Origin of the sequence: Nonomuraea antimicrobica (genome assembly GCF_039536965.1) — a bacterium.
GTDB classification, from domain to species: Bacteria; Actinomycetota; Actinomycetes; order Streptosporangiales; family Streptosporangiaceae; genus Nonomuraea; species Nonomuraea antimicrobica.
Genome location: NZ_BAAAZP010000188.1, coordinates 1 through 56,460, shown reverse-complemented (window position 1 = coordinate 56,460; position 56,460 = coordinate 1). Strand labels below are relative to the sequence as shown.

The window sequence follows — 56,460 nt, the reverse complement described above, 5'->3', positions numbered from 1 at the left end:
ATGGCCTGTCTTAGCAGGTCTTCCTCCTCGGGTGCGGCAGGCTCGCCGCGCACCTCCCTGACGAAATCGAGGGCCACCTCCGCCTCCGGCCGCCCGCTGACGCGTACGGGCTGGGCGGCGGGCGCGGCGCCGACCGGGTCGAAGGAGAGGGCGAGGGTGTGGGGGAAGCGGGCGCGCAGCCGGTCCATGGCCGACTTGGGGCGGACGGCGTCGGTCAGCACGACCTGCAGCCAGTGGTCTTCGTAGGCGGCGTGCCGGGGATCGGCCAGCAGGTCTTCCAGCTCTCCGCGCAGCCGCCCGACCGGACGCGGCACCGGGGCCGGTACGAACTCCGCCGACTCCCCCAGCGTCACCAGCCACGAGCCCTTGACGTGCCCGACCTCGGAGAAGGAGTAGGCCAGCGGCGAGCCGGAGTAGCGCACGGTCTCGGACATGCGCTGGCGCCCGTGCAGGTGCCCGAGCGCGACGTAGTCGACCCCGTCGAACGCCGCCAGCGGCACGTGGGCCACCCCGCCCACGCTGATGTCGCGTTCGCTGTCGCTGGCCTGCCCGCCGGTCACGAAGCAGTGCGACAGCACCACCGAGGCGCGGTGGCGCGGCACGTCGGCCCTGATGCGCGTCATGGCGTGCGAGATCGCGGCCGTGTGGCTGCGGTCGGGCAGCTCCCAGGCGGCCCGGACCAGCTCGGGCTCCAGGTAGGGGATGCCGTAGAAGGCGACGTCGCCGACCAGCACCGGCTCCCACGCCTGCTCGGGCGAGGTGCGCACGTGCACGCCCGCAGCCTCGAACAGCGCCGAGCCGAACCGCAGCCGCAGCGCCGAGTCGTGGTTGCCGCTGATCAGCACCACGCGCGCCCCGACCGCGCGCAGCCGCGCCAGCGCGTCGTCGAGCAGCGCCACCGCGTCGACCGGCGGCAGCGCCCGGTCGTAGACGTCGCCGGCCACCGCCACCACGTCGACCCGCTCGGCCCGCACCGTCTCCACCAGGTGGTCGACGAACGCCGCCTGACCCGCGAGCAGGCTCTCCCGGTGGAAGGATCGACCGAGGTGCCAGTCGGAGGTGTGCAGGATCCGCATGTCGCAGGAAGCTAACAGTTCTCACTGACAAATGCGGTCTCTCCAGTCCCACACGCCGGGAGTAGTCTGGAAGATCAGCGGGCAAACCAACACAACGTGGGGAGGCCAATGCGCACGGGCCGTGGCACGTTGAGCGTCGCCGCCGGTGTGATCCTGGTGGTTCTCGCGACGGTCGGCTATGTCCTGCCGCCCGCGTTCGACCCACCGCCGCTCAAGGCCGATCCGGCCTTCCAGGCCATCGCGGCGCAGCCGGCCGGGGAGCTGAGACCGGTGGTGGCGTCCGGCGCCATCCGCCGCGAGGAGATCTCGATCCCGGCGGAGGCCCAGCGACTGGAGGGCACGCTCCGGCTGCCGCTGACGCCTGGGCGCCACCCGGCGATGGTGTTCGTGTCGGGGTCGGGCAACGGCTCGCGTACGGAGTTCACGCCGCAGGCGGAGTTCCTGGCCAAGGCGGGCGTGGTGACGATCGCCTTCGACAAGCGCACGATCGGCTACAACTTCCGCGACCGCGACTTCGGGCTGCTCGCCGACGACGCCCTGCGGATGGTCGACTACCTGCGTACGCTGCCCGAGGTCGATCCGTCCCGCGTGGGCGTGTGGGGCGTGTCGGAGGGCGGCTGGGTGGTGCCGATCGCGGCGGCCAAGAGCAGCGGGGTCGGGTTCATCGTGCTGGTGTCGTCCCCCAACGTCTCCCCGCTGCGCCAGGTCGCCTGGGCGCTCAACGAGCAGTTGCTGCGGCTGCACGCCCCCATCGGCGCCCGCGACCTGCTGACCAGGGCCATGGGCGGGGTCGGCTTCACCTTCCTGCGCTACGACGCGCAACCGGCGTTGAGCCAGGTCAAGCAGCCGGTCCTGGCGTTCTACGGCACGACCGACCCCTCGATTCCCTTCGTCGAGTCCACCAAGGCGCTGGTCACGGCGCTCGACAAGGCGGGCAACGACGACTACACGATCCGGTTCATGGCCAAGGGCGATCACGCCATGCGGGTCAACGGCGGCCCGTTCACCCAGGGCTACCTGGAGACGCTGACCAACTGGATCAAGGGCCTGCCCGGCACGGCCCGGCCGCCGGTGCACATGGCGGGCGCCACTCCGGTCCAGCGGTTCGAGGCCAGCGACGTACCCGCCGCCCCCTGGTACGCCGGCGGCACGATGCTCGGGCTGACCATCTGCCTGGCCGCGGTGGGCTATGTGGCCGGCCCGGTGGCGGCCATGGTCTTCCGCCTGCGCCACGGCCCCCGGCCTCCCGTGGAGACCAACGCCCGCCTGTGGCCGCCGATCAGGCGCCGGCTGAGCCGGATGGCGTGGACCGGGCTGGGGCTGCTGGTCTCGGTGGTGGCGTTCATCATGTTGCTGGTGCTGTTCTCGGTCAACCAGGCCGGCGCCTGGCCCGCCGTTCTGGCGGGCTGGCTGGTCGTGCGCATGCTCGCGGTGCTCATGCTGGTCCAGGAGGTCACGGCGGTGGCGGCGTTCGTGTCGGCGCTGCGTGAGGGGCTGCGGCCGAGCCGGTGGCAGCACGTGACGGTGGCGGGCGTGCTGGGCGGCAATGGCCTGCTGCTGGTGGCGGCGGCGTACTACGGGTTGTTCTCGTTCCCCTGGTAGACGTAGGCGTTCATCCAGCGGTCGAGTTCGGCGAAGACCTGCTTGCGTACGGGCTCGGCCGACAGCACCAGGTCGTGCAGGCCGTCGGCGATGCGTACGCACGTCACGTGCGGCCCGAGCCGGGTGGACCAGCGGGCGATGTGCCCGGGGTCGAGCACGATGTCGGCCGAGCGCGCCTCAGGCACGAAGTCGCGCACCCGCAGCCCGTTCGTGGACGCGAGCACCAGCACCGGCACGTCCACCGCCAGGCCCGCGTGCAGCCGGCGCTGGGCCCGCCGGATGGCGGCCAGCCACATGGCGTGCACCGAGAACCCGCCCAGCGGCTTCAGCTCCAGGTCGTAGTCCCATTCGCCGCGCTCGCTGCGGTGCAGCGTCTGCCCGTAGACGGTGCTGGCGCCCAGCGGCAGCGCCCGCCGCGTGTACGACAGCGGCGTCCTGAGCAGGTCGGCGGCCAGACGCATCGGGCCGGAGACGTTGAGGTCGAAGAACGGGCTGTTGAGCGCGAGCCCCTGCACCAGCCCCCGGCCGCGCACCCGGTCGGCCCACAGGGACGCGATCAGGCCGCCGGTGGAGTGGGCGTTGACGGTCAGCTCGTCGTGGTCGCGGCGGATGATGCGGACGGCCTCGTCGATCTCGGGGAAGTAGTCGGTGACGCTCCTGATCAGGCCCCTGGTCTGGTGCGGCAGCAGCGAGCGCCCGTATTTGCGCAGGTCGAGTGCGTAGAAGTCGATGCCGCGCTGCACGTAGTGCTCGGCCAGGTGGTCCTGGAAGAAGTAGTCGGTGAACCCGTGCAGGTAGAGCACCGCCCTGCGGGAGGCGGACTCGGCCCTCCTGGACACCAGCGTCGCCACGACCTCGCCCTCGAAGTCGTCGGGCAGGGGCAGCACGGTGATCTCGTACATATGAGACACGATAGGGATCGCCGGGCCGGGACGGCACATCGGGCGGCGGATCCGGGGCTCGCAGTCTGTCCGGGGGCGCGTCGGCGTGCTCGGCCAACTCGCCGCTCGTGGTGCGGGTGAACCCGTTGGGGGGCTGCGGACGTTTCAATGTGGAGATGGCGATGTGCCCGGTCACCCCGTACCCGGTCTCACGGGCGCCCATGTCCGGAACATTATTCGGTTACTGATGTTCACCCTCCGATAAAGACATATTTCGTATTTAGTGCATAGGCTGCCGCCTCTATGGGAGCCTGAGGCGACCGCTGCCACGCGGTTCACCATCAGGTTGCGGACCCGGCACCTATGGTGGAATGCGCGGAGAACGGGGAAGGCGTGCGGCAGGCTAGGAAACCGGTGGGCGGCAAAAATCCGGTGAACGCTGGAGCGGTCCTCGGGTGGCTGGCGCTGGCGGCACTCGCACCCGGGGCCGCCCATCTGCGTGCCGGCTGGCGCAAGACAGGTCTCGCCCTGATCTCCTGCTACGCCGCCCTGCTGCTGGCCGTGCTCGCCGTCGGCCTCACCAACGACCTCGGCAACCTGGCCGGCTCGCTGACCGACGACTCCTGGCTGCTCGCGATCGTGATCGGCGGGATCGTGCTGGGCCTGGCCTGGTTCGCGCTGATCGTGCACTCGTTCGTGGTGCTGCGGCCGGGGCGGCTGACGCAGACGGGGCAGATCCTCACCGGCACCGTCGCGGGGCTGCTCGCCGTCATCGTGGTGCTGCCGTTCGCGCTGACCGCGCAGTTCGCGCAGACCTCCCGCCAGGCGATCCAGGACATCTTCCAGGCGCCGGAGAACGAGGGCCAGCCCCCCGTCGCCGAGCCCAAGCCCGAGGACCCGTGGGCCGGGCGCGAGCGCGTCAACATCCTGCTGCTCGGCGGCGACGCCGACGACAACAGGACCGGCGTGCGTACCGACAGCATGAACCTGGCCAGCGTCGACGTGAAGACCGGCAACACCGTGCTGTTCAGCCTGCCGCGCAACCTCGAGGACGTCCGCTTCCGTCCGGGCACGCCGATGGCCCGCCACTTCCCCAACGGCTTCGACCTCCCCAAGGACGCCAACGGCGGCAGCAGCGACCTGCTCAACAGCGTCTGGGAGTACGCCGACGCCCACCCCGAGATCTTCGGCGGCAAGCAGCACCAGGGCCCCAAGGTCCTGATGGACACGATCGGCTACACCCTCGGCCTCAAGGTCGACTGGTACGCCCTGGTCAACATGTGGGGCTTCGCCCGCCTCATCGACGCCATCGGCGGCGTCACGATCACCGTCGAGCAGGACGTCGTGTTCGGCAAGTACAACGAGGGCCTGGTCAAGGCCGGTACGCGCAAGCTCAAGGGCGCCGACGCCATGTGGTACGCCCGCTCGCGCACGTACAGCGACGACTACACCCGCATGCACCGCCAGCGCTGCGTGCTCGGCGCCATCCTCGACCAGGCCGCCCCCGCCACCGTGCTGACCCGGTTCAACCAGATCGCGCTGGCCACCAAAGAGCTGATCAGGACCGACATCCCCCAGACGATGCTCAAGCACCTGGTGCCGCTGGCGCTGAAGGTCAAGAACGCCGAGGTGTCCAGCGTGCAGTTCGTGCCGCCGCTGATCAGCACCGGTTACCCCGACTGGGAGAAGATCCGCGACATCGCGGACAAGGCCATCCGCGACTCGAAGCGGACGAAGGCTCCGGTCGCCGCCTCCGCCGCGCCCACGTCCGCGCCCACGTCCGCGCCCACGTCCGGGCCCACGTCTGCGGCCGGCCCCTCGGTCTCGCCCTCGCCGAAGAAGACGACCAAGAAGCCGGCGCCGGAGGCCGCCGACGACCCGACGAAGGGCCTCACCGAGGGCTGCGGCCCGGCCACCCCCAAGAGCTGAGCGCGCCGCCCCCGGAGCAGCCTCACGCGGGTGGTTCGGCGGGGCGGGCTCCCGCCGAGAGCACGTGGCCGGTGAGGAGGGCGACCAGTTCGTCCCGGAAGGCGGAGCGGTCGCGGGTGGGCTGGTCGGCCAGGTAGCGGTGGGTGAGCGACTCGACGGCGGCGACCAGGAACCACGCGGTCAGCCGCGGATCGGGCGCACCGGGCGCGGCGTCCGCGCGCAGCAGGGCGGTCAGCCGATCCACCAGGTCGTCCTGGAGGGCCCGCAGCTCGGCCAGGAGCGCGGGCGGGCGCGGTGACTCCTCGAACAGCACCTGGTGCAGGCGGGGATCGCCGCGGTGAACGCTCAGCGCGGTGTCCACCAGGACGGTGACGCGCTCGCGCCAGGTGGCGGGCGGCCCGGCCGCGAAGGCGGCGGCGACGGCCAGGCGGCCCTCGTCGAGATGGCGCCGGGCGAGCTGGAGCAGGATCGCGTCCTTGTTGGGGAAGTACTGGTAGAGCGACCCGATCGACAGGCCCGCGGCCTCCGCGATGCGGTTGGTGGTGCCGGCGGCGTAGCCGTGCTCGGCGAAAACGCGAGCAGCCGACTCAAGGATCAGCTCCCGCGTCTCCTCGGAGCGCTTCTGACGTGGGGTTTTCCGGGGTCTGAGCGGCTTGGGCAAGGTGGGCATCGGAGGGCCTAACGCGAGTACAAAAACGAGCAATTACTCACTATTGTCGCAGTGCTCGATCGTCCCTCACAAGGAGCGTCGCATGACCGTCGACTACCTGCGGTTCTTCCCCCGATGGGCACGGGAGGCCGAGGCGCCCGAGGCCGTGTCGGAATGGTGGCACTGGCGGGGAATGCAGGTGCATCTGGAGCGGGTGAGCGACCCCGCCGCGCCGGTGAAGCTCGTCGTGCTGCACGGGGCCGGCGGCTACGGCCGGATGCTGCTCCCCTACACCCGGCTGATGGGGCCGGTGGAGGTCGTCGCCCCGGACCTGCCCGGCTACGGGCACACGCGCTGCGAGGGGCGTCCGGTGGAGTACGCCACCTGGGTGGATCTGGCCGCCGAGCTGATCGACAGGGAACGCCGCCGCGACGGGCGCCCGCTGCTGGTGCTGGGCGCGAGCCTGGGCGGGATGCTCGCCTACAGCGCGGTCGCGCGGGCCGGGGCCGACGCGCTGGCCGTGACGTGCCTGCTGGACGTGCGCCGGGCCGAGGTGCGGGCGGCCGCGGCGCGATACGGCGTGCTGGGCCGGGTCGCCGGGCCGGTCATGAACGCGCTGCGGGCGGCGGACGACCTGCGCGTCCCCGTCCGTTGGCTGGCCCGGATGTCGGCGATGTCGAACCAGGCGGAGCTGAACGCCGCCGTGGCGCGCGACCGGCTCGGCGGTGGCGGCCGGGTCTCCCTGCGATTCCTGCGCACCTACCTGACCTCCGCGCCCGAGGTCGAGCCGGAGGCGTTCACCGCCTGCCCGGTGCTGATGGTCCACCCGGCCGCCGACCGCTGGACGCCCGCCGGGCTGAGCCTGCCCTTCTTCGAACGGATCAAGGCGGACAAGCGCCTGGTCATGCTGGAGGGGTGTGGGCACATGCCGGTGGAGGAGCCGGGCCTGAGCCAGTTCGCCCGCGCGCTGCGCGAACTGGCCGGCCGCTGACCGGCACCTCAGCCGTCGTCCCTCCCCGCCGGCGAGTGGGCGCGGGCGATGATCGCCTCGACCACCTCGGTCTTGGCGTCGGCGTAGTGCTGGAGGCGTTTCCAGGCGCGCCGCGCCAGTGCGCGTTTGGTGCGTGCGTAGAGCTCGCGATCGGCGTCGTCGGAACGCAGCCGGTCGCGGAACAACAACATGCGCTCGATCTCCGGGCAACCCTCGGAAAAGACATGCAGGGTCACCGCGATTTCGCTTTCGGGGCGGCGGAGAACGCGGTGTTCGTACCAGTCGGGCTCGCGAATGTCGAGGCGATATCCGGCCGCCTCCAGGGGCGGGACATAGGCGGCCTCGCGCGCCGAGTCGGCCACCACGAGCAGCAGGTCGAGAATCGGCTTGGCGGGCATTCCAGGAATCGAGGTGGACCCGACGTGCTCCACCGCCGTCGCGACCGGGCCGAGCGCGCCGCGGATTCGGGCGGCCTCGCGTTCGTAAAGAGCCGGCCAGGCCGGATCGTATTCGATCAGCTCGATTTCCCGGTCGAGGATCGGCGCCTGCCCGAGGTGGGCCGCCTCGATCTCCTCGTCGGTCATGGCCACGCGTTTGATTTCCTCTGCCGGGCTCATCGTGCTGTGAGTTTCTCTCCGGTGCGTCGTCGGCGGTGTCTCGGTCGCGCCGGAGATCGCCGTGCTCTCCGGCTGCGCGCGTTTCCCTCTTACCAGCGCGGACGGGGCCGGTGTCAAGCGCCGCCCGCCCGGCCGCGCTCGCCGGAGCGTGCGTCGACGTGTCGAAAGGTGCTCTGGAGGTCAACGCCGGTCGAGGCCGTCGAGCATGAGGGGGAGGAAGCGCTGCGGCACGACACCCGGGTGGCAGGCGAACACGCTGAGCAGCTCCATGATGTCGTCGGTGCCGGCGTCCGCCCGCATCGCGCCTTCCGCCTGCGCCTGTCGTACCAGGTCGTCGACCCGTCGCACCAGCGCCTGCCGCGCCTCGGGCGCGGAGGTCCCGGCCAGCGCGGCCGCGATGGCGCCGCGGCCCTGCTCGACGCTGTAGAGGACGAACGCGCGGACGGCCGCCCACGCGTCGGGCTCATCCGCCGCGGTGCGGTCGAGTGCGTCCATCAGCTCGTGCACGTACTGCTCCGCCAGGGCGGCGAGCAGCCCGCCGCGGTCGGGAAAGCGGCGGTAGAGCGTGCCGACGCCGACACCGGCCCGGCGGGCGATCAGCTCCATCGGCGCGTCCTTGCCGCGCTCGGCCACCACGTCGCGGGCCGCCTCAAGGATCCTGTCCCGGTTGCGGCGGGCGTCGGCGCGCATTGAACCTCCATTGAAGTGGACGACGAGCTTCCGGTTAGTATAGAAGAGGAAGGCGATATTCCGCTTAGGAGGTTGTGATGATCGTGGTGACGGGTGCGACGGGCACGATCGGGCGCGCGCTGATCGAGGAGCTCGGCGGCGCGGCACGGGCTGTGGTACGGCGCGCCGAGCAGGGCGAGGAGCTGGGATGCGACTACGTGGTCGGCGATCTGGAACGACCGGAGAGCATCCCGCTGGAGCCGGGCGACCGGCTGTTTCTCAACAGCGGGCTGTGGCCGGGATTCGTGCGGGCGCACCAGGCGGTCATCGATCACGCGGCGTCCGCTGGGGCGGCCCAGGTGGTGACCGTCTCCGTGCGCGGGGTGACGTCGTCCAGCCTGCTCGGGTTCGGCCTGCACGGGCAGGTGGACGAGCACCTCAAGGCGTCGGGCGTGCCGTGGTCGATCCTGGCGCCCGTCGGCTTCATGCAGAATCTCGCGGGCGACGTCGACGAGAAGGGGCGGATCTTCGGCTCGTACGGCAGGGGCCGCGTCGGCTACATCGACGGGCGTGACATCGGGGCGGTCGCGGCCGTCCTGCTCACCCGTCCGGTCGGGGCCGACGCCGTCTACGAGCTCACCGGGCCGGCGGCGCCCACGCATGACGAGATCGCCGCCGAGCTGACCAGGGCGCTCGGCCGGAGCGTGCGTTACGTGGACCTGCCGGTCGAGGCGGCCGCCGCCCACCTGGAGCGGCGCGGCATGCCCGCCCCTGCGGCCCGCGACCTGGCCGAGCTGATGACGCAGATCGGGGACGGGCGCTGGGCGAGCACGACCACGACCGTGGCCGACCTGCTGGGGCGCGAACCGCGTTCGCTCCGGGAGTTCCTCGCGCGGACGCGCTGAGGGGCGGCGGCCCACAGAGCGACGCCGGCGGCCGTCCGGAAACCCCGGAAACCGGCGCGGGCGGTGCGCGACGAGTCAGCGTGCGGGTGCGCGGGATCAGCGCGCCGGTTCGCAGAGTCGGCGTGCCGGTTTGCGGAGTCACCCTGCCGGGGCGCGCGGTCAGCCTGCCGGGGTGTGGAGGAAGCGGTCGCGGGCGGCCGTCAGGTGGTCGCGCATCGCCTGCTCGGCCGCCCCTGCGTCGCCCGCCGTGACGGCCTCGACGATGCGGGCGTGCTCGGCCAGCGTGGGTTCGCCGCTGCGCCGGCCCTCGTACTCGATCCGGAAGAGGTGCAGGTGGCTGTGCGTACGCTGGAGCGACGCGCGCAGCGCGGGACTGCCCGACAGCTCCGCGACCAGGTCGTGGAAGCGGGCGTCGTGGGCCACGATGTCGTGGTAGTCCTCGTACCGGGTGCCCTGGGGGGCCCTCGACTGGCTGCCCAGCTCGGCGCGCAGGCGGGCGGCGGCCTCGGGGGTGATGCGCCCGGCCGCGCCGGCCGCCGCCCACGGCTCCAGGAGCAGCCGGAGCTGGTAGAGGTCGGCGACCTGCTCGGAGGTGAGCACCGGGGCCACCGAGTAGCCGCGCAGCGCCTCCTTGGTGAGCAGGCCCTCCGACTCCAGGGCCGCGAGCACCTCGCGTACCGGGGTCTGTGAGACGTCGAGCAGCCTGGCCACGGCGTAGATGTTGACGCGGGCGCCCGGTTCCAGGTCGCCGTCCATGATCAGGCTCTTGACGCGTTCGTAGACGTCTTCGGTCAGTACGGTGCGGCGCGCGGCGCGTACCCGCCCCTTCAGGCGGCTCTCCAGCTCACTGGCCACGACCACACTCCTGATGACGACCCTTGACGGACATAGTGAACTCTAGGCAACATATCCGAAATATCCAATAGGAAATAGTACTGAGGATCGCCGATGGCCCCATCCCTCCGGAGAACCGTCCGCGGCCGGCTGCGCTGGTACATGATCAGCTACGTCTTCGCCGGTCTCGTCATCAACTATCTCGACCGGGCGAGCCTGGGCGTCGCGCTGCCGTTCATGGGAGAGACCTTCAATCTCACCAAGACCGAAGAGGGCATGATCCTGGCCGCGTTCTTCTGGTCGTACGACTTCTTCCAACTCGCCGCCGGCTGGTTCGTCGACCGCTACGGACCGCGCAGGACGTTCACCTTCGCCGCCGTGTGGTGGTCGCTGTTCACCTCGCTGACGGCGCTGGCGAGCAGCTTCGCGTCACTGTTCGGGGTCCGGCTGCTGCTCGGCATCGGGGAGAGCCCGGCCGCCACCACGAGCGCCAAGGTCGTGGGCCGCTGGTTCCCCCGGCACGAACGCGCGCTGGCCACCGGGATCTGGGACTCGGGCTCCCGGGTGGGCGGCGTCATCGCGCTGCCGGTTGTCACGGGGCTGATCGCGTGGCTGGGGTGGCGCTGGACGTTCGCCGTCATCGGGGTCGTGGGGCTGGTCTGGGCGTTCGGGTGGTGGCGGGCGTACCGGGATCCGCAGGAGCACCCGAAGATCACGGAGGAGGAGCTGACGTACCTGCGTGAGGGCGGGGCGCGCGGCTTCGAGGGCGACGACGAGGGCGAGGGGGACCGGATCCGCTGGCGGGACCTCTTCCGCTACCGCACCATCTGGGCGATGATGCTGGGCTTCTTCTGCCTCAACATGGTCGTCTACTTCTTCCTCACGTTCTTTCCGACCTACCTGGTGGAGGAGCGGGAGTTCAGCCTGCTGAAGCTGGGCCTGTTCGGCGCGATTCCGGGGCTGGTGGCGATCTGCGGCGAGTGGCTGGGCGGCTGGCTGGCCGACCGGCGCATCGCGGCCGGCGACTCGGTGACGAAGGTCAGGAAGCTGTTCATCTCCGGCGGGTTCCTCGTCTCGACCGTGATCGGCGTGGCGGTGTGGGTGCCGGAGGCGTGGATGGCGCTGGCGCTGCTGTCGGTCGCGTACGCGGGCTCGACGTTCGCCGCCGCCAACATCTGGTCGCTGCCGGCCGACGTCGCCCCGGCCGACCGGCACGTGGCCTCGATCGGCGGCATCCAGAACTTCGCCTCCAACTTCGCCGGCATCATCAGCCCCATCATGATCGGCGTACTGGTCGACCGGACGTCGTCGTTCACCGTGCCGCTCATGGTGATCGCGGGGGTGGCGCTGCTGGGCGCGTTCACGTACGCGGTGATCCTTAAGCGGGTGGAGCCCATCGGCCTGCGCACGTCGGCGGGAGCGTAAAGAACCCGCCTTGCCGCTGTGGCGTACCGGCCGGGGCCGCGAGCGGACATGATCTCCTGGGCGATGTCATCACCGCATCTCACCCAGGAGGTCCATCATGCACCGTCGCGCCCACCTGATCGCCGCCGCCCTGGCCGCCGCCTCCATCGTGCCGATCGCCGCACCGGGCGGCACGACGACCGGGCTGGTGGACCGGGTGCACAACGTCAGGGACGCGGTCATCGAGGCGGGCTCGCGCTTCCACGGCCTGGCCGAGATCCTCACGGGCGTCAGCGTGCACAGCACGCTCCCGCTCTGACCGTTCCCGCCGGACGCGCGTGACCGTAGGGCGGCCGATCACGCGTGGAACGACTCCTTGGCCAGCCGCCGCAACCGCGCCTCGTCGATGTCGTGCCCAAGGCCCGACTGCGTCAGCGGGACGGCGATCATCCCGGCGCTGGCGTCCACGATGGGCGTGACGATCTGGTTCTGCCGCGGCGGCTGCGTGACGTCGCACGGCAGCGTGCACCCCGGCAGGCTCGCCACCGCCACCGTGGCCGCCCTGGCCAGCCCGGCGCCCTGGCCGCCCGTGCACTGGATGTCCCAGCCCGCGGCGGCGGCCCGGTCGTGCGCGCGCCTGACCTCCGACAACGACGGGAACGCGGCCGGCCGCAGCAGCAGCACGCGCGCGGCCCGCAGCGCCAGGTAGTCGTCCAGCTCCGCCGTCGAGCCGACCTCGACCGCCACCGAGGCGGCCACCTGGTCCTGGAGCGCGGCGTGGGTGTAGAGGTCGGAGGTGGCGAAGGGCCGCTCGATGACCCCGAGGCCGTAGGAGTCGAGCGCGACGAGCTGGCCGAGGTCGGTGTAGGCGTTGCCGCAGTCGACGGCCAGGGGCAGCGCAGGGTACGTCTGCCGCACCGCGCGTACGGGCTCGACGTCCCAGCCGGGCCTGATGTCGAGCGTGACGTGCCCGTATCCGGCGCAGACCTGCTGGTTGACCCGGGCCACGAGGCTCTCCACGGACGCGTCGGGGGCCAGGCGCACGGTCGCCATGAGGGACGTGCGGGTGCCGCCGATCGCCTCGGCGAGCGGCACCCCGCGCATCCGCGTCCACAGGTCCCAGCAGGCCATGTCGACCGCCGGGTCACCGCTCGGCACGGTGTCGGGATGCTCCCAGTCGACCCCGATCAGCAGCGCCGCCAGGCTCTCCTCCAGCTTGGACCAGGTCTTCCCCCCGGGCGCGGTGGCCTCGCCCCACCCGGTCATGCCGCCGTGGTCGGTGAGCTTGACGAGCAGGCTCTCCGACCTCCTGCCGTAGGGCAGGACCAGCCGGAAGACCTCAAGCTCCCGCACTCGCGGCATGTCCCCCCCTTTTATGACGCGACTTCCTCCATAGTGCCCGCTCCGGCGGCCTGCACAAAACGGGGGGCCAGCAGGAACGCCACCACGGCCAGGACGACGGTGAACACGAGACCGGCGAGATAGCTGCCGCCCGTGGCGGTGAACAGGGCCCCGCTGACCGCCACGGCCACCACGGTGAACACCGACTCCCCCACGCCCACGGCAGCGCCGTTCTGTCCCTCCTCGCCCTCCTTGGACATCTTCAGCACAAGCACAGACACGGTCGGGTGCAGCGCGCCGATGCCGAGCCCGGCGACGGCCATGGCGACGTACGCGACCGCGAGCGGCATCGAGTCGACGAGCACGAGCGTCACCATCGCGATCCCGACGGCGATCATGGCGGCGCCGCCGCGGACGGCGGCCATGTTGCCGATCGTGCCACGGCCCTTGATCCAGGAGCCGGTGGACCAGCCCAGCGCCCCGATGGTGAGCACGATCCCGGCCCCGGTGGCGGACAGGCCGCGCTCGTTCATCAGCATGAGCGGGATGAGCACCTCGGCCGCCATGAGCGAGCCGTAGGCCAGGCCGCGCAGGACGGGCGCGGTGGGCAGGCCGGGGGCGGCCCGGAGCGAACCGGGGAGCAGCAGCTTGGGCAGGGCCACGGCCAGCAGGACGACGCCGATCGCGAGCAGGGGCAGGCCGGCCAGCTTGAGCGCGCTGCCGTACTGGATGAGGGCGGCGGCGACGGCGGTCACCGTGGCCCAGACGAGCTTGCGGCCGAGGCCGGGGGCGGGCTCGGCGATGCCGTTCTCGATGGCCCGGCCCGCGGTGCCGCGCCACAGCAGCAGCGCCGACGGGATGACGATCAGCGTGACGCCCAGGAAGATCCACCGCCAGTCGGCCTTCTCCACCACGAAGCCGGCGATGGCCGGGCCGACCATCGAGGGCACCACCCAGGCCGCCGAGAACAACGCGAACACCTTGGAATGCATCGCCCCCGGATAGACCCTGGCCACCAGGACGTACAGGGCCACCTGGGTCAGCCCGGTGCCCAGCCCCTGCACGAACCGGCCCGTCACGAACAACTCCATCGTGGGCGCGAACCCGGCCAGCAGCAGCCCGGCCACGAACGCCCCCACACCCACCCCGATGGGCTGGAGCGGCCCCCGCACGTCGCTCCACCGCCCGCCCAGCACCGTCGCGATCACACTGGCCGCCAGGGTGGCGCTGAAGGCCAGGTTGTACAGGGACATGCCGTCGAGCTCTCGCGCCACCACCGGCATCGCCGTGGCCACCGCCATCGCCTCGAAGGCCAGCAACGTGACCAGCGCGACCAGGCCGATGCTGAGCGCCCGGTAGCGCGGCGACAGCACGCCGGCCGGGGCCGCCACGGTTTGTTCAACAGTCGTAGTCATGCCCCGCAACGTATGGCGAAGCCCCAGGTCGGCACATCGGGCGCGGGGCCTAGGCATTTAGCCCTAAGGCGGGCCCGCACCCTTGGGCATGCGGGCCTCGATGCCGTCGAGGAGCAGCTCCAGGCCGTATCGGAAGCGGCTCTCCCCGTCGTCGGCGACGAGCGCGTCCACGCGTTCGCTCAGGCACGGGAAACGGTCCGGCGGCAGCGCCCGGTAGTAGCCGGTGAGACGCCGACTTCTTCGGCACACGATGGCAGTGCGGGGGCGCTGGCCGCAGCCGGCCCTCACGGGGCGGAATGGTGTTCGGCCCACCGGACGATGTCCCGCCGCTCGATCGCGGCCGCCATCAGGTCGGGGAAGGCGTCGGGCGTGCACGCGAACGCGGGCACGCCCATCGCGGCCAGCGCGGCGGCGTTCTCGTGGTCGTAGAACGGCGCGCCCTCGTCCGACAGCGCCAGCAGCACGATCACCTGGACGCCCGCCTGCGTCATCGCCGCCACCCGGCGCAGCATCTCCTGCCTGATCCCGCCCTCGTACAGGTCGCTGATCAGGATGAAGATCGAACCGGCCGGCCGGGTGATGAGGCCCTGGCCGTAGGCGACGGCCCGGTTGATGTCGGTCCCGCCGCCGAGCTGGGTGCCGAACAGCAGCTCCACCGGGTCGTGCAGCTTGTCGGTGAGGTCCACCACCGCCGTGTCGAACACCACGAGCGACGTCTTCAGCGACCGCATCGACGCCAGCACCGCCCCGAACACGCTCGCGTAGACCACCGACGCCGCCATCGACCCGCTCTGGTCGATGCAGAGCACCACCTCGCGCTGCACCGAGCGCTGCCTGCGGGCGTAGCCGACGAGCCGGGAGGGGACGACGGTGTTCCGCTCGGGCAGGTAGTTTCTGAGGTTCGCCCTGATCGTACGGTTCCAGTCGATGTCGGCCACCCGCCGGGGGCGATGGGTCCTGGCCGAACGGTCGAGCGCGCCCGTCACCGCCGCCCTCGTCCGCTGGGCGAGCCTGCGCTCCAGCTCCGCCACCACCTTGCGCACCAGGGCCCTGGCCGACTCGCGGGCCTGGTCGGGCATGACCTTGTTGAGCGCCAGCAGGGTGCCCGCCAGGTGCACGTCGGGCTCCACGGCCTCCAGCATCTCGGGTTCGAGGAGGAGCCTGGTGAGGTCGAGTCGCTCGATCGCGTCCTTCTGCATGACCTGGACGACGGTGGACGGGAAGTACGTACGGATGTCGCCCAGCCACCGGGCCACTTTCGGGGCCGAGGCGCCCAGCCCGCCCTCCCGGCCCACACCGTCGGGGCCGCCCCGGTCATAGACGGCCGCCAGCGCGGCGTCCATCCGCGTGTCCGCGCCTTCCAGGCCGTGCCCGGTGCCGTCGGCCGGGCCGCCGCCCAGCACCAGCCGCCACCGCCGCATCCGCTCATCCGCCGCGCTCATGTGCCCGTCCTTCCGATGATCATACGGACGGTGGCGGCGGCCGCCGCGGCACGCCGCTCGTCCAGGTCGGGCCCGCCCCGCCCATCGCCCCGCCCGCCAGCCCACTCACCGGCCCGCTCACCGGCGCCGGCCGAGCGGAGCCGCTCGCCGATGGCCCGGCGCTCCGGTGCCTCGAAGGCGCCGAACGTACGGCGCAGCAGCGGCAGCACGTCGGTGAACTGCTCCGGCGGCAGCCCGGTCAGCCAGCCGTCCACCAGCCCCAGCAGGCGCGAGTCGTGCACCAGCAGCAGCCCGCCCCCGCCCAGGAACCCCTCGACCCACGCGGCCGACCGCGCCGGGACCTGCCCACGGGACATCGCCCTGGACATGCGGTCACCGGCGTCGTCCAGCTCTCCGGCGTCCAGCAGGATCCTGGTGAGCCGCCCCTCGATGAGCCCGTGCAGGTCGTGCCGGTCGCTGATGCCGCGCAGCGTCGCCATCCACCGCTCCCGCGCGCGCGACCCGTCGGCGGCGCCGTCGGCCGGCAGCGCGACGGCCGAGTGCACCGCGTCCACGTGTTTGAGCAGGTCGGCCGCCGCCTCGTCGGCCACGCCGGTGACGGCGACCGGCAGCCCGACGCAGATCCGTTCCAGCATCGACCGGACGATCACCGTCAGCCCCTCCGCCGACGTCCCCCGTACGTCGCCGTAGCGGTGTGCCCGCACCATCGCGGGCAGCGCCGCCATGAGCCGCGTGACGTCGGTGTCGAGCGCGGCCTTGGCCGACAGGGCCGCCAGCACCCCGGGCAGCGCCTCCGGCAGGTCGGCGAGCAGGCACCGCTCCACCAGCGACGTCAGATCGGCCAGCGTCGCCGACGCGGCCCCCGCCAGGTCATGGGCGCGCTGCGCGGCGGCGGCGCGCACGGTCGTGCCCAGTGCGGCGTGCTCGATGAGCGCGAGGTCGTGCTCGGGACGCCACCGCAGGGTCCACGTCTCCCTGAACGTCCCCTTGCCGCGCGCCTGCCCCGGCGTGCCCCAGTCGACCGCGAGCAGCCTCAGCCGGTGCAGCAGGTGGCTGCGGTCGAGGTCGAGGGGCTTGCGCAGGTCGAGGTCGATCTCTCGGTCGGGCGCCGCGGGCTTGAGCTTCAGCCGCCGCTGCTGCTCGCGCAGGTCGCGCTGGAGCGGCACCATCGGGGTGCCGTCGGAGACGTGGCCGAGCCGGTCACCGACGACCAGTCGCCGCTGGATCAGCTCGACGGCCAGGTCGTCGCCCTCGCACAGCACGGCCCTGGCCGCCTCGGTGACCTCGCCCAGCCCGGCCAGCGGCCGTCCGCGCAGGGCCGCCAGGCTGTCGGCCAGCCGGACGGACTCGATGACGTGCGCCGACGACACCGGCAACCCCTCGTCGCGCAGCACCGCCGCGGCCTCGGTGAGCCAGCGTTCCACGGGCCGGTCGGGTGTCTCGAACAGGTGGTGGTACCAGCCGGGCGAGGTGATGCCCGCGCCGTAGCCGCTCCACGAGGCCAGCCGTCCGTACGTCCACGGCACCCACGTCAGCTCGGCCTTCACCTTCGGCAGGCCGCGCAGCACGGCGTTGTCGGCCGCGGCGGACGGCAGCGGGCCGGTCAGCGCGGGCACGTGCCAGGCGCCGCAGATCACCGCGACCCGGCCGAAGCCCTGCTTGAGCACCGCGCGCAGAGTCCTGCGCATGTACGCCTCGCGCCTGGCCTCCCGCTCGCCGGGCACGTGACCCTCGCGTACGGCGGCCATGGCCTCGGCGATCACCTCGAACGGCGTGTCGCCGCCCCGGTGCTCGACGACGTCCTCCCACCAGCGCTCGGGATCGTCGTACCCGGCCGCGGCGGCCAGGGAGCCGATGGGGTCGATGGGGTCGGCGAGGTCGGCGGGGTCGCCGGACGGCCGGCCGGGCGGCGGGTCGGATCCGGGCTGGGGGTCGGGGTCGGGGTCGAGGCCCGGGGCCAGGGAGTGGGCGGCAGGCAGGTCGCAGAAGCGCACCGGGATCCCGGCGGACGTGCCGTACTGGATCGCCTGCCACTCCGGCGAGAACACGGCGAACGGCCAGAACGCGGCACCCGCCTGCCCCCCGGGCACGTGCGCGAGCAGCGCGACCGGCGGTTCGAGGCCGGGCGCGTACTTGACGAGGGCGTCGGCCTCGGGCGGCCCCTCGATGAGGATCGCGTCGGGGCGCAGGCGGTGCAGCTCGCGCCGCACGGCCCGCGCCGAGCCGGGCCCGTGATGGCGTACGCCCAGCACGAAAACACCAGGACCGCCCTGCGAGGAGACGCCAGGACCGCCCCGCACGGAGACGCCGGGACCGCCCGGGGCAGGGACACCCGGCCCACCCGGGACGGAAGTGCCCGGCCCACCCAGGACAGGAACACCCGGCCCACCCGGGACAGAGACGCCCGGCCCACCCAGGGCAGGGACGCCCGGTCCGCCCTGTGCGGTAATGCCCGGGTCGTCCGGGTGGGGGGCGTTCATGACACCTCGCGGCAGGCGCGGTAGAAGTCGCGCCAGTCGCCGCGCTCGCGGACCACGGTCTCCAGGTATTCGCGCCACACCACCCGATCGGACACCGGCTCCTGCACCACCGCCCCCACGATCCCGGCCGCCACGTCGGACGGCCGCAGCACGCCGTCGCCGAAGTGGGCCGCCAGCGCGATGCCGTTCATCAGCACCGAGATGGCCTCGGCCGTGGACAGGGTGCCGCTGGGCGACTTCACCTTCGTACGCCCGTCCTCGGTCACGCCCGCGCGCAGCTCCCTGAACACCGTCACCACCCGCCGGATCTCGGCCTGCCCCGTCGTCGTGGCGGGCAGCTCCAGGGACCGGCCGAGCTGGGCGACGCGGCGGGCGACGATGTCCACCTCCTCCTCGGCGGTGGCCGGGACGGGCAGCACGACGGTGTTGAAGCGGCGGCGCAGCGCGCTGGACAGCTCGTTGACGCCCCGGTCGCGGTCGTTGGCGGTGGCGATGACGTTGAAGCCGCGCTCGGCCTGCACCTCGCGGTTCAGCTCGGGGATAGGCAGCGTCTTCTCCGACAGGACGGTGATCAGCGCGTCCTGTACGTCGGACGGCATGCGGGTCAGCTCTTCGACGCGGGCCACGCGTCCCTCGGCCATGGCGCGCATCACCGGCGACGGGGTGAGCGCCTCGATCGAGGGGCCCTCGGCCAGCAGCCGGGCGTAGTTCCAGCCGTACCGGATGGCCTCCTCCGCGGTGCCCGCGGTGCCCTGGACGAGCAGCGTCGAGTCGCCGCTGACGGCGGCGGCCAGGTGCTCGGACAGCCACGTCTTCGCGGTGCCCGGCACGCCGAGCAGGAGCAGCGCGCGATCGGTCGCCAACGTGGCCACGGCCACCTCGACGATGCGGCGCGCGCCCACGTATTTGGGGGTGATGCGGTCGCCGTCGCCCAGGATGTACGTGGTCACGGCCCACGGCGACAGCTTCCAGCCCGGCGGCCTGGGACGGTCGTCGTCCTTCGCCAGGACGGCGAGTTCTTCGGCGTACTGGTCTTCCGCGTGCGGGCGCAGAACGGTCATGGGGCGAGCTCCTTGTACATGTCAGCACGGAAACGCAGCAGGGCGGCGACCTGCTGAACGGGCTCGGCGGGCGAGAAGTCCTCCGCCTGCTCGTACAGGGCCGGGTCGATGTGCTCGCCCGCCAGCTTGACGAGTTCGGCGAGGTTCCACGGCTGCGTCGTGTTCACCTTCACGATCTTGCGGAGGACGGCCGTGGCCAGGCCCTCGTGCCAGTGGCACGACACCCCGCCGAGCACCATGATCAACTGGCTGTCGAGGTCGTGGTCGTCCACGAACCTGGCGGCCAACTCCTGCTGCTCCGCGGGCGGAAGGGCGTCGAGCAGATCGGCGATCGGGTCCCAGCCGAACATGGCCCGCGCCCATCCGGGGTCCTTCTGCAGGACGGCGGCGCGTACCCAGGCGGCCTTCACCTCGGTGTCCCAGTCGGGGATCCGCATCGCGAGCAGCCGGGCGGGCGGGTGCTCCCAGACTGCGAGGGGGGCGCGGGCGATGATCTGCTGCAGCCACCAGGCGCGCTCACCGGTGCCGCGGGGCGGCTTCGGGCGTACGCCGTCGCGTTCCATGGCCTTGTCGCAGGCTGTGGGGGCCTCGATGGCGATGACGTGGCCGGTGCCCTCGCGCCGGATCGTCACGCAGGCGCGTACCCGCTCGGCCATCCGCCGCGACAGGCGCGCGGCGGGCAGGCGGGTGAGCAGGTTGGCGGCGGACTGGCGCACCTCGCGGCGGCGGTCGTCGAGCGCCCGCTCCAGGAACGGCTCGTCGTCGATGCTCAGCCCTTCGGCCAGCACCTCCACGAACTCGGCCCGGTCGTCGGGCGTCTCGCGCTCCCACGTGCTCTCCAGGAGCGCCCTGGCCTGGACGGGGTCGGCCGCCCTGAGCGCGCGCAGGTGGGCCCGCCGGTCGGCGGCGCCGCCCAGCTCCCACGTCTGGCCGGTCGGCTCTTCGAGGAGGTAGCCCCAGACGGGGTTGAGCCCGGCCAGCCAACGGCCCCGCCGTCCGGCCAGCACGCCGAGGTGCCCTCTGATCGAACGGTCGCGGCGGCCGCGTTCGAGCAGCTCGGGCAGTACGTAGGCGGGCGCGCGGCGGCCGGTGGCCGCCGCCGCAGCCAGCCATTCGGGCAGCAGCCGCTCGTGCTCGCCACCCAGGATCCGGACGAGCCGCTCGGCCGCCCGCCTGCCCACGGCCTGCCGTTCCTCGGCGGGAGCGTTCTCCTGCTCTCCCGCCTCCCCCGCCCGCCGCCCGGCCCGCCGCCGCGCCACCTCGACGGCGGCGGCCTGCAGCAGGTCGCCCTGGTGGGGCCGACGATCGGTGCCCACCAGCGCCGTCGAAACAAGATCATCCCACTCGCTCACCGGACCACCACCGATCCCCCGCCGTACGGACAGTTCACCCGGCCACCACCGATCCCCCCGCCAGGCGGGCCAACCACCGACCCACCGCCATGCGGACCCGTCACAAGATCAACGCCGAGCTGCCCGTCGTCGCACCGGCTGGTCAAAGGATCACCGCCGTTCCTTCGTCGTCCCAGGTGGTCAGGGGGCGCAGACCGTGCGGGGTCCACTCGACGGCCACGGTCAGCGGGCGTCCTCCGGAGACGGCGATCAGCCGCCAGGGGTCGCGTGAACGCGGGTGGAGCGGAAGCCCGCCGATCGCCGTACGCTCCGGCACCACGCCGGTCAGGACCAGCGGCCAGGAGTCGGTCCACGGGTCGTCGGCCAGCGCCCCGGCGATCTCGTCGAGCGCCTCTTCCGGCGGCCCCCCGGACGGCGGACCGGACGGCGGACCGGACGGCGGACCGGCGCGCCCGGCGCGCCCGGCCGCAGGGAGGGCGGCGTCCCCGGCCACGGGGAGGGCGGCATGTCCGGCCGCGGGGGCGGCGTCGCGTGGAGCCGCGGGGAGAGTGTCGTGGCGGACCGTGGGCGAGGTGTCGTGGTGAGCCGTGGGCGAGGTGTCCTGGTGAACCGTGGGCAGGGTGTCGTGGCGGACGGCCACCAGGGCGCGCAGCGGTGCGGCGCCCGGGTAGTAGGCGAGGTCGGCGTCGATCGTGGTGCCCGTCACCAGGGACGCGTCCAGCGGGCGGCCCTGGGCGGCGAACGACAGGATCAGCGCGGGCCTGCCGGTGCGGTGTCCCCGCAGCCAGACACGGCGGGCCGTCAGCCCGTCCTGCACCTCGTCGCGTCGTCCCAGCACGTGCCAGTGGTCGCGTACCGTGGGGCCGACCAGCACCTCTTCCCTCGTGACGGGGAACCCGACGCGGATCAGCACGGTCTGCGCGAGCGGCTCCGGCAGCTCGGAGCGCCGCCGGTAGGCGACGGCGAGCAGGTTGATCAGCGCGTACTCCTCCAGGAGCCGCCCCGGCCAGCCCTCGCCCGCGCGCACCCGGGACAGCCGGGAGACGACCCCGGCCACGCCGGGGGCCTGGGCGTCGATGAGCCGCTTGGCCAGGCCGTCCCAGTCGTGCTCGACGGCCCCCACCAGCCCTTGGCGTATCTGGTCGGCCAGCCACCGCTCCAGCTCCACCAGCCCGGCGGCCACCCGCCCATGACGCGCCGCCCCCGCCCCCACCACCCCCGGCCCGGACCCGGACCCGGCACCTTGAGCCCCGTCACCCATCCCGGCACCCGCCCCGGCCCCGGCCCCGTACGTCTCGGTGTCCGCCACCGCTTCGGAGGTCTCGGCGTCCGCGCGGATCTCGCCGGTGCCGGCGTCAGCACGGGCGGCGTCGAGGCGGGCGGCGGCTTTCGCGGCCCGCTCGGCCCGGCCGTCGAGCCACTCCGTCACCCACTGCGGCGCGGTTTCCCGCGCGGGGATCCCGTCGGCCGACCAGAGGAGCAGGAGCCCGAGCGCATGCTTGCACGGGAACTTCCGGCTCGGACAACTGCACCGGTAGGCGGGCTCGGTCAGGTCGACGCACGCCCGGTAGGGGACGGCGCCGCTGCCCTTGCACTCGCCGTACAGGACCGTGCCCGTCGTGCCGCGCGCCGACCACTTCGCGGGCGTCGCCACCCCCTGCGCCGCCTTCCCGGACGACGCGTCGGAGGCGAGGGCGAGCACCTGATCACGGCTCCACCGTTCGATCACCTGCCGCAGACTAGCCAGCCTGACCGACATTTCGCGCCACTCCCGCAACATCCGGAAGCGGGCCACGGTCACGTCCGAGGGCGTGACCGAGGGCGTGACCGAGGGCGTGACCGAGGGCGTGACCGAGGGTGGTGCGGCTGCGGTTCGTGGAGCGTCGTCCGCCTGGAACGTCCCCATAGACTCTGCCTGTGGAGTTGTCGATCTATCCTGACGGGCCGTCCGTCGAGGTGCCCGACGAGGCGGCGGCGTTGGCCAGCGCGCTCGACGGGCAGCTCGTCCTCGACGGCGATCGTTTCCTGCGCAGGGACGTCACCGGCGCGCCTGTCGCCTTCGTCACCCGCCCGCCCGTGGCTGAGGCGCTCGACCTGCTCCCCCATCCCGAGGGTGGCTGGTTTCGCGAGACGTGGCGGTCGCCCGTGACGTTCGCGCCCGACGGGTACCCCGGGCCCCGGGCCAGCGCCACCGCCATCTACTTCCTGTTGCGGCCGGGCGAGGAGTCGGTGCCGCACGCGGTCAGGTCCGCGGAGCTGTGGTTGTGGCACCGGGGCGGGCCGCTCGATCTGACGATCGGGGACGAGACGGTCACGCTGGGGCCCGACGTCGAGCGCGGGCAGGTGCCGCAGGCGATCGTGCCGGGTGGGGTGTGGCAGTCGGCGCGTCCGGCGGGCGCGGAGGAGGTGCTGGTGACCTGCATCGTCTCGCCCGGCTTCGACTTCGCCGACTTCACGGCCTGACTTCACGGCTTGACTTCGCGGTCTGACTGCACGGCCGGCTTGCAGTCTGCTTCGCGTGGGATATGGGTGAATCGTCCGTTCCGGCTCGCTCGCTGTAAATATTGGAAATGAAGTATTTGATCGCAAAATTCAAATAAGTCGATATATTGATGTCCATGATCGCCATCGACGGGAAATTCATCAGCTCCGGAAATGTGCGGCTGTGGACCGAACGGTTCGGCGACCCCGGTGACCCAGTGGTGCTGCTCGTCATGGGCACCTCCACCCCCGGCCTGGGCTGGCCGGCCGAACTCGTGGGAACCCTTGTGTCCAGCGACCGGCAGGTGATCCGCTTCGACCACCGTGACACCGGCCGCTCCGACTGCGTCGACTTCACCGCGCACCCGTACGCGCTGGCCGACCTGGCCGGTGACGCGCTCGCCGTGCTCGACGCGTACGACGTCACCCGCGCCCACGTGGCCGGCGCCTCACTGGGCGGCGCGATCGCCCAGTGGCTGGCCGTACACCGCCCCGAGCGGGTGGCGACCCTGACCGTCATCATGTCCGGCCCCCTGGGCGCCGACGCCGGGCCCGCCTGGGCACGCGCGCTGGCGGGGCGGGACCCCAACCCTGACGACCTGCCCCCGCCCGCACCCCGCTTCATCCAGCACCTCGCGCGCTCGGCCACCGCACCCCGGGCCACCCGCGAGGAGATCATCGCGGCGAACATGGAGACCTGGCGGGTACTGAACGGCGACGTGCTGCCCTTCGACGAGGCGGCGGCCCGGCGCCTGGCCGAGGAGTCCTTCGACCGTTCCGCGAACCCCGCCGCCGCGGCCAACCACGACCTGGCAGGGCGCGTGATGACCAAGGACCGGTGTGTCCCGCTGTTCACCGTACGGGCCCCCACGCTGGTCGTGCACGGCACCGAGGATCCCCTGCGCCCACTGCCGCACGGCGCCGCGGTGACCGCCCAGATCCCGGACGCGCGACTGGAGACCATTGAGGGGATGGGCCACTCGTTCCTGTCGCCGGGGCTGCCGGGCAGGATCGCCGAACTCATCATTCGTCACACGAGTCAACAAACGAGTTGATGCGGAGTTGACACCAGGGCCAAAGGGGCGGCTGTATTGCCGAGGTCCATTCCGAGAAAGGCGTTCCCGGGCACGGCACACCCCGGCGAAGGGAAATCCGGCCGCCCCGGCCCGACGAATTCCCGCAGTGCGACGGCCCGGTCCCGCGCGGCCCCGCGGCCGCCCGGCGATCCGCGCCGTCGCACCGCGCGACCTTGGGTTTTTTCCTGCGGGATGGTTGTCTGTCCGGAGGAACTATGAGGAGGGCACCGGTGAGCCGTCAGATCGTTTCCATCGTCGGAGGCAAGGACGCCGCGAGCACCGCGACGTACGAGTCCGTCAACCCCGCCCGCACCGGCGAGGTCGTGGCCCGGATCGGGCTGGCCGACGCCGGCACGTTCGCCGCCGCCTGCCGCACCGCCAAGGAGGCGCAACGCGAGTGGGCCAGGGTGCCCGCCCCGGTGCGCGGGCGAGTGATCGCCTCCATCGGGCGGCTGGTGGAGGCCAACGCCGAGGCGCTGGCCCGGCTGGTGACCGAGGAGATCGGCAAGCCGTACGCCGAGGCGCTGGGCGAGGTCAGGGAGATCGTGGACACGTGCGACTTCTTCCTGGGCGAGGGCCGCAGGCTGTACGGCCAGACGGTCCCGTCGGAGATGCCGGACAAGAACCTTTTCACCTTCCGCACCCCGGTCGGCGTCGCGGCGGTCGTCACGGCGGGCAACTTCCCGGTGGCCGTGCCGTCGTGGTATCTCGTTCCGGCCCTGCTGTGCGGCAATGCCGTGGTCTGGAAGCCCGCCGAGTACGCCGCCGCCTCCGCGCACGCCATGTTCCGGCTGTTCGTGGCGGCGGGCCTGCCCGACGGCGTGCTCAACCTCGTCTTCGCGGACGGCGCCGAGACGTTCGGCGGCCTGGAGCTGGCGCTGGGCGAGGGCAGCGTGCAGAAGGTGGGCTTCACCGGCTCCAGCGAGGTGGGCCGCAAGATCGGTGAGCTGACCGGCCGCCACCTGCAGTCGGCCTGCCTGGAGCTGGGCGGCAAGAACCCGATGGTGATCATGCCGGACGCGGACCTGGACCTGGCGGTCGAGGGCGCGCTGTTCTCCGGCTTCGGCACCGCCGGTCAGCGCTGCACCAGTCTCGGCACCGTGATCGTGCACGAGAGCGTCCACGACGCGTTCCTCGACAGGTTCGCGCGGGCCGTGGACGCGGCCGGCATCGGCGACCCCACCACAGACGTGCTGGCCGGGCCGCTGCTCGACGGCAAGTTCGCCGACCGATACGAGGAGTACCTGACCTGGATCCAGCCCCACCAGCGGGTCGTCACCGGCCCCACCGGCCGCATCACGAAGGACAACCCGCGCGGCGGCTTCGACGGCGGCGAGGGGCTCTACTACCACCCGGTCGTGGTCGACGGCGTGCGGCCGGGCGACCGGCTGTTCATGGAGGAGACGTTCGGCCCGATCGTGGGCGTGACCACGTTCGCGACCATGGACGAGGCGATCGAGCTGGCCAACCTGCCCGGCTACGGCCTGTCGAGCTCCATCTACACCACCGACCCCAAGCACGCCTTCCGCTTCCGCGAGGGCGTCTCGGCCGGCATGGTCAGCGTCAACAACTCCACCTCGGGCGCCGAGGCGCACCTGCCGTTCGGCGGCAACGGCAAGTCGGGCAACGGCAGCCGCCAGTCCGGCGTGTGGGTGCTCGACCAGTTCACCCGCTGGCAGGCGATGAACTGGGACCACTCCGGGAGGCTGCAGAAGGCGCAGATGGACGTCGCGGAGATCGTCCCCGACCTGGGCTTCCGGCTGGCATGAGAAACGGGGCCCCGCGCCGGGGCCCCGTCGCTCAGTGGCGGATCAGGTGCCGGGTCAGACCTGGCCGGCCTTCTCCAGGGCCGCGCAGCAGGTGTTCACCAGCAGGCGGGTGACCACGTACGGGTCGATGTTGGCATTGGGACGGCGGTCTTCGATGTAGCCCTTCTTGTCCACCTCGACCTGCCACGGGATGCGCACGGAGGCGCCGCGGTTGGAGACGCCGTAGCTGTACTTGTTCCACGGGGCGGTCTCGTGGTGGCCGGTGAGGCGCAGCTCGATGTCGGCGCCGTACTGGGTGACGTGCTCCATGGGCTTGTCGCCCTCGCCGAGCGCCTCGCAGGCGGTGACGATGGCCTCGTAGCCCTCGCGCATGGCCTTGGTGGAGAAGTTGGTGTGCGCGCCGGCGCCGTTCCAGTCGCCGCGGGCGGGCTTGGCGTCGAGGGTGGCCTCGACGCCGAACTCCTCGGCGGTGCGGTAGAGCAGGTAGCGGGCGACCCACAGGTGGTCGGCGACCTCGGTCGGGCCCGCCGGGCCGACCTGGAACTCCCACTGGCCCGGCATGACCTCGGCGTTGATGCCGGAGATCTTCAGCCCGGCGGCGAGGCAGCGGTCGAGGTGGAGCTCGACGATCTCGCGGCCGAACACGGCCTCGGCGCCGACACCGCAGTAGTAGTGGCCCTGCGGCGCGGGGAAGCCGCCTTCGGGGAAGCCGAGCGGGCGGCTGCCCTTGAAGAACGTGTACTCCTGCTCGATGCCGAACCAGGAGTCCTGGTCGGCGTACTGCTCGGCGACGGGGCGCAGCAGGGCGCGGGTGTTGCTCGCGTGCGGCTCGCCGTCGATCTCCTCGACCTCGCACAGGACGAGAACGTGGTCGCCGCCGCGGATCGGGTCGGGGCAGGTGAACACCGGGCGGAGCACGCGGTCCGACGAGTGGCCCTCGGCCTGGTTGGTGCTGGAGCCGTCGAAGCCCCAGACCGGAGGCTCGGCTCCGTCGGCGAGGATCTTCGTCTTCGAGCGCAGCAGAGCCGTGGGCTCGGTGCCGTCGATCCAGATGTACTCAGCCTTGTAGCTCACGTCGGTCCTTTCGGGGTTCTTCTCAGCCACGCCGAGTCTTCCGGATGGCCGTTTCCCGGGTTTTGCCCGAATGTGAACGCCGTGTTAATCGGCCGACTCCCGGAGCGTGCCGTCGGCCTCGACCGTGAGCACGGCGTTCGGGCCGCCCTCGCCGCACCGCGGGCCGTTGGGGAAGCGGCCCTTCGGGGTGACGGCCACCGTCCGCTCCAGGATCGGCTCGGATCCGGCGTCCCGCAGCGTCAGGCGTACCTGCACCTGGCGCTTGGGCAGCCCTTGGACGTCGCCGAACCCGTGCTTGTCAGCGGTGGGCACGGCCGAGACCCCGCAGGAGTCGCCCGAGCAGGTCTGCGTGCCCGGCCGGGTCGACGGGTACAGGTCGGCCCGCGTCCGCTCGCACGAGCCGTCCCAGCACACCTCCATCTCGGCGGACTCGGCGCGCGCCGCCAGCGGCGCCTTGACGTTGACGGACACGCCGACCGGGGTGCCGATCGCCGTGCAGATCACCTCGTCGGAGCAGGCGGCCGTCAGGAGGAGGGCGAGCAGGAGCGCGGGCGCGGCGAGTCGATGCACACCCCTAAGACGTGGGGCAGCGGGAAGCGGTTCGCGGCATCGTGCGACCATCGAGTTCGGGGGGGCGATTCGGGGGGATTGTCATGCACGATCTGTGGTTCGGCGCGTTCCTGTCGCCCGAGGCCGCCGGGCGGGAGCGGCTGCTGCGCCACGTCACGCTGGCCGACCGGCTCGGCCTCGACCTGGTCGGGGTCCAGGATCATCCGTACCAGGCCGGTTTCCTGGACACCTGGACGCTGCTGTCGGCCGTCGCGGCGCGTACCGAGCGGATCCGGCTGGTCCCCGACGTGGTCAACCTGCCGCTGCGGCCGCCCGCCGTGCTCGCGCGCGCCGCGGCCTCGCTCGACCTGCTCAGCGGCGGCCGGGTGGAGCTGGGGCTGGGCGCGGGCGCGTTCTGGGACGCGATCGCAGGGATGGGCGGGCCCCGGCTCTCGCCCGGCGAGTCGATCGAGGCGCTGGCCGAGGCCGTCACCGTGCTGCGGGCCCTGTGGACGCCGGGCGAGCCCGTGGTGTTCGAGGGCGTCCACTACCGGCTCGGCGGCGCGCGGCCTGGCCCGCTGCCCGCGCACCCGATCGGCATCTGGATCGGCGCGACCAGGCGCAGAATGCTGGAGCTGACCGGGCGGACGGGCGACGGCTGGCTGACCTCCTCCTTCCACAGCCCGCCCGAGGCGGTGACCGCGCAGGCGAGGCTGCTGGACGCGGCGGCCGAGGACGCGGGGCGCGATCCGGCCTCGATCCGCAAGGTGTACAACGTGGGCGGCTCGTTCTCGCCGCTGCCCGGGCCCGGCTTCCTCGACGGGCCCGCCTCGTTGTGGGCCGAGCAGCTCACGGAGCTGGTGTTCGGGGCGGGGATGACCGGGTTCGTGCTGGCGCCGGGGGTGGAGGCCGAGCGGGACCTGCGGACGTTCGCGGAAGAGGTGGCCCCGGCCGTGCGCGAGGCGGTGGCCGGTGAGCGCGGCGGGCCCGCGCCCGAGCCCGCCGCGTGGCCCGTCACGATCGCCGAGCTGCGGGACCTGGACGAGGCCGGACGGCCGCGCGCCGCCAGGCGGGACCCGGCGGCGCTCACCCCCGAGCAGCAGCGGCTGGGCCGGCACCTGGTGCACGTGCACGACGGCTACCGGCAGGAGCTGCGGCAGGTCCGCGACGCGGTGGAGCAGGTGGCGGCGGCCCGGCCGGACACGACCGCGCAGGGTTCGGCGGTCGACCGGCTGAGCGTGCGGCAGAACCACTGGACGCTCGGCACGTTCTGCGCCACGTTCCACCGGCTGCTGACCGTGCACCACACGGTCGAGGACGAGTCGTTGTTCCCGGCCGTCCTGGAGAGCGACCCGGCGCTGGCGCCGGTGATCAAGAAACTGCGGCAGGAGCACGAGGTGATCGCCGAGCTGCTCGGGCGGCTGGACCAGGCGTGCATGGAGCTGCTGCGCGATCCCGGGCGCATCGACCGGGTCAGGGCCAGGGTGGACCGGCTGGCCGACGTGCTCACCTCCCACTTCGCGTACGAGGAGGAGGAGCTGGTCGAGCCGATCGCCCGCCTGGGGATCCGGATGGCCGTACCGGCGACGGCCTAGGAGCCCGTGGCGCGCTCGTGTTCCTCGTGGGCCCGGCGCAGCAGGTTCGTGAGCCTGTCGTCGGCGCGGACGCGCTCGCGGTACGCCCCCGGCAGCCTCCCCAGTTGCTCCTCCCCGGCGCGCAGCCGGCGGAAGATCTCCTCGCGCACCTGCGGGTCTCGCTCGACGTCGAGGTACTCCTGGGCGTGCCGGCGCACGGTGGAGATCGTGTTCTGGGCGCGGCCCTTGGGGCTGGCCAGCGAGGCCACCACGGTCACCACCAGGACACCGATGATCACCATCAGGGACAGGCCGGTGCTGATCTCGACCACCTTCACCGGCTCGCCCTCGTTGATGAACGCGACGTTGTTCTCGTGCAGCGCGTGCAGGATCAGTTTGACGCCGATGAAGCCGAGGATCACGGCCAGGCCGTAGCTGAGGTAGATGAGGCGGTTCAGCAGGCCGTCGATGAGGAAGTAGAGCTGGCGCAGGCCCAGCAGGGAGAACGCGGTGGCGGTGAAGACGATGTAGACGTTCTGGGTGAGGCCGAAGATCGCGGGGATCGAGTCGAGGGCGAACAGGATGTCGGTGCCGCCGATGGCGATCATGACGAGCAGCATGGGCGTCATGACGCGGCGGCCGTCCCGTACGGTGAACAGCCTGTCGCCGTCGTACTCGTCACTCGTACGCAGCAGCCTGCGGGCGGCGCGGACCATGAGGTTGTCCGGGGAGTGGCTCTCCTCGCCCTCGGGCTTGAGCAGGTTGCCCGCCGTGAGCAGCAGGATGAGGCCGAACAGGTAGAACACCCAGGCGAACATGTTGATCAGCGCCGCGCCGACCAGGATGAACCCGGTGCGGGCGACCAGCGAGAAGACGATGCCGAACAGCAGCGCCTTCTGCTGGTCGGCGCGCGGCACCTTGAAGCTCGACATGATGACGAGGAACACGAAGAGGTTGTCGACCGAGAGCGCCTTCTCCGTGACGTAACCGGCGAAATACTCGGCGCCGGACTCCGAGCCGCCCAGCAGCCAGATGCCGACGCCGAACAGCAGTGCGATGCCGACGTACAGGGCCGACCACAGCGACGCCTCGCGCAGGGTGGGGACGTGCGCCCGGCGGACATGGAAGACGAAGTCGAACAGCAGCAACCCGACGATTGCCAGGATCGTCAGCCACCACACCGCGGCGGTTACGTCCACTCGATGGCTCCATGTCGTGCGGGCCGTCGTGGGGAGCGGCGACTGCCGGCGGGCGCGAACTCGTGTCGTCGCAGGTGCTACCCGGCTCCGGCGAGCCCCAAGCCCGCGCGTCAGGTGTGGTGGCCGGTGCCGTTGCCGTCGTAGCCGAGCAGGCGCATGGCCGTGTCCGGGTCCATCGCGGCGGCCAGGAGCTGGGCGCGGGCGTGGGCCTGGTCGCGTTCCCGCTCCGCCCTGGCCTGCGCCGTGCGTACGCCCTTGATCGCGACGAACGCCAGCCCGCCGCCCACGATCACCGCCACGATCATGACGAACAGCAGGAACAGCAGCCCCGGCGAGGCCACCCCGGACGAATCGCCCGCCCCGGAGCCGGTGCCGCTCGGCGTGCCCGTCACGGCCAGCGCGGCGATGATCGACAGCGCCACGAGCCCGAGCAGGCTGACGACGACCACCCAGACCCGGCCCGCACCCCGGCGCCCGGTCCTGTCCCGTCGCGGCGGCGCGGCGTACGCGGCGGGTCCGGACGCGCCGACCACGACGGGCGACACAGACGAGGGCGGCGCGACGGGCCCCCAGGGGACGAAGTCCGGCCTGTCGGACCGCGCGAGCGGCAGTGGCGGCTGACCGGGCGGCACGGCGTGCACGGTCCGCACACCGGGCCCGCCGTACGAGACCGGCACCACCCCGACCGGCACCGTCCCACCCGGCAGCGTCCTGCCCGGTGGCGCCCCGACCGGCGCCGTCCCGACCGGTGCCGAGCGCGCCGGGGGCGCCGGATACCTGGGCAGATCGCGACCGATCGTGCCGTGCTCCCTGTGCGCCCTGGCCGCGTCCCGGTGATAGTCCTCCAGCTCCCGGTACAGCTCCTCGGACGCGTACACGGTCCCGTCGACCAGCGGCCCGCGCTCGCGGCGGATGACCGCCACCACGTCGTCATCGTCGAGCGTCCTGTACGCCTCCAGCGCGTGCGCCAGGCAGAGCACCTCCCTGCGGTGCTCCTCCAGCAGCCGCCCGGCCCTCTCCAGCAGCCGCGCGAGGTCGCCCTCGACGCGCTCCCCCCGCACGGCCCCGCCGCCCGCGATCTCCAGCTCCTGGAGCGCGGGCAGCGAGGCGACGCCCACGCCCATCCCCCAGGACGACTCCATCAGCGCCGTCAGGTACGTGGCGGAGTAGAGGTCGCCGGAGACGCCCGAGGAGCTGTCCTCGCCGAAGAACATCCGCTCGCCGGCCAGCGAGGCCAGGGAGACCATGATGTCGGCCTCGTGCTCGGACTTCCACCGGGTGAACCGGTCCTCGGGCTTGATCGAGGCGACCAGGCCCAGGTGGTCGGCGCCCTTCTCGATGGTGGCGACGTCGATCTCCAGGTGGCGGCGGGTCGCGTACGCCACGACGGCGTGGCACGCCTCGTGCACGGCCACGGCGTGCCGTTCGCGGTCGATGTACTCGGCGGCCTCGGGCGGCCCGAGCTGCTTGAGCCGCCTGGCGCGCAGCACGTCGGACCAGGTGACGACCTCGCGGCCGGCCCGGACGGCGGTCATGAGCGACTCGTTGACCAGGTCCTTGATCGTGGCGCCGGTGGCGTGGGGAGTGATCGTGGCCAGTTTGTCGATCTGCCCGGGGGTGAGCTCGTGCCACACCTTGCCGAAATACCCCTGATATGTCCGCACCCGCCCGGCCCTGGACGGGTAGCCGACCTGATAGATGCGGTCGATGCGGCCCGGCCGCAGCAACGCCTCGTCGAGCGCGTCGGGCCGGTCGGTGGCCATCACGACGAGGATGCGGTATTCGGGCGGCGGTTTCGGCCGCATGCCCAGCAGCCGCCGCACGGACCGGTTGACGGACCCGCGCGGCCGCTTCAGCCCGGACAACTCCGTGAGCAGCGCCTGGAGCGTGCCGGTGTCGCCGCTGTCCGCGAGTAGCCCGCCAGGGAGGAGACGGTCACGCCGGCCGGGCTCCTCCTCGCCGGGCCGCCCACCACGGAACGCGAGCATCTGGCGGGTGGCCTCGGACAGGTAGCTCATCCCGTGGCAACCGGCCGGGCCGTCGGCAGGTCCTGACGGGCCCTGCCGGGCCGGGCGTCCCCGCCTGCCGAGGGAGTCGGCCTGGTCGAGGAAGACGATCACGCCGCCGTACCGGAGCGCCAGCTTGCGCAGCCTTCTGAACAGCGACCTGACCTTGAGAGAGCCGAGGCCCGTGAACGCGCCGGGCCCCGCGAACACGTACGGTTTGCCGGTCTCTCCGGCCACGGCCTCGGCCATGAGGGTCTTGCCGGTGCCCGGCGGGCCCCACAGCAGCAGGCCGCGGGGCACGTACCCGCCGCGCCGCTCGATCTCGCCGGGCCGCTCCAGGAAGACGATGTCCTCCCGGAGGCGCTCGACCACGTGGTCCTGCCCCCACACGTCGGTGAAGCGGGTCCTGACGTCGTCAGGGTGGTACGTCTCGACCCCCGCCCTGGACAGGACCCAGAACAGACCGATCAAGAAGGCGAGCAGGAGGACGACCGCCACGATGACCGGCGGCGCCCGCCAGAGCAGCCCCGACGCCCGGAACAGCGCGGTGAACGGGCTGACCTCCAGCAGGGCCCCCAGCGCCAGGGCCGACAGCACGACGAGGAACACGATCTTCAACGCCCGCGCCAGAAGGAAGCGCGTCCAGTCGCCGAAGCGGCGGCGCGTCCAACGTCCGAACCCGCCGAAAACCCCGTGGCTCCAGAAGCGGTGGTAGCCCGGCCAGTGCGCACCGACGAGGAAGTGCGCCTGCCTGACGGCCTCCGCCCCGAGCAGCCAGAAGATCCACTGGTGTCCCAGCGCGGCGTGCCCGGCGGCCTCGGGGAAGGTGACGATGCCCTCGAAGTCGGCCATCACCTTCCAGGTCAGGACGAGGTAGGCCAGCACGAGGAGGACGAGGAGCCTGCTCCGATCCCACCACCGCATCCCCGTCCTGGCCGCGGTGCCGGAATCGGCGGGCCCGCTGCCGGGGGCGCGCAGCCCTTCGCGGTCGATCGTCCTGGTCACTGGCGCTCCCTCATCCGGGCAGCCGGAGCAGCTTGAAAGAACTCGCGATCTGGTCGAACTCCGCGGCGCGTGCCCTGAAGCAGGCCGACCGGCAGCCGATGAGCATGACGGAGACCGTGGCGCCCCTCTCGTCGAGGATCGCGGTGTGGTCGAACGTCTGCACCTCGGCGCCGATCTGGTAGTTGAAGCGGACGTGCACGCCCCGCGCGCCGCCGTCCAGGGTCAGCACCTCGTCGCTGAGGGGTTCGAAGCGGTTGAACAGCGGAAGCTGGTTCGCCTCCAGGGCCTGCCGTACGTATCGCAGGCGCACCTGCTCCGTCACCGGGAGGACGAAGTCGCGCAGCCCGTTCAGCGAGACCGTGTCGCGCTGTTCCGCGGTGAGCTGGTGCACGGTGGCGTAGACGAACGGCTCCGCCGAGCCGAGCAGGTGCTCGACCGACGGGTCCGCCGACCGGTCGAAGGCCGTCGACCACACCCGCTGGGCGCGCAGGAGCGCCGCCTGCGAGTTGGGGTGGTCACCGGACAGGTACAACTCGATCGGGTACGCGTCGAGCTGCGTGAACGTGGCGGGCACCTTGAAGTACGTCGTGCCGCCCCTGTCCCGTACGTAGGTGAACTCCGGCTGCCCGCACGCGGACAGCGCCAGGGCTGCGACGATGAGCGCGGTCAACACCCGTGCCGTTCTCACCAGGCTCACCACGGGCTTACCTCCGCTTCACGGACCAACGGAGTTGTTGTGCCCGCTTTCAGGTGGAATGAGCCGGATGAGCGGTGAAAAATCTTGACCAAATCTTGGCCGTACCTTGGCTTTACTTGTTACAGATCAACAAGTGGCTGGAATCCGGGCCGGGGACGCCCCGCTACAACGTTCATGCAACCCCCATTGGTTCATCCCAGGAAGTAGCGAAAGATATGAGGATCCCTTTCGACACCCGGAGCGAACAATGACAGAACCCGCAATGGAGACCATGGACTCGTTCGGCATCACGGCCGAGCGCCAGTTCGCCGACGTCTGGTCGCGGTCGGTCCTGTCGATCAGGGAGCGCCGCCTGCTCCTTCTCGGGCTGCTCGTCGGCCAGGGACTGCACGAGATGACGGACGTCCAGCTCGACGTGGCCCTGCGCGCTGGCGAGCTGAGCGAGGCCGAGTTGCGCGAAGTGGTGGTCTTCCTGACCCACTACGCGGGCTGGGCCCGGGGCGCGAAGCTGAACGGCCAGGTGGAGGATCTGATCGAACGGGTCAGGCAGGCTCGATCCGATACAGCAGACCCTGCAGGCTGAGCGCGTACAGCTCGCCGTCGGGGCCCTCGCCGAAGGAGGAGAGCTGATCGACCTCGCCGACCTCGGCCGCGTCGTCGAGGTCGGCCACGGGCGCGGCCCTGACCCAGCCGGCGCAGAAGTCGCCGTACAGGAACCGGCCGCGCAACCAGGGGATCTTCTGGCCGCGGTAGACGTGCCCGGCGATGACCGAGCAGTTGCCGCCCTCGTTCAGCGGATAGACGATCACCGGGTCGACCAGGTCGTCACCACCGCCGTCGCGGTAAGGGCTGTTGCCCTCGCGCACGTTCCAGCCGTAGTTCTCGCCGCCCTCCGAGTCGGCGGGCTGGTGGTCGACCTCCTCCCAGGCGTTCTGGCCGACGTCGCCGATCCACAGGTCGCCGGTGGCGCGGTCGAAGGTGAACCGCCACGGGTTGCGCAGGCCGTAGGCCCAGATCTCGGGACGCACCCCCGCCCGGCCGGTGAACGGGTTGTCCTCGGGGACCTCGTACGGGTCGCCGCGCGGGTCGATGCGCAGGATCTTGCCCAGCAGCGTGCCGAGGTCCTGGCCGTTGCCCTCGGGGTCGCCCGCACTGCCACCGTCGCCGAGGCCGATGTAGAGGTGACCGTCGGGGCCGAAGGCGAGCTGCCCGCCGTTGTGGTTGGCGTACGGCTGGTCCTGGACGAGCACGTCGCGCCGGGCGGTGGCGCGGGTGCCGTCGTAGGCCCACTCGGTGACGTGGGTGTCGCCCTGGGCGTCGGTCCAGTCGAGGTAGACCCAGCGGCCGGTGGGGTGGAAGGCCACGCCGAGCAGCCCCTGCTCGTTGCCCGTGCTCACCTCGCGCGACAGGTCGATCACCGTCGCGCCGTCGGAGGTGCGCAGGCGGCCGGTCTGCTCGGCGACGTAGAGCCGGTCGTCGCCCTTGCGCACGGCCATCGCCACCGGCTGCTCCAGCTCGGCGATCTCCGTGAAGCGCAGCTTCCCGGGCTGCTGGGAGTCCGTGGGCGCCCCGGCGGTTGACGGCGCGGCGGATCCGCCCGTTGGGGCAGGCCGGGCGGCCGGTGGGTCGGAGGCGCAGGCGAGCAGGGACGCGAGGAGTAACACGGCCACGACGAGGCGCACGACGCTCATCCTGCCATGGACGTTAGGGTTCAGGCATGCCTACCGCATTGATCACTGGCGCGACCGCCGGCATCGGCGCCGCCTTCGCCCGGCGCCTGGCCGCCGACGCGTACTCGCTCGTCCTGGTGGCGCGCGACGAAGCCCGCCTCGCCCGGGTCGCCGACCAGCTCAAACTCAGGTACGGCGGAAACGTCGAGGTGCTGCCCGCCGACCTGGCCACCGAGGAGGGCCTGGCCCGGGTCGAGTCGCGCATCCGCGACGGCGTCGACCTGCTGGTCAACAACGCCGGTTTCGGCAACGCGGGCCACTTCCCCGACGTGCCGGTGGAGCGCGAGACCCGGATGCTCAAGGTGCACTGCGAGGCCGTGCTGCGGCTGACGCTGGCGGCGCTGCCCGGCATGCGCGAGCGCGACCGGGGGGCGATCGTCAACGTGGCGTCGGTGGCGGCGTTCTTCACGCGCGGCACCTACAGCGCGTCCAAGGCGTGGGTGGTGAACTTCAGCGAGTCCGCCGCGCACGAGGTGGGCAACCCGCGCATCAAGATCATGGCGCTGTGCCCCGGTTTCGTGCGCACCGAGTTCCACCAGCGGGCCTCGATGGACACCTCGGGCATCCCCGGGTTCCTGTGGCTGAAGGCCGACGCCGTGGTGCGCGCGGCGATGCGCGACCTGGCGCTGGGCAAGCGGGTGTCGGTCCCCGACCTGCGCTACAAGATCATTGTGGCGGTGGGCCGGCTCGTGCCGCGCGGGTTGCAGGCGATGGTGTCCGAGCGCATCGGCCGCTGAGACCGCGCATGAGACCGTGCCGCACCTCCGCCAGGCGGCGCCGTGGAGGAGGATGGGCCCCCGCCGCGGGAGGGGGTCGCGGTGGGGGCCCGGGACGGCCGTGGGCGTCGCCCACGGCCGGGAACGGAGGTCAGCGGTTCAGCGGTTGGCCTCGTGGCCGATCGACAGGCCCGAGGTCGGGTCGAAGAAGTGCAGGTTGTGCGTGTCGAGGACCAGGTCGATGTGCTGGCCGGGACGCACGTGGCTGCGGGCGTTGACGCGCGCGGTCCACAGGGACTTGTCGCCCGACAGCGGGAGCTGCGCCTCCTCGTCGTCGCCCGTGTCGGCGGCGGCGACGGTGTCCTTGTGCTCCACCGGCGGGGCGTCGATCAGGAACAGCACGTTGATCTCGGAGCCCAGCTCCTCGGTGACCTCCGCCTTGACCGGCAGGGTGGCCCAGCTGTTGGCGTGGTTGCCGGCCGAGGCGGCGTCCTCGAAGTCGGAGGGGCGGATGCCGAGGATGATCTTCTTGCCGATGTACTGGTCGAGGCCGGGCTTGTCGGCGAAGGCCGACTCGGGGATCGGCAGCTTGATGTCGGCGAAGGCCACGGCCGCGCCGCCGTCGCCGCGGACCATCTCGGCGGTGACGAAGTTCATCGAGGGCGAGCCCATGAAGCCCGCCACGAACAGGTTGACCGGCTTGTCGAACAGGTTCTGCGGGGTGTCCACCTGCTGGAGGAGACCGTCGCGGAGCACGCAGACGCGGTCGCCGAGGGTCATGGCCTCGACCTGGTCGTGGGTGACGTACACGGTGGTGACGCCGAGGCGCTCGTGCATCTGGTTGAGCGAGGCGCGCATGGAGACGCGGAGCTTGGCGTCGAGGTTGGACAGCGGCTCGTCCATCAGGAACGCCTGCGGCTCACGGACGATCGCGCGGCCCATGGCGACGCGCTGGCGCTGACCACCGGAGAGCGCGGCCGGCTTGCGCTTGAGGTAGGTCTCCAGGCCGAGCATCTTGGCGGCGTCGTGGACCCGCTTCTGGATCTCCGGCTTGGGCATCTTGCGGAGCTTGAGGCCGAACGCGAGGTTCTCCTCGACCGTCATGTGCGGGTAGAGCGCGTAGTTCTGGAAGACCATCGCGATGTCGCGGTCTTTGGGCGGGAGGTGGTTGACGACCTTGTCGCCGATCGAGATCTCGCCCCCGCTGATGTCCTCCAGGCCGGCGATCATCCGGAGCGCGGTCGACTTACCGCAACCGGACGGGCCGACCAGCACCATGAACTCGCCGTCCTTGATCTCAAGGTTGAGCCCGTTCACGGCCTTCACGCCACCGGCGTAGACCTTGTCGACGTTCGTCAGAACGATGGATGCCATGGGATTCCTTCGCGCTCCAGGGCTGTGGCCCGGACGTTGGTACCGAGTCCCCACTCACGTGGATACGTTTTCAAGCATCTCACCCGAAACGGACATCCGTGTCAAGGGTTACCGTGTGACCAGCCCTTGTCGTTCCTGGCGTCTTCCGGATCCGCGGAAACCATGATGGAATCGTTTCCATGGACAAGCGGGCGACCATCAAGGATGTGGCCGAGGCGGCCGGCGTGGGCGTCGCGACCGTGTCCAGGGTGCTCTCGGGCGGCTCGGCCAGCCCGCACACCAGAGAGCGCGTCCTGGCCGTGGCCGCGCAGCTCGACTACCGCCCCAGCGCGCTGGGGCGCAACCTGCGCCAGCGCCGCACCGGCGGCATGGGCCTGCTCGTCCCCGACCTGACCGACACCTTCTACGCGCAGCTCGCCGAGGGTGTGCTCGCCTGCGCCCGCTCGGCCGGCGAGCCGGTCCTGCTCGGGTCCACGGGCGGCGACCCCGAGCAGGAGGCCGAGCTGATCGGCATGCTCCTGGAGCAGAGCGTCGACCGGCTCATCGCCGTCCCTTCCGGCGACGAGGAGACCTGGGCCCCGGCGATCCGCGCGGGCATGACGGTGGTCTTCGCCGACCACCTGCCCGCCCCGCCTTCCCCCGTGTCCTACTCTGGGCCCTTTTCTGGGCCCTCCTCTGGGCCCTCCTCCGGCGACGACCCGGCCGTGCGCTCGGTGCACGACCTCATGCTCCTCGACGGCCTGTCCGCCGCGCCGCGCTCGCGGCCGCTGGACGCACCGTCCGTGGTGGCCGACGACCGGGCGGGCATCCGTACGGCGGTCCGCTACCTGCGCGGGCTGGGCCACAAGCGCATCGCCTTCCTCGGCGGCCCCGGCCACGACCGGCGGGCCGCCGCGTTCGGCGAGGCGGTGGGGGCGCCGGTGGACGAGGAGCTGGTCGTGTTCGGCACCGGCAGCCGCGACTCGGCCTACGCCGCCGCCTCGGGCCTGTTCCAGAGCCGTCCCGACCTGTCGGCGGTGGTGGCCGGGGGCAACGTGCTCGGCGAGGCGGCGGTGCTGGCGGCCAGAGAGCTGGACCTGCGGGTGCCCAGAGACGTCTCGCTCGTGATGTACGACGACGTGCCGTGGGCCGAGCTGTGCTCCCCGCCGCTCACGGTGATCGCCCAGCCCGGCCGCGACATGGGCTACCGGGCGGCCGAACTGGTGCTGCGCTCGGGCGCCCGCAAGCCCCGTTCGGTGGTCCTGCCCACGGAGCTGATCATCCGCGGCAGCTGCGGCCCACACCGCTGACCGCGCCCCCTTTGACCGCGCCCTCTTGATCGGGCCCCCTTGATCGGGCCCGCGAGGACGACCGGCTACCCGGCCCCGGTGTAGCGGCGCGGGAGGATCATCACCGGGTTGTCGTCGAGGACCACGTCCGGCGGGCCGAACTGGGCCGCGACCTCCCTGATCTCCGGCTCGTCCAGCATCAGCAGCCGTCCGTGCTCGACGAACAGCTCGCCGTCCACCTCCACCGTCGGCCGGTCCACCTGGCAGTCGCAGTGCGCGAAGCCGGGCCCTGACGTGACCGGCACGCCGTCGGTCAGTCCGTCGAGGCCGCAGTAGAAGGCCCCCGCGTGCTTCTCGCGCTCGAACTGCGTGCCGCCCGCGAGGCGTACCTTCGGGTTCAGCCCGAACAGGCCGTGGCGCATGTAGAGGCCGCCGGGGGCGTAGCGGCGCAGTTGGGCGGCCGCGGCCCCGCCCTCGATCTTGCGTACCAGGTTGCCTTCGAGCGTGATGCGCAGGGGCTCCTCCGGCACGCCGGTCACCGTGCAGTCCTCGACGACGAGCACGCCCTCGGTCTCGGTCGGCCAGAAGTTCGCCCCTCCGTACGGGAAGGGCCGCCAGTCGCCGGACCGCAACGCCCCCGGGTCGGGGTCGAAGGCCAGGCCGGAGAAGGTGACGTCGGTCCCCCGCGCGGACGTCACCCTGATCGACCCCGCCGCCGAGAGCTGCCGCAGGGCCCGCCGCAACAGCGCGTAGAACACCTCGGCGGGCAGCCGGCCGCCGGTCAGCAGCGCCCCGGCGGTCGCGGTCATGTGCAGGGACAGGAAGCGGGAGGAACGTGACTTGATCTGGTCGAAGAACAGCGGCGCCGTGTGCACCTCGCCCCACCAGGTGCCGCTGATCACGACGTCGGCCTCGTGGAAGGCCGCCGTCTCGATCTCCAGGGACGCCTGCCGATCCCATCCTCCGGCGCTGAACGGGGGCACCGACAGGATGCGCACGTCCGCGTCGCGCAGGGCCGCCGCCGCCGCGATGGCCTGCACGACGACCGGATCGATGGTGTGCTCCATCATCAGCAGCACCCGCTCGCCCGGAGCCAGCCGTACGTACTCGCACAGGTTGCGCACGCCGGGCATCAGCTCGACGATCGAGTACGGAGCCGCGGCGGGCTCGGCGACATAGCTGAAGGGCGATCCCGCGTATGGATTGATCGTCATCACGCGCTCCATGGGACATCAGTCGACAACCTGGTCGATACCCAGCGACACGGACACATCACGCGTTCGTCCCACTACTCTTCGTATCTATCGATCAGGTCGCCGCCCGAGCCACCGCGCGGGAGGCGGGCCCGGCTGCTAGAGAAGCCGCTCGATCGCCGCGGTGACGGCCGTGTCCTGCGGCTCGGTCCGCGGCCGGAAGCGGGCCACGACCCGGCCCTCGCCGTCGAGCAGGAACTTCTCGAAGTTCCACTGCACGTCGCCGGCCTCGCCCTGCCCGTCGGCGGCCTGGGTCAGCTCGGCGTACAGGGGATGCCGGTCGGGGCCGTTGACGTCGGCCTTCTCCAGCAGGGGGAAGTCCACGCCGTACGTGGTGGCGCAGAACTGCTCGATCTCCTCGGCCGTGCCCGGCTCCTGGCCGGCGAACTGGTTGCAGGGCATGCCGATGACGGTGAAGCCGCGGGGGCCGTACTGCTCCTGGAGCTTGACGAGGCCGGTGTACTGCGGCGTGAGGCCGCAGCGGGAGGCCACGTTGACGACGAGGGCGGGCTTGCCGCCGGTCAGCTCGGCGAGCGAGGTGGGCGCGTCGGCGAGCGTGCGGAGCGGGATCTCGGAGAGGCTCATGACCCGACCCTACAGAAGCGGGACTGGGCCGGAACCGGGCCACCGGCCACACCCCCGCGACCTGGCCGGACGTCGCCGTGTCGCGCCTCGCGAGCCCCCACTCCCACGGTTGGCGCCCGGCCAAACCCCAGGCTTGTCCGCATTTCTCGGCAAGGGTCCACCATATGGCCGGCGGACCGGGCAAACCCGCTCCAGCGAGCGGCCCTTTTATCCGCAACGATCACACAAACACCTGTCCTGCGCGTGTCCTGATGTGCGTCCCGCGGTGACGGCGCGTACTAGGAATCGTGCTTGAGGACACGTCGTGGTGCCCTCCGGGCCACCCAGTTGGATCGGGCGGACGCAGAAATCCCGGAGGGCCGCGCGGACCCTCCACGTCCGAGCCACGGACGCGGACCGGCAGGGCGCCTGCTCTTGGCGCCCGTCCGCACGCGACCTGAGCGCAAGGATCGATTTGGACAGCAAACGCGCGATCAGCGGCACACTCATCTCCGTCACCGCGTTCACCGCGCTGGGGACGACCGCACCGGCTCTGGCCGAATCCGGGCCACCGATCAAGACCCGGATCTGGACCACGTCGGCGCAGCCGAAGATGGCGGCCGTGCGACCCGCCGGCAGGAACAAGAAGATCGCCCTGGGCCATGTCGTCCAGCGGGCGTGGAACTACCAGGAGTTCCGCTGCCTGGACAACCTGTGGACCCGGGAGAGCAACTGGAACCACCGGGCGCTCAACCACTCGTCCGGCGCGTACGGAATCCCGCAGGCCCTGCCCGCCGGCAAGATGCGCGGCGCGGGCAGCGACTGGAAGTCGAACCCCGAGACGCAGATCCGCTGGGGCCTGGCCTACATCAAGGGGAGATACGGCAGGCCGTGCGGCGCCTGGGGCCATTGGAGATCGCACAACTGGTACTAGCCGGCGCAGGAGGGCATCCGGAGCCGCTCACCGGGTGCCCTCCCGCCGCTCCGCCTGATCGGCCAGCGGAATCCGCAGGGAGACCCTCGTGTCCGGGCCTTCCACGATTTTGATCTCCCCTCCGTGCGCGCGGGCGATGTCCCTGGCGATCGGGAGCCCCAGGCCGCTGCCCCCGGTGTCGCGCGACCGCGTACGGTCCAGCCGGGTGAAGCGCTCGAACACCCGCTCCCGCAGCTCCGCGGGGATCCCCGGCCCGTCGTCCACCACGTCCAGCAGGGCCCACTCCCCCGACCTCAGCACCCGTACCAGCACCCGCGAGTCCCCGTACCGGTCGGCGTTGGACAGCAGGTTCGTGAACAGGCGGGCCAGGCGCAGGCGGTTGCCCCGCACGTACACGCCGGACTGGACCTCCGTCGTCACCGGCAGCCGGCAGGGCCGCCGCGCGATCTCGGCCTCGACGAGCCGGCCCAGGTTGACGCGCTCGTGCGCGACCTCGGGGCCGGCGTCCAGGCGGGCCATCAGCAGCAGATCCTGCACGATGTCGGACAGCCGGTACGCGTCGTCCAGCGCCGCCCGCCAGTCCGCCTCGGTGCGCTCCTCGAGGCCCGCCTCCAGCCGCACCGTCAGGGCCGCGATGGGGGTGCGCAGCTCGTGTGAGGCGTCGGAGACGAACCGCCGGTGCCGGTCGACGGCGTTCTCCAGGCGGTCGAGGGTGTCGTTGACGGTGGCGGCCAGCTCGGAGACCTCGTCCCTGGTGGCGGGCACCTCGATGCGGCGGCCGAGGTCGACGGCGCTGATCTGTTCGAGGCCCCGCCTGATCCGCTCGACGGGGGCCAGCACGCGGCCGACACCGTACCAGGCGCCCCAGGCCATGAGCGCCAGGAGGGCGGCGGAGGAGCCGAACAGGAGCGCGGGCAGGAAGGGCGAGCGCATCAGGAACGTCTCGCGCACGGCGCCGTAGGCGACGATCGGGCCGTACGGGGTGGAGGCGTTGCGGGTGCCCACGACGATCAGGCACCCGTCGGGCCGGCACACCCGGTCCTCGACCCGTGAGTCGCCGCCGGTGGGCCAGGCCCGGGTCAGCGGCGGCCGGCCGGCCAGGGTGGAGCTGGCGGCGACGACGTCGCCCCGCGCGTCCACGACCTGCATGAAATGGACGTTGTCCTGCGGCGGGATCGGGCCGGTGAGCCGCTGTCTGTCGACCATGGTCGCGACGTGCCGGCTGGCGCTGGCCGCCTGGTCCATGAGGTCGGCCCGCGCCCGCGCCGGGTACGTCATCGTGATCAGTCCCACTCCGGCCAGGAGCACGACGCCGAACGACACCACCGTCGCGATCGTCATCCGTGCCCTTATGGAGCGGTAGTGCACCATGGTCCGACTCTGCCATGCATCGTACAAACCGCAGGTCAAACGGGTGTCGGGGTCAGCCGTGGAAGCGGCGGTGCAGCTCGCGCACCTCCTCGGCCAGCTCGGGCACCGGGCCCTCGACGGTCACGCCGGGCGCGACGTCGTTGACCGGCAGCGTACGCACGGGCGGCGCGGGCACACCCAGCTCGGCCAGCCAGGCGGCGAGCTGGGCCGAGGAGGCGACGTACACGATGCGGCCCAGCCCCACCCACGCGTGCGCGGCGGCGCACATCGGGCAGTGCTCGCCGGAGGTGTAGACGGTGGCGGCGGAGCGCTCCTCGGGCGTCATGTGCCCGGCCGACCAGCGGGCGAGCTCGAACTCCGGATGCCGCGTGGCGTCTCCCGAGGCCACCCGGTTGTGGTCTTCGGCCAGCACGGCGCCGTCGCCGGAGACCAGCACCGACCCGAACGGCTGGTCGCCTGACTCCAGGGCCAGCCGGGCGAGTTCGACGCAGCGCCGCAGGTGCGGCAGCTCCGATGGCTCGATCATGGGTCTCCTCTCACGGGCCGTCCGGGCCGGCATAAAGAACATTCCCGAACACATCACAACAAGGGTTACGTGCCACCGGAACTACACGATCTTTCATGTTTCCGCACGTCACGTACAGGAAACCCACCATCAGGCCACAGAAAATCGGTTGATGCCCCGTATTAGCCTAGGAGGGATGCCTCCCGATACGCACAAATCTCGCCGTCCCCTGCTCTCCTCCAACTCCCTGTGGCGGATGAAGTCCTACCTCCGCCCATACGTCGTCAGACTGACCTTCATCTGGCTGGCCGCGATCGTCGGCATCGCCGTCGGCATCGCGCTCCCCCTCATCAGCGAGAGGGTCATCGACGGCCCCGTCGCCCACGGCGACTCCGGCGCGCTGCTCCCGCTCGGGCTGCTCGCGATCGGCGTCGGCGTGGTCGAGGCTCTGCTGATCTTCTTCAGGCGCTGGCTCCAGGTCAAACCGGTGCTCGGCCTGGAGACCGCCATCCGCGACGACCTCTACGAGCACCTGCAGCGCCTGCCGATGGGCTTTCACGGCGACTGGCAGTCGGGTCAGCTCTTATCACGGGCCACGACCGACCTGTCGACGATCCGCCGCTTCCTCGGCTTCGGCATGCTCTTCCTGGTCATGAACATCCTTCAGCTCATCACGGTCACCGTGCTGCTGCTGAACAAGTACTGGCCGCTCGGGCTGCTGGTGCTGGCCTCGGCCGTACCGATCGTGTGGACCTCGCTGCGCTTCGAGAAGCGCTACATCAAGATCTCCCGCCGGGTCCAGGACGAGCAGGGCGACCTCGCCACGCTCGTCGAGGAGTCCGCGATCGGCATCCGTACGATCAAGGCGTTCGGCCGCCGCCACCACGTCTACGACCGCTACGACGACGCCGCGCTCAAGGTCTACGGCTCGTCGATGGACAAGGTGCGCCATTCGGCCAAGTTCTTCGCGTTCCTGGAGATCATCCCCAACATCACGCTGGCCTTCGTGCTGCTGCTGGGCGCGCTGGCGGTCGGCTCGGGCGGGCTCACCCTGGGCGCGCTGGTCGCGTTCACCACGCTGATGCTCCAGCTAGTCTGGCCGATCGCGAGCCTCGGCTACATCCTGGCCATGGCCCAGGAGGCGATGACCTCCGCCGACCGCCTGATGGAGGTCATGGACACAGCCCCGGCCATCGAGGGCGGCACCCGGACCATCGACGAGCCGCGCGGGCACCTGCGCTTCGAGGGCGTCGGCTTCCGCTTCGCCGACTCCGAGGAGCCCGTGCTGCACGACCTCTGGCTGGAGGTCAGGCCGGGCGAGACCGTGGCCGTCGTGGGCGCGACCGGGGCGGGCAAGACCACCCTGACCGCGCTGGTGCCCCGCCTGATCGACCCCACCTCGGGCCGGGTCACGATCGACGGGCACGACGTGCGCGAGCTCGACCTGAAGGTGCTGCGCTCGGTGGTGGCCACCGCCTTCGAGGAGCCCACGCTGTTCTCCATGAGCGTGCGCGAGAACCTCACGCTCGGCCGCCTCGACGCCACCGAGGAAGAGCTGGCCGAGGCCATCCGGACCGCGCAGGCCATGTTCGTCTACGACCTGCCGTGGGGCCTCGACACCCGCATCGGCGAGCAGGGGTTGTCCCTGTCCGGTGGCCAGCGCCAGCGCCTGGCCCTGGCCAGGGCGGTGCTGAGCAAGCCGCGCATCCTCGTGCTCGACGACACGCTGTCCGCGCTCGACGTCGAGACCGAGGCCCTGGTGGAGGAGGCGCTGCGCCACGTGCTGCGCGAGGCGACCGGCATCGTGGTCGCCCACCGGGCCTCCACCGTGCTGCTGGCCGACAAGGTCGCGCTGCTGCGCGGCGGCACGATCACCCACGTCGGGCAGCACCAGGAACTGCTGGCGCGGGTGCCCGAATACCGGGAGCTGCTGGCCCAGGACGCCGACTTCGACGGCGCCTCGGAAGGAGCGCTGCGATGACCGCCACGGCCCCGGAGACCGGGCAGGACGCCCGTTCCTGGCGCGGCGTCGCCTCCGAGGACCAGGACGAGCTGCCGGAGAAGGTGTCCGTGCTGCTGCGGGCGCGCTCGCGGCGGCTGCTGGGCGACCTGCTCAAGCCGTCCAGGAAGAAGATCGCGCTGCTGGTCGCGATCATCGTGGTGTCGAACGCGGCCGGCCTGTCGATCCCGTTCCTGGTCTCGGTGGGCATCGACGAGGGCATCCCGCCGATCACCGGCGGGTCCGGCCCGAGCGTCCTGCTGACCGTGGTCGGGGTGATCCTGGGCGCGGCGATCACCCAGGCGCTCACCCGGCAGGCGTTCCTGCGGCTGTCGGGCACGATCGGCCAGGGCATCCTGCTGGAGCTGCGCCGCAGGGTGTTCGACCACTTCCAGCGGCTGTCGCTGAGCTTCCACGAGAACTACACCTCCGGACGCGTGATCTCGCGGCTGACCTCCGACATCGAGGCCATCGCCGAGCTGCTCCAGTCGGGGTTCGACGCGCTGGTCAAGGCCGTGCTGACCATGGTCGGCACGGCGGTGCTGCTGCTGGTGCTGGACGTGCACCTGGGCCTGGTGGCGCTGATCCCGCTGCCGTTCCTGGTGCTGTTCACGAAGTGGTTCAGGCAGCAGTCGGCCATCGTCTACCGGCGTACACGGGAGACCGTGGCGCTGGTGATCGTCCACTTCGTGGAGTCGATGACCGGCATCCGCGCCGTGCAGGCCTTCCGCAGGGAGCCGCGCAACCAGGAGATCTTCGAGCAGCTCAACGACGACTACCGGGGGGCGAACGCGCGCAGCATGCAGCTCGGCGCGACGTTCATGACCGGCATCAAGCTGATCGGCAACCTGACGATCGGCGGCGTGCTGCTCTACGGCGGCTGGCTGGCGCTCCAGGGGGAGGTCAAGGTCGGTGTGCTGACCGCGTTCCTGCTCTACCTGCGCCAGTTCTACGAGCCGATGCAGGAGGTCAGCCAGTTCTACAACACGCTGCAGTCGGCCGGCGCGGCCCTGGAGAAGCTGTCGGGCGTGCTGGAGGAGGAGCCCGCCGTGCCCGAGCCGCGCGAACCGGCGGCGCTGCCGTCCGGCACCGCGCGGGGGAAGGTGCGCTTCGAACGGGTCGAGTTCGCCTACGTCAAGGAGATGCCGATCCTGCCCCGGCTCGACCTGACGATCCCGGGCGGTCAGAGCGTGGCGCTGGTCGGCGCGACGGGCGCGGGCAAGACCACGCTGGCCAAGCTGATCTCCCGCTTCTACGACCCGACCGAGGGCCGCGTGCTGCTCGACGGCGTCGACCTGCGCGCGCTCGACGAGCCCACGCTGCGCCAGGCCGTGGTCATGGTGACCCAGGAGAACTTCCTGTTCAGCGGTACGGTCGCCGACAACATCAGGTTCGGCCGCCCGGGCGCCACCGACCGCCAGGTACGCGAGGCCGCCAAGGCCATCGGCGCCCACGAGTTCATCTCCGGCCTGCCCGACGGCTACGCGACCGAGGTGGGCAAGCGCGGCGGGCGCATGTCGGCCGGGCAGCGGCAGCTCGTCGCGTTCGCGCGGGCGTTCCTGGCCGACCCGGCGGTGCTGATCCTCGACGAGGCCACCTCCAGCCTCGACGTGCCGAGCGAGCGGCTGGTGCAGCGCGCGCTGCGGACGATCCTGGCCGAGCGGACCGCGCTGATCATCGCGCACCGGCTGTCGACCGTGGAGATCGCCGACCGGGTGCTGGTGATGGAGCGCGGCCGCATCGTCGAGGACGGGCCGCCGGACCAGCTCATCGCCGCCTCCGGCCGCTTCGCCGGGCTGCACCGGGCGTGGCTGGAGAGCCTCAGCTAGTGCCCGGCTAGTGCCGGGGGCGGGCCAGGGCCACGATGTTGGCGTACAGCTCGTACCCGACGAACAGGGCCAGCGGCACGCCCAGCGCGACGAGCAGCCGGCCGGGCAGATGCGCCCGCTTCGCGGCGGGCGCCCTGCCCGTGGCCGGTACCGGCGCCATGACCGGCGCCGGCTCCGGCTCGGACTCACGCTGGGGCATCAGCTCGGGATGGCGGGTGAGATACCCGGAGGGGAACCAGGTCACGTGGTACGCCCCGCAGTCCGGACAGCAGAGGTCCGTCCAGGGCGGCGGCACGGGAACCCCCGAGCTGAGCCAGATGTCCACCTCGTTGCCGTAGACGTCTGAGAGGTGTCTGACGACGTACTCCTCTACCCAGACGTGCAGGCAGCGAAGGCATTCGAAGGGCCACGTCTCACAGGTCTCGAACCCGTCGGGCACCAGAACCACCCCCGGCCGTTGATCGCCGTGTCGATCCGAGTGTCCGTCCGGCCACGTTCTCCGTACAAGACGGGCTTTCTGCCACCGGGAGCCACGAAATGCTCACCCGCTGTCAGGTTAGGAGTCAGTAGAACGGTCTGGGCACCGGGCTGAGCAACGGCGTCGCGTCGGGAACGACGGGCTCGGCCGGTGGGATCAGCTCGGGATGGCGTGACAGGTAGCCGTCCGGGAACGTGGTCGCCTTCTGGCAGCCGCACCGCGGGCAGATGGCGCCCGGCGAGGGCGGCGGGATGGGCAGGTCGGCACGCAGCCAGACCTCGCCCGCGTTGCCGTGATCATCTTCGATGTGCCTGACGACGTACTCTTCCTGCCAGACATGCCAGCAGCTCTGGCACTCGAAAGGCACTTGCCGGTGCTCTTCCTCCAATGAGGTCACCCCCTGATTCCGAGTGTCCGCCTCCCTCTCGAATTCCCGCAACCGGCCTCACCGAACGGTGAACACAAAGGTGAAAGCACCTGCCACCACGCTCAGCGTGCCGAGCCAGGCGAAAACCACGTCGAGCCCGGCGCCCAGCGGCCGGCCGCCGTGCAGCGCCGCCTGGACCCGACGGAACCGCAGCCTCGTCCTGATGAGCAGGACGCCGCCGCAGAACGCGGCCATCGCGAAGGCCGCGATGGCGACCGAGGGCAGGCTGCTCCTGACCGCGAGCCCGGCCGCGGCCAGCCCGCCGGTGGACAGCGCCACCGCCGTACGCACCCAGGCCAGGCGGGTCCGCTCGCTCTGCAGCCCTCGGTCCCAGATCTCCTCGTCCGCGGCCATCGTCAACGACCGCCCCTCTGTGTGCTCATTTCTGTGCCGACAGGATGATGAGGACGAGGGCCACCACGGCCACGGCGGCGACGCCGTACCCGAAGACGGCCGCCAGCGCGGGCGGCGGGAGCGGCGCCTGCTCACGCAGCGCACGCTGGATGTTGCGCCAGCGGGGGTAGGCCATACCCGCCGCCAGCGCGGAGAGGGTGACCAGCACGACGGCCAGCCCCGTACGGATCCACGGCACGAACACGTCGGACGGCACCGCCGCCATGGCCACCCCACCCGCGCTGAGCGCCAGCGCCGTGCTCAGCCAGGTGAGGAAGGTCCGTTCGTTGGCCAAGGTGAAACGCGGGTCGGGTTCCATGGGATAAACGCTAATTCGTACCCATTTCCCCTAGAGAAGTCGGGATTGTCCCAACGGCTCAGCTGCAGGCCTGGGCCACCTTCTCCACGTAGGCGGCGCCCTCCGCGGTGACCTTCTGTACGGCGTCGACGGCGTCGTTGACGTCGTTGAGCGTGATGCCGGTCAGGGTGCTGGCCATGCTGTCGCTGGCCTCTTTGAGCGTGGTGTTGGCCGCCGTGTCGGCAACGCCGTTGAGCTTGGCCGCGGCGTCGTCGAGGGCTTTGTCCATGGCCTGGGGGTCGTTGGTGAGCGAGGCGATCTGCGTGCCCAGGTCGGCGATGATCTTCGGTGCCTCCAGACACGCCTGGGCCTTGTCGATGGTGTTGTTGACGTCGCTGCAACCGGCCGCGAACGCGGCCGAGGCGAACAGGGCCAGGGGCACGAACCGGCTTTTGAGGTGACGCATGCTTCGACCCTACCCAAGCACCCGGCCACGTGCTGTGACCAAAACTTTCCGGACAGCTCACCGACCCTCCCGCCTGCGCCCGGAACGTGCCGGGCGGCTCGGCGGGCACGGTCGCCGTCCCGGCATTCCAAAGAAACCCTTGACGTTTCGCCGGCCTTCGCCCGAAGATTCCAAGCATGTCTTTGGAATCAGCTTCGGGCGGCCGTCCCCGGCGGCTGCTGGACGACCCGGCGGCGATGCGGGCGTTCGCACATCCGGTACGACTGGCGCTGCACGAGGTGCTGCTGCGCGCGGGCACGGCGACCGCCGCGGACGCGGCCCGCGAGGTCGGGATCAGCCAGGCGCTGGCCTCGTACCATCTGCGGCAGCTCGCCAAGTACGGCTTCGTCGAGCAGGCACCCGCCCGCGACGAGCGAGAACGGCCGTGGAAGGTGACCGAGACCGTCCAGGAGTGGGTCAGCGACGAGCCCGGCACCGACGCCTCGGCCGCGCGGGGGCTGCTGGAGCAGGTGATCGCGGAGCGGGCGCTGGCCCGGCTGGTCGAGTGGCAGCAGCGCCGGGCCGACGCGCCGGAGCCGTGGCGGAAGGTCGGCGGGGTCGGCAACTTCTACCTGTACGCCACCCCTGACGAGATCAAGGCGATCGGGGCGGCCGTGGAGGCGCTGCTGGAGCCGTTGATGGCGCGCACGTCCGCCCCGGCCTCCCGGCCCGACGGGGCGCTGCCCGTGCTGGCGACGCAGCTCGTGGTCCCGCTCCCCCCGACCGGCACGGGCGACTGATGCGCCGCTCCCCCCGCCCTCTCCCCGCCAGCGTCCCCCGGGCCCTCCGGGTCGTTCTGACCGTTCTGACCAGCCTGGCCGTTGTGTCCAGGACCTCCGCCTCCGCCCACCGGGCCGCGCCAGCCGGATCGCTCCCGTCCGGCGGTCGCCTCTCATGACCGAGGCCGCGCCGCCCGGGATCGGGGCGTTATGGGGTGGCAACCGGGACTTCCGCCGGTTGCTCGCGGCCGGGCTGATCTCGCAGACCGGTGACTGGGCGATCGGCACCGGACTGGCCTTCCACGTCTACCTGCTCACCGGCTCCACCCTCTCCACCGCGACCATGCTGCTGGCCTCCCGGCTCCCCGACGTCGTGCTGGGCCCGGTCGCCGGGATGCTGGCCGACCGCTGGGACCGCCGCCGCCTGCTGGTAGGCACGGATCTCCTCCTGGCGCTCGGGCTGCTGCCGCTCCTGGCCGTACGCGAGCCCGACCAGGTGTGGATCGTGTACGCGGTCGCGCTCTGGACGGGCGCGCTCGGCACGGTGCTCGCGCCCGCCCAGAAGGCGCTGCTCCCCCGTCTCGTGCCCGAGTCGCACCTCGTCCGGGCCAACGCCCTGCACGGGCAGAGCGGCCAGGCCGCCCGGCTGATCGGCGCGCTGGCCGGCGGGCTCGCGGTCGGCGCGGGCGGCCTGGCCGCCGTCGTCTGGATCGACGTGGCCGGCTTCCTGCTCTCTGCGCTGCTGCTGGCGAGCCTGCGGACGTCGTCACCGGCCGGGGGCGAGCGTGCCCCGGCGCGGCGGGGGCCGTCCGTGCTGCGGGAGAGGGGCGTCCGGCTGCTGGTGGCGTACATGGTGATCACGGGGCTGGGTGAGGGCGTCTTCGCGACGCTGGCCACCCCCTTCGTGGCGGACGTGCTGGGCGGCGGCGGGGACGCGTACGGGGCGTTCCTGTCGGTGCAGGCGGTGGGGGGCATCGCCGGTGGGCTCGCCGTGGCGGCCTGGCCGGGCGACGCGCCGCCGCGGGCACTGCTGGGCTGGGGGACGGTCGTCTTCGGCCTGGCGGACCTGGCGCTGTTCGCCTACCCGCTGGCCTGGCCCGTGCTCTGGCCGGCGCTCGTCCTGATCGTCGTGGCCGGGGTCCCGGCCGCCGCGGCGACGGCGGGGCTGACCACGCTGGCGCAGACGGCCACCGGCGGCGACCGCGCCGGGGCCGTCTTCGGGCTGCTCGGGAGCGCCCACGCCGCCACGGGGCTGCTCGGCCTGTCGATCGCGGGCGCGCTCGGCGACCGGATCGGCATCGTGCCGACGTTGTGCCTGCACGCCGCCGGGCTGGTCGGCGCGGGCCTCATGGTGCTCCGGCGAGGCCGCTGACCTGCGTTCATACAAGGTTCGATATGGAAACTTTCGCGATATCGCTATTAGACATCGCCGGATCGCATCTGCTTTGCTCCTGCCCGCGACCTGATGGACGACAGTAAGGACTCTGGCATGCGACACCTCCGCACCCGCCGCTACCCGGCGACGCTGCGGGCGACCGCCCTGACGTTCTCCCTCTTCACGGGTGCCACGCTGACGACGGGCGCGGCGGGGGCCGCGCCGGCCGCGGCGGCGACGGTCGCGCAGGCGGTCCCGGCGGGCCAGGCACAGGTCACCAAGGAACTGCGGGCTCTGGAGACGTCCTTCAAGGGCCGCATCGGCGCGTACGCCGTCGACACCGCCACCGGCAAGACGCTCACCTACCGGTCGGGCGAACGCTTCCCGCTCCTGTCCACCTTCAAGGCCATGGCCTGCGCGGCGGCGCTGCACAAGGCGCGTACCTCCGAGCCCGGCCTGATGGACAAGCGGGTCACGTGGACGGCCGCCGACGTCAAGCCCAACTCGCCGACGACCGAGAAGCACGTCGAGGACGGCCTGACGGTCGCCCAGCTCTGCGAGGCAGCCATCACGCTGAGCGACAACACCGCGGGCAACATGGTGCTCAAGCAGCTCGGCGGGCCCGCCGGGCTGACCAGGTACTTCCGTACGCTGAAGGACCCGGTCTCCCGCCTCGACCGCTGGGAGACCGAGCTGAACGACTGGACCCCGAAGGACAAGCGCGACACCACCACGCCCGCGGCCATCGGTCGTGACCTGCGGCTGGTCACGTCCGGGAGCGCGTTGACCGCCAAGGACCGGGAGCAGCTCAACGCCTGGCTGATCGCCGCGAAGACCGGCGGCGCGCGCATCCGCGCCGGGCTGCCCAAGAGCTGGACGATCGGCGACAAGACGGGCACGAACTCCGAGATCGGTACGGCCAACGACATCGCCGTCGCCTGGCCGTCCGGCAGGTCGAAGCCCCCGGTCATCCTGGCCGTCTACACCAACCGCGAGGTCGCCGGCCTGCCCGCGGACGACGCGGTGATCGCCCAGACCGCCACGATCCTGGCTCGCGGACTCGGCAGGCTCTGATGCCACGTCGGGGGACGATGATCGTACGCTTGGCCGCCCTGGGCGCGGCGGCGGGCGTGCTGGTGGCCGCGATCACGGTGCCGGCCGTGGGGGGCGCGGGGGCCGGGCTCGTGGCGGCGGCGAACGAGGTGAACCTGGTGCCGGTCGAGCTCGCCGAGCCGCCGCCGGCCGAGGTGACGATCGTGCGGGACGCCAAGGGCGGCGAGATCGCCCGCTTCTACGAGGAGTACCGCGAGGTCGTCGACTTCGACGAGATCTCCGGGACGATGAAGACGGCGATCGTCGCGATCGAGGACTTCCGGTTCTACGACCACGGGGCGATCGACATCGAGGGCACGCTGCGCGCGCTGGCCACGAACCTGCAGTCGGGCCGGGTGAGCCAGGGCGGGTCGAGCATCACGCAGCAGTACGTCAAGCAGGTCCTGCTCAACTCGGCCGACACCGATCAGGAGCGGGACGCGGCCATCGAGGCGAGCTACGCGCGCAAGCTCAACGAGCTGCGGTACGCGATGGGGATCGAGAAGAAGTACACCAAGGACCAGATTCTCGAGAAATATCTGAACATCGCGTACTTCGGGGCCAGCGCGTACGGGGTGGAGGCGGCGGCCAAGCGGTTCTTCGGCGTGCACGCGGCCGACCTGACCCTGCCGCAGGCGGCGACGCTGGCCGGCGCCGTCCAGGACCCGAACGCCACCGACCCCAACCTCGGCCCCGAGCAGCGCGAACGCCTGCTGAAGCGGCGCAACGTCGTCCTGGACCGGATGGCCGAGCTGGGCAAGATCACCAGCGCGGAGGCGGAGAAGGCGAAGGACGCCAAACTCGGCTACAAGGGCACCAACCTCCCCGGAGGCTGTGAGTCCAGCAAATATCCGTACTTCTGCATCTACGTTCGCCAGGAGATCCTCAAGAACCCGGACTTCGGCCGCACCGCCAAGGACCGGCTCGCGATGCTCAACCGCGGCGGCCTGACCATCAAAACCACGCTCGACCCGGCCATGCAGGCGGCGGCCGAGCAGGCCATCAAGCGGTACGTGAACGCCTCCGACCAGCCGGTCGCCTCCGAGGCCCTGGTCAAGCCGGGCACCGGGGAGATCAGGGCGATGGCCGCCAGCAGGGAGTACGGCAGGCGGGCGGCCAAGAACGAGATCTCGTACAACGTGGTCGCGGACGCGGCGCACGGGGGCGGCGTCGGGTTCCAGCCGGGGTCCACGATGAAGACGTTCACGCTGATCACGGCACTCAAGGAGGACATGAAGCTGGACGACGGCCTCGCCGCGGGGGCGGGTTACCGGGCGCCGGAGTACTCGACGTTCAAGAACTGCGCGGGCGGGAACGCCGGCGACCCGACCCACACCGTCACCAACGACGAGGGCTCGCCCGGCTGGAAGACGCTGCGCAGCGGCACGTGGGACTCGGTGAACACGTTCTTCATGGAGCTGGAGCAGCGCGTCGGCCTCTGCGACACGGTGGAGACCGCCAAGTCGCTGGGCGTTCGGCGGGCGGACGGCAAGAAGCTGCAGGAGTACGAGACGTTCACGCTCGGGATCAACGAGACCGACCCGGTCACGATGGCCACCGCGTACGCGGCGATCGCGGCGCGCGGCTCGTACTGCGCCCCGATGGCGATCACCCAGATCACCGACCGCGACGGCAAGACCACCCGATACCGCCCCAAATGCCGCCAGGCCCTGGACCCGCCGATCGCCGACGCGACGGCCGAGGTGCTGTCCGGCGTGTTCACCGAGGGGACGATGAGCGGGGTGGGCGGCATCGGCCGCCCGGCGGCCGGCAAGACGGGCACCACGGACGACTACGCCTCGGCCTGGTTCGCCGGTTTCACCCCCGACCTGGCCGCCGCGGTCAGCCTGGGTGACCCGCGCGGCTCGCAGCAGCACAAGCTGACCGGGGTGACGATCGGCGGACGCTACTACGGCGCGGTGCAGGGGGCCAGCATCCCGGGTCCGATCTGGCGGGACACGATGGCCTCCGCGCTGCGAGGGGCCGAACCGAGCGAGTTCGTCCCGGTGAACACGGCGCGGTTCGAGGGCTGCGGCGAGCACTGTCAGCCGGAGAAGGAGGCGGTCGACGAGAGTGGCGACGAGCCGCTCCCGGAGGTCTCCCTCGCCCCCGAGGACATCCTGGAATAGAACGCCTCACCCCCGCCAGCCGGTCATCCGTCCTCGGCGAACGCCCCTGACCAGGGCGAGTAGATGTCCCGGTGGGTGAAGAGCAGCCCGTCGTCCGCGTCCTCCGCCACCCCGAACGGGTCCGCGGGCGGGCTGCCCAGCTCGTCCGACATCGCCTCACCCGCCTCCAGGAACCAGACGACCCCGCTGATCGGTTTCGCGGCCGGGAACGGGAACGGCACCTGGTCCTCGTTCACGTGCAGGATCTCGTAGATCGCGCTCGACAGGTCGCCGACCTCGGCCCGGACCTCGGCCTCGGTCGCCTCCGGCCGGATCGCCCGGTACGAGCGCCGCCCCGCCTCGATGATCTCGCCGAAGTCGTCGACGAGGTAATCGAGGCGGGACAGGATGGACAACACCCCTCCCGCAGCACCGGACACGGGAACCGGCCCGGACACCGAGCCCAGATCGGAGGCCAGCTCGGACACAGAAGTCAGGTCGGACGCGGAAGTCAGGTCGGACGCCGGGGGCGGGTCGGACGCGGAAGTCAGCTCGGACGCCGGGGGCGGGTCAGGCTCGCCGCCTGGGACGGGCGCGATCAGCTCCTCCCCCGTCAGGGCCGCACCGGCCTCGGCGTAGGCCCGCGCCGCCTCCCTCAGCGCCTCGCTCTCGGCGGTCCACTCTGACGGGTTCCCCGCTTCCGACACGGCGTTCAGATGGTCGCCGATGGCCGCGATGAGCGCCTGCGCCGCGTTCCTGAACTCCTCGGCACCTGTCAAGGGATCTCCCTCCGCACGGATGGATCATTCTGGACGCGTCCGGAGCGCCTCAGAACTCGTCATGACCGGAGACCTGCGTGATGGCGAACACGTGCCGGGTGGCGGCGCACACGGTCTCCAGGACGTGGACGGGCGTGCCGTCGGTGGCGTAGCTCGCCCGCAGCACCTGGACGATCCACTCGCCGGGCTCCAGCTCCAGCGTCTCGCGTTCGAAGGCGGTCGGGGGCCGGGCGGTCAGGCTCTCCTCGGCGTGGCCGAACGTGTGCCCGAGGGCGATCAGCGCGGCCTGGAGCGACGGCTGGACGAACCCGGGCTCGGCGAGCCGGGTGCCGCCGAAGAGGTCGGCGCGGAAGTAGCTGGTCGCGATGCGTACGGGGACGTCGTTCGCGGTCATCATCTTGCGCCGGGCCACCACGTCGGTGCCGGGCTCGATCCGGAGGCAGGCCGCGACCTGGTCGCCGGCCGGTTCCGGTCCGACGTGGAGCATGCGTCGGCCCGCCTTGAGCCCCTGGCGTTCCGCCTCGGCCAGGAAAAGCGACCTGGAGCCTCGTACGGCGGGCTCGGTCGGCAGCGCCCTGCGTACGAGCACGCGGGCGGATGCGTCCCCGTGCGCGGGCCGCTCGGGCGGGACGCCCGGCCGCGCGGCGATCTCCTCCGGGGTCGCG

52 protein-coding genes (1 of these 52 only partly in view) are annotated in these 56,460 nt (G+C 71.7%); 20 read left to right on the top strand and 32 right to left on the bottom strand.

Annotated features, from left to right (window positions below; translation table 11 throughout):
* Window positions 1-1,076 carry the 5' portion of an exonuclease SbcCD subunit D gene (locus ABD844_RS43235; protein ID WP_344892356.1) on the bottom strand. Its footprint begins 34 nt before the window's first position, so only the first 1,076 of its 1,110 coding nucleotides appear in the window; it begins with the start codon at window positions 1,074-1,076; the stop codon falls past the left edge of the window.
* Between the two features lie 108 nt (window positions 1,077-1,184).
* On the opposite strand from ABD844_RS43235, the gene ABD844_RS43230 reads away from it, so the two are divergent.
* On the top strand, window positions 1,185-2,678 hold the full coding sequence (locus ABD844_RS43230; RefSeq protein WP_344892353.1) for an alpha/beta hydrolase family protein: 1,494 nt from the start codon (window positions 1,185-1,187) through the stop codon (window positions 2,676-2,678).
* Here the strand turns inward: ABD844_RS43230 and ABD844_RS43225 are convergent.
* Complete coding sequence (locus tag ABD844_RS43225) at window positions 2,651-3,580, bottom strand: alpha/beta hydrolase (RefSeq protein WP_344892350.1); 930 nt, start codon at window positions 3,578-3,580, stop codon at window positions 2,651-2,653. The two genes, ABD844_RS43230 and ABD844_RS43225, sit on opposite strands and share 28 nt — an antisense overlap.
* 411 nt (window positions 3,581-3,991) lie before the next feature.
* On the opposite strand from ABD844_RS43225, the gene ABD844_RS43220 reads away from it, so the two are divergent.
* On the top strand, window positions 3,992-5,488 hold the full coding sequence (locus tag ABD844_RS43220; protein WP_344892347.1) for an LCP family protein: 1,497 nt from the start codon (window positions 3,992-3,994) through the stop codon (window positions 5,486-5,488).
* A 22-nt stretch (window positions 5,489-5,510) separates the two neighbouring features.
* Here the strand turns inward: ABD844_RS43220 and ABD844_RS43215 are convergent, their stop codons facing one another.
* Entirely contained in the window at window positions 5,511-6,158 is a 648-nt protein-coding gene (locus ABD844_RS43215; protein WP_344892344.1) for a TetR/AcrR family transcriptional regulator, read from the bottom strand.
* Between the two features lie 82 nt (window positions 6,159-6,240).
* On the opposite strand from ABD844_RS43215, the gene ABD844_RS43210 reads away from it, so the two are divergent.
* Entirely contained in the window at window positions 6,241-7,128 is an 888-nt protein-coding gene (locus ABD844_RS43210) for an alpha/beta hydrolase (protein ID WP_344892341.1), read from the top strand.
* 8 nt (window positions 7,129-7,136) lie between these two features.
* Here the strand turns inward: ABD844_RS43210 and ABD844_RS43205 are convergent, their stop codons facing one another.
* Window positions 7,137-7,745 carry a GrpB family protein gene (locus tag ABD844_RS43205; protein ID WP_344892338.1) on the bottom strand — a complete coding sequence of 203 codons (609 nt, stop codon included), beginning with the start codon at window positions 7,743-7,745 and terminating at the stop codon, window positions 7,137-7,139.
* A 180-nt stretch (window positions 7,746-7,925) separates the two neighbouring features.
* On the bottom strand, window positions 7,926-8,435 hold the full coding sequence (locus ABD844_RS43200) for a TetR/AcrR family transcriptional regulator (protein ID WP_344892335.1): 510 nt from the start codon (window positions 8,433-8,435) through the stop codon (window positions 7,926-7,928).
* Window positions 8,436-8,512: 77 nt separating this feature from the next.
* Between ABD844_RS43200 and ABD844_RS43195 the strand changes: the two genes are divergently transcribed.
* On the top strand, window positions 8,513-9,319 hold the full coding sequence (locus tag ABD844_RS43195; protein WP_344892331.1) for an NAD(P)H-binding protein: 807 nt from the start codon (window positions 8,513-8,515) through the stop codon (window positions 9,317-9,319).
* 159 nt (window positions 9,320-9,478) lie between these two features.
* Here ABD844_RS43195 and ABD844_RS43190 read toward each other — a convergent pair whose 3' ends face one another.
* Entirely contained in the window at window positions 9,479-10,174 is a 696-nt protein-coding gene (locus tag ABD844_RS43190; protein WP_344892328.1) for a GntR family transcriptional regulator, read from the bottom strand.
* Between the two features lie 93 nt (window positions 10,175-10,267).
* Here ABD844_RS43190 and ABD844_RS43185 point away from each other — a divergent pair, with 93 nt between their 5' ends.
* Window positions 10,268-11,578 carry an MFS transporter gene (locus tag ABD844_RS43185; protein WP_344892321.1) on the top strand — a complete coding sequence of 437 codons (1,311 nt, stop codon included), beginning with the start codon at window positions 10,268-10,270 and terminating at the stop codon, window positions 11,576-11,578.
* A gap of 97 nt (window positions 11,579-11,675) precedes the next feature.
* Complete coding sequence (locus ABD844_RS43180; RefSeq protein ID WP_344892318.1) at window positions 11,676-11,876, top strand: hypothetical protein; 201 nt, start codon at window positions 11,676-11,678, stop codon at window positions 11,874-11,876.
* A gap of 38 nt (window positions 11,877-11,914) precedes the next feature.
* Here ABD844_RS43180 and ABD844_RS43175 read toward each other — a convergent pair whose 3' ends face one another.
* From ABD844_RS43175 to ABD844_RS43140, 8 genes are all read right to left on the bottom strand, one after another.
* Window positions 11,915-12,919 (bottom strand): enolase C-terminal domain-like protein, encoded by a 1,005-nt coding sequence (locus tag ABD844_RS43175; RefSeq protein WP_344892315.1) that lies wholly within the window; start codon window positions 12,917-12,919, stop codon window positions 11,915-11,917.
* 11 nt (window positions 12,920-12,930) lie between these two features.
* On the bottom strand, window positions 12,931-14,313 hold the full coding sequence (locus ABD844_RS43170) for an MFS transporter (protein WP_344892312.1): 1,383 nt from the start codon (window positions 14,311-14,313) through the stop codon (window positions 12,931-12,933).
* A gap of 63 nt (window positions 14,314-14,376) precedes the next feature.
* A complete protein-coding gene (locus ABD844_RS43165; RefSeq protein WP_344892309.1) occupies window positions 14,377-14,562 on the bottom strand; it encodes a TetR/AcrR family transcriptional regulator C-terminal domain-containing protein in 186 nt (61 codons plus the stop codon).
* Between the two features lie 35 nt (window positions 14,563-14,597).
* Entirely contained in the window at window positions 14,598-15,755 is a 1,158-nt protein-coding gene (locus ABD844_RS43160) for a VWA domain-containing protein (RefSeq protein WP_344892307.1), read from the bottom strand.
* Complete coding sequence (locus ABD844_RS43155) at window positions 15,752-18,007, bottom strand: DUF5682 family protein (protein ID WP_344892305.1); 2,256 nt, start codon at window positions 18,005-18,007, stop codon at window positions 15,752-15,754. The genes ABD844_RS43160 and ABD844_RS43155 overlap by 4 nt, the downstream gene beginning before the upstream one ends.
* Window positions 18,008-18,231: 224 nt before the next feature.
* Complete coding sequence (locus tag ABD844_RS43150) at window positions 18,232-19,296, bottom strand: AAA family ATPase (RefSeq protein ID WP_344892302.1); 1,065 nt, start codon at window positions 19,294-19,296, stop codon at window positions 18,232-18,234.
* Entirely contained in the window at window positions 19,293-20,648 is a 1,356-nt protein-coding gene (locus ABD844_RS43145) for a DUF5691 domain-containing protein (protein ID WP_344892299.1), read from the bottom strand. Before ABD844_RS43145 ends, ABD844_RS43150 begins: the two co-directional genes overlap by 4 nt.
* Before the next feature lie 142 nt (window positions 20,649-20,790).
* Complete coding sequence (locus ABD844_RS43140) at window positions 20,791-22,554, bottom strand: SWIM zinc finger family protein (RefSeq protein WP_425568751.1); 1,764 nt, start codon at window positions 22,552-22,554, stop codon at window positions 20,791-20,793.
* 11 nt (window positions 22,555-22,565) lie between these two features.
* On the opposite strand from ABD844_RS43140, the gene ABD844_RS43135 reads away from it, so the two are divergent.
* From ABD844_RS43135 to ABD844_RS43125, 3 genes are all read left to right on the top strand, one after another.
* Window positions 22,566-23,111, top strand: a complete 546-nt coding sequence (locus ABD844_RS43135; protein ID WP_344892296.1) for a cupin domain-containing protein — start codon at window positions 22,566-22,568, stop codon at window positions 23,109-23,111.
* Window positions 23,112-23,266: 155 nt separating this feature from the next.
* Window positions 23,267-24,184: an alpha/beta fold hydrolase gene (locus ABD844_RS43130; protein WP_344892293.1), complete on the top strand. Its 918-nt coding sequence runs from the start codon at window positions 23,267-23,269 to the stop codon at window positions 24,182-24,184.
* Window positions 24,185-24,435: 251 nt separating this feature from the next.
* The gene (locus ABD844_RS43125) at window positions 24,436-25,974 is read left to right on the top strand and encodes an aldehyde dehydrogenase family protein (protein ID WP_344892290.1); all 1,539 of its coding nucleotides are present in this window, start codon (window positions 24,436-24,438) and stop codon (window positions 25,972-25,974) included.
* Window positions 25,975-26,028: 54 nt separating this feature from the next.
* Here the strand turns inward: ABD844_RS43125 and glnII are convergent, their stop codons facing one another.
* Window positions 26,029-27,048: a glutamine synthetase gene (glnII, locus tag ABD844_RS43120; protein WP_344892287.1), complete on the bottom strand. Its 1,020-nt coding sequence runs from the start codon at window positions 27,046-27,048 to the stop codon at window positions 26,029-26,031.
* Between the two features lie 84 nt (window positions 27,049-27,132).
* Window positions 27,133-27,618, bottom strand: a complete 486-nt coding sequence (locus ABD844_RS43115; protein ID WP_344892284.1) for a hypothetical protein — start codon at window positions 27,616-27,618, stop codon at window positions 27,133-27,135.
* Window positions 27,619-27,701: 83 nt separating this feature from the next.
* Between ABD844_RS43115 and ABD844_RS43110 the strand changes: the two genes are divergently transcribed.
* Window positions 27,702-29,192 (top strand): LLM class flavin-dependent oxidoreductase, encoded by a 1,491-nt coding sequence (locus tag ABD844_RS43110; RefSeq protein ID WP_344892281.1) that lies wholly within the window; start codon window positions 27,702-27,704, stop codon window positions 29,190-29,192.
* Here ABD844_RS43110 and ABD844_RS43105 read toward each other — a convergent pair.
* The 3 genes from ABD844_RS43105 to ABD844_RS43095 form a co-directional block, all read right to left on the bottom strand.
* On the bottom strand, window positions 29,189-30,370 hold the full coding sequence (locus ABD844_RS43105; RefSeq protein WP_344892278.1) for a TerC family protein: 1,182 nt from the start codon (window positions 30,368-30,370) through the stop codon (window positions 29,189-29,191). The two genes, ABD844_RS43110 and ABD844_RS43105, sit on opposite strands and share 4 nt — an antisense overlap.
* A 110-nt stretch (window positions 30,371-30,480) precedes the next feature.
* On the bottom strand, window positions 30,481-33,381 hold the full coding sequence (locus ABD844_RS43100; protein WP_344892273.1) for an AAA family ATPase: 2,901 nt from the start codon (window positions 33,379-33,381) through the stop codon (window positions 30,481-30,483).
* A gap of 10 nt (window positions 33,382-33,391) precedes the next feature.
* Window positions 33,392-34,078: a hypothetical protein gene (locus ABD844_RS43095; protein WP_344892270.1), complete on the bottom strand. Its 687-nt coding sequence runs from the start codon at window positions 34,076-34,078 to the stop codon at window positions 33,392-33,394.
* Window positions 34,079-34,325: 247 nt separating this feature from the next.
* Between ABD844_RS43095 and ABD844_RS43090 the strand changes: the two genes are divergently transcribed.
* On the top strand, window positions 34,326-34,661 hold the full coding sequence (locus tag ABD844_RS43090) for a carboxymuconolactone decarboxylase family protein (protein WP_344892267.1): 336 nt from the start codon (window positions 34,326-34,328) through the stop codon (window positions 34,659-34,661).
* Here the strand turns inward: ABD844_RS43090 and ABD844_RS43085 are convergent.
* Window positions 34,621-35,769, bottom strand: coding sequence for a PQQ-dependent sugar dehydrogenase (locus ABD844_RS43085; protein ID WP_344892264.1), 1,149 nt, complete (start codon window positions 35,767-35,769; stop codon window positions 34,621-34,623). The two genes, ABD844_RS43090 and ABD844_RS43085, sit on opposite strands and share 41 nt — an antisense overlap.
* A 26-nt stretch (window positions 35,770-35,795) precedes the next feature.
* Between ABD844_RS43085 and ABD844_RS43080 the strand changes: the two genes are divergently transcribed.
* Entirely contained in the window at window positions 35,796-36,545 is a 750-nt protein-coding gene (locus ABD844_RS43080; RefSeq protein ID WP_344892261.1) for an SDR family NAD(P)-dependent oxidoreductase, read from the top strand.
* 138 nt (window positions 36,546-36,683) lie between these two features.
* Here ABD844_RS43080 and ABD844_RS43075 read toward each other — a convergent pair whose 3' ends face one another.
* Window positions 36,684-37,898: an ABC transporter ATP-binding protein gene (locus tag ABD844_RS43075; RefSeq protein WP_344892258.1), complete on the bottom strand. Its 1,215-nt coding sequence runs from the start codon at window positions 37,896-37,898 to the stop codon at window positions 36,684-36,686.
* A gap of 179 nt (window positions 37,899-38,077) precedes the next feature.
* On the opposite strand from ABD844_RS43075, the gene ABD844_RS43070 reads away from it, so the two are divergent.
* Window positions 38,078-39,187 (top strand): LacI family DNA-binding transcriptional regulator, encoded by a 1,110-nt coding sequence (locus ABD844_RS43070; RefSeq protein WP_344892256.1) that lies wholly within the window; start codon window positions 38,078-38,080, stop codon window positions 39,185-39,187.
* Between the two features lie 65 nt (window positions 39,188-39,252).
* Here ABD844_RS43070 and ABD844_RS43065 read toward each other — a convergent pair whose 3' ends face one another.
* Complete coding sequence (locus ABD844_RS43065; protein WP_344892253.1) at window positions 39,253-40,380, bottom strand: 2,5-dihydroxypyridine 5,6-dioxygenase NicX family protein; 1,128 nt, start codon at window positions 40,378-40,380, stop codon at window positions 39,253-39,255.
* A 138-nt stretch (window positions 40,381-40,518) separates the two neighbouring features.
* Window positions 40,519-41,004 carry a glutathione peroxidase gene (locus ABD844_RS43060; protein WP_344892250.1) on the bottom strand — a complete coding sequence of 162 codons (486 nt, stop codon included), beginning with the start codon at window positions 41,002-41,004 and terminating at the stop codon, window positions 40,519-40,521.
* 454 nt (window positions 41,005-41,458) lie between these two features.
* Here ABD844_RS43060 and ABD844_RS43055 point away from each other — a divergent pair, with 454 nt between their 5' ends.
* Complete coding sequence (locus ABD844_RS43055; RefSeq protein WP_344892247.1) at window positions 41,459-41,917, top strand: aggregation-promoting factor C-terminal-like domain-containing protein; 459 nt, start codon at window positions 41,459-41,461, stop codon at window positions 41,915-41,917.
* Between the two features lie 27 nt (window positions 41,918-41,944).
* Here ABD844_RS43055 and ABD844_RS43050 read toward each other — a convergent pair whose 3' ends face one another.
* Entirely contained in the window at window positions 41,945-43,258 is a 1,314-nt protein-coding gene (locus ABD844_RS43050; protein WP_344892244.1) for a sensor histidine kinase, read from the bottom strand.
* A gap of 82 nt (window positions 43,259-43,340) precedes the next feature.
* Window positions 43,341-43,814: a nucleoside deaminase gene (locus tag ABD844_RS43045; protein ID WP_344892241.1), complete on the bottom strand. Its 474-nt coding sequence runs from the start codon at window positions 43,812-43,814 to the stop codon at window positions 43,341-43,343.
* A 175-nt stretch (window positions 43,815-43,989) separates the two neighbouring features.
* On the opposite strand from ABD844_RS43045, the gene ABD844_RS43040 reads away from it, so the two are divergent.
* Both ABD844_RS43040 and ABD844_RS43035 read left to right on the top strand, forming a co-directional pair.
* Complete coding sequence (locus ABD844_RS43040; protein ID WP_344892238.1) at window positions 43,990-45,774, top strand: ABC transporter ATP-binding protein; 1,785 nt, start codon at window positions 43,990-43,992, stop codon at window positions 45,772-45,774.
* Window positions 45,771-47,621: an ABC transporter ATP-binding protein gene (locus ABD844_RS43035; protein ID WP_344892235.1), complete on the top strand. Its 1,851-nt coding sequence runs from the start codon at window positions 45,771-45,773 to the stop codon at window positions 47,619-47,621. Before ABD844_RS43040 ends, ABD844_RS43035 begins: the two co-directional genes overlap by 4 nt.
* Before the next feature lie 7 nt (window positions 47,622-47,628).
* Here ABD844_RS43035 and ABD844_RS43030 read toward each other — a convergent pair whose 3' ends face one another.
* The 5 genes from ABD844_RS43030 to ABD844_RS43010 form a co-directional block, all read right to left on the bottom strand.
* Window positions 47,629-48,060: a hypothetical protein gene (locus tag ABD844_RS43030; RefSeq protein ID WP_344892232.1), complete on the bottom strand. Its 432-nt coding sequence runs from the start codon at window positions 48,058-48,060 to the stop codon at window positions 47,629-47,631.
* Window positions 48,061-48,184: 124 nt separating this feature from the next.
* The gene (locus tag ABD844_RS43025) at window positions 48,185-48,466 is read right to left on the bottom strand and encodes a hypothetical protein (protein WP_344892229.1); all 282 of its coding nucleotides are present in this window, start codon (window positions 48,464-48,466) and stop codon (window positions 48,185-48,187) included.
* 78 nt (window positions 48,467-48,544) lie between these two features.
* Window positions 48,545-48,880: a DUF202 domain-containing protein gene (locus ABD844_RS43020; protein WP_344892368.1), complete on the bottom strand. Its 336-nt coding sequence runs from the start codon at window positions 48,878-48,880 to the stop codon at window positions 48,545-48,547.
* Between the two features lie 25 nt (window positions 48,881-48,905).
* Window positions 48,906-49,238: a YidH family protein gene (locus ABD844_RS43015; protein ID WP_344892226.1), complete on the bottom strand. Its 333-nt coding sequence runs from the start codon at window positions 49,236-49,238 to the stop codon at window positions 48,906-48,908.
* 58 nt (window positions 49,239-49,296) lie between these two features.
* Entirely contained in the window at window positions 49,297-49,683 is a 387-nt protein-coding gene (locus ABD844_RS43010; protein WP_344892223.1) for a hypothetical protein, read from the bottom strand.
* Window positions 49,684-49,859: 176 nt separating this feature from the next.
* Here ABD844_RS43010 and ABD844_RS43005 point away from each other — a divergent pair, with 176 nt between their 5' ends.
* From ABD844_RS43005 to ABD844_RS42990, 4 genes are all read left to right on the top strand, one after another.
* Entirely contained in the window at window positions 49,860-50,462 is a 603-nt protein-coding gene (locus ABD844_RS43005) for a winged helix-turn-helix domain-containing protein (protein WP_344892220.1), read from the top strand.
* Window positions 50,463-50,616: 154 nt separating this feature from the next.
* The gene (locus ABD844_RS43000) at window positions 50,617-51,813 is read left to right on the top strand and encodes an MFS transporter (RefSeq protein WP_344892217.1); all 1,197 of its coding nucleotides are present in this window, start codon (window positions 50,617-50,619) and stop codon (window positions 51,811-51,813) included.
* A 117-nt stretch (window positions 51,814-51,930) separates the two neighbouring features.
* Window positions 51,931-52,890 carry a class A beta-lactamase gene (gene bla, locus ABD844_RS42995; protein ID WP_344892214.1) on the top strand — a complete coding sequence of 320 codons (960 nt, stop codon included), beginning with the start codon at window positions 51,931-51,933 and terminating at the stop codon, window positions 52,888-52,890.
* A 17-nt stretch (window positions 52,891-52,907) separates the two neighbouring features.
* On the top strand, window positions 52,908-55,037 hold the full coding sequence (locus ABD844_RS42990; RefSeq protein ID WP_344892211.1) for a transglycosylase domain-containing protein: 2,130 nt from the start codon (window positions 52,908-52,910) through the stop codon (window positions 55,035-55,037).
* Between the two features lie 23 nt (window positions 55,038-55,060).
* On the opposite strand, the gene ABD844_RS42985 is transcribed toward ABD844_RS42990, so the two are convergent.
* Together ABD844_RS42985 and ABD844_RS42980 are read right to left on the bottom strand one after the other, a co-directional pair.
* The gene (locus ABD844_RS42985; protein ID WP_344892208.1) at window positions 55,061-55,795 is read right to left on the bottom strand and encodes a hypothetical protein; all 735 of its coding nucleotides are present in this window, start codon (window positions 55,793-55,795) and stop codon (window positions 55,061-55,063) included.
* Window positions 55,796-55,844: 49 nt separating this feature from the next.
* Window positions 55,845-56,460 (bottom strand): GntR family transcriptional regulator (locus tag ABD844_RS42980; protein ID WP_344892205.1); only part of this gene is annotated, 616 nt, incomplete at its 5' end.

Bases quoted from the DNA above. Each gene is read 5' to 3' on its own strand.
- ABD844_RS43035 (WP_344892235.1), top strand. From the start codon at position 45,771: ATGACCGCCACGGCCCCGGAGACCGGGCAGGACGCCCGTTCCTGGCGC.
- ABD844_RS43230 (WP_344892353.1), top strand. From the start codon at position 1,185: ATGCGCACGGGCCGTGGCACGTTGAGCGTCGCCGCCGGTGTGATCCTG.
- ABD844_RS43060 (WP_344892250.1), bottom strand. From the start codon at position 41,004: ATGAGCCTCTCCGAGATCCCGCTCCGCACGCTCGCCGACGCGCCCACC.
- ABD844_RS43070 (WP_344892256.1), top strand. From the start codon at position 38,078: ATGGACAAGCGGGCGACCATCAAGGATGTGGCCGAGGCGGCCGGCGTG.
- ABD844_RS43000 (WP_344892217.1), top strand. From the start codon at position 50,617: ATGACCGAGGCCGCGCCGCCCGGGATCGGGGCGTTATGGGGTGGCAAC.
- ABD844_RS43160 (WP_344892307.1), bottom strand. From the start codon at position 15,755: ATGAGCGCGGCGGATGAGCGGATGCGGCGGTGGCGGCTGGTGCTGGGC.
- ABD844_RS43040 (WP_344892238.1), top strand. From the start codon at position 43,990: ATGCCTCCCGATACGCACAAATCTCGCCGTCCCCTGCTCTCCTCCAAC.
- ABD844_RS43225 (WP_344892350.1), bottom strand. From the start codon at position 3,580: ATGTACGAGATCACCGTGCTGCCCCTGCCCGACGACTTCGAGGGCGAG.
- ABD844_RS43085 (WP_344892264.1), bottom strand. From the start codon at position 35,769: ATGAGCGTCGTGCGCCTCGTCGTGGCCGTGTTACTCCTCGCGTCCCTG.
- ABD844_RS43050 (WP_344892244.1), bottom strand. From the start codon at position 43,258: ATGACGATCGCGACGGTGGTGTCGTTCGGCGTCGTGCTCCTGGCCGGA.
- ABD844_RS43200 (WP_344892335.1), bottom strand. From the start codon at position 8,435: ATGCGCGCCGACGCCCGCCGCAACCGGGACAGGATCCTTGAGGCGGCC.
- ABD844_RS43185 (WP_344892321.1), top strand. From the start codon at position 10,268: ATGGCCCCATCCCTCCGGAGAACCGTCCGCGGCCGGCTGCGCTGGTAC.
- ABD844_RS43150 (WP_344892302.1), bottom strand. From the start codon at position 19,296: ATGACCGTTCTGCGCCCGCACGCGGAAGACCAGTACGCCGAAGAACTC.
- ABD844_RS43020 (WP_344892368.1), bottom strand. From the start codon at position 48,880: ATGGCCGCGGACGAGGAGATCTGGGACCGAGGGCTGCAGAGCGAGCGG.
- ABD844_RS43080 (WP_344892261.1), top strand. From the start codon at position 35,796: ATGCCTACCGCATTGATCACTGGCGCGACCGCCGGCATCGGCGCCGCC.
- ABD844_RS43045 (WP_344892241.1), bottom strand. From the start codon at position 43,814: ATGATCGAGCCATCGGAGCTGCCGCACCTGCGGCGCTGCGTCGAACTC.
- ABD844_RS42990 (WP_344892211.1), top strand. From the start codon at position 52,908: ATGATCGTACGCTTGGCCGCCCTGGGCGCGGCGGCGGGCGTGCTGGTG.
- ABD844_RS43175 (WP_344892315.1), bottom strand. From the start codon at position 12,919: ATGCCGCGAGTGCGGGAGCTTGAGGTCTTCCGGCTGGTCCTGCCCTAC.
- ABD844_RS43210 (WP_344892341.1), top strand. From the start codon at position 6,241: ATGACCGTCGACTACCTGCGGTTCTTCCCCCGATGGGCACGGGAGGCC.
- ABD844_RS43205 (WP_344892338.1), bottom strand. From the start codon at position 7,745: ATGAGCCCGGCAGAGGAAATCAAACGCGTGGCCATGACCGACGAGGAG.
- ABD844_RS43015 (WP_344892226.1), bottom strand. From the start codon at position 49,238: ATGGAACCCGACCCGCGTTTCACCTTGGCCAACGAACGGACCTTCCTC.
- ABD844_RS43180 (WP_344892318.1), top strand. From the start codon at position 11,676: ATGCACCGTCGCGCCCACCTGATCGCCGCCGCCCTGGCCGCCGCCTCC.
- ABD844_RS43110 (WP_344892281.1), top strand. From the start codon at position 27,702: ATGCACGATCTGTGGTTCGGCGCGTTCCTGTCGCCCGAGGCCGCCGGG.
- ABD844_RS43170 (WP_344892312.1), bottom strand. From the start codon at position 14,313: ATGACTACGACTGTTGAACAAACCGTGGCGGCCCCGGCCGGCGTGCTG.
- ABD844_RS43215 (WP_344892344.1), bottom strand. From the start codon at position 6,158: ATGCCCACCTTGCCCAAGCCGCTCAGACCCCGGAAAACCCCACGTCAG.
- ABD844_RS43090 (WP_344892267.1), top strand. From the start codon at position 34,326: ATGACAGAACCCGCAATGGAGACCATGGACTCGTTCGGCATCACGGCC.
- ABD844_RS43140 (WP_425568751.1), bottom strand. From the start codon at position 22,554: ATGGGGACGTTCCAGGCGGACGACGCTCCACGAACCGCAGCCGCACCA.
- ABD844_RS43010 (WP_344892223.1), bottom strand. From the start codon at position 49,683: ATGCGTCACCTCAAAAGCCGGTTCGTGCCCCTGGCCCTGTTCGCCTCG.
- bla (WP_344892214.1), top strand. From the start codon at position 51,931: ATGCGACACCTCCGCACCCGCCGCTACCCGGCGACGCTGCGGGCGACC.
- ABD844_RS43130 (WP_344892293.1), top strand. From the start codon at position 23,267: ATGATCGCCATCGACGGGAAATTCATCAGCTCCGGAAATGTGCGGCTG.
- ABD844_RS43075 (WP_344892258.1), bottom strand. From the start codon at position 37,898: ATGGCATCCATCGTTCTGACGAACGTCGACAAGGTCTACGCCGGTGGC.
- ABD844_RS43195 (WP_344892331.1), top strand. From the start codon at position 8,513: ATGATCGTGGTGACGGGTGCGACGGGCACGATCGGGCGCGCGCTGATC.
- ABD844_RS43005 (WP_344892220.1), top strand. From the start codon at position 49,860: ATGTCTTTGGAATCAGCTTCGGGCGGCCGTCCCCGGCGGCTGCTGGAC.
- ABD844_RS43065 (WP_344892253.1), bottom strand. From the start codon at position 40,380: ATGACGATCAATCCATACGCGGGATCGCCCTTCAGCTATGTCGCCGAG.